This window comes from Nocardia sp. NPDC050408 (genome assembly GCF_044458905.1).
GTDB lineage: Bacteria > Actinomycetota > Actinomycetes > Mycobacteriales > Mycobacteriaceae > Nocardia.
Genome location: NZ_JBITIL010000020.1, coordinates 56,940 through 114,610, shown reverse-complemented (window position 1 = coordinate 114,610; position 57,671 = coordinate 56,940). Strand labels below are relative to the sequence as shown.

At 66.1% G+C, this 57,671-nt stretch carries 50 protein-coding genes (2 of these 50 cut by a window edge); 29 read left to right on the top strand and 21 right to left on the bottom strand.

The genetic code is table 11. From position 1 onward, the window contains the following. From ACIBJI_RS36085 to ACIBJI_RS36070, 4 genes are all read left to right on the top strand, one after another. Positions 1-392 carry the 3' portion of a methionine synthase gene (locus tag ACIBJI_RS36085; protein WP_397087792.1) on the top strand. 661 nt of this gene lie to the left of the window's left edge, so 392 of the gene's 1,053 nt are visible here — the last part of the coding sequence; its start codon lies off the left edge, out of view; the stop codon is at positions 390-392. Positions 393-606: 214 nt separating this feature from the next. Continuing rightward, entirely contained in the window at positions 607-2,721 is a 2,115-nt protein-coding gene (gene ligA, locus ACIBJI_RS36080; protein WP_397087781.1) for an NAD-dependent DNA ligase LigA, read from the top strand. An 84-nt stretch (positions 2,722-2,805) separates the two neighbouring features. Then, a complete protein-coding gene (locus tag ACIBJI_RS36075; RefSeq protein ID WP_364357800.1) occupies positions 2,806-3,504 on the top strand; it encodes an SDR family oxidoreductase in 699 nt (232 codons plus the stop codon). Then, positions 3,501-4,592 (top strand): S-adenosylmethionine:tRNA ribosyltransferase-isomerase, encoded by a 1,092-nt coding sequence (locus ACIBJI_RS36070; RefSeq protein ID WP_396956281.1) that lies wholly within the window; start codon positions 3,501-3,503, stop codon positions 4,590-4,592. Before ACIBJI_RS36075 ends, ACIBJI_RS36070 begins: the two co-directional genes overlap by 4 nt. Here ACIBJI_RS36070 and ACIBJI_RS36065 read toward each other — a convergent pair. Next, positions 4,579-4,944 carry a hypothetical protein gene (locus ACIBJI_RS36065; RefSeq protein WP_040693724.1) on the bottom strand — a complete coding sequence of 122 codons (366 nt, stop codon included), beginning with the start codon at positions 4,942-4,944 and terminating at the stop codon, positions 4,579-4,581. The two genes, ACIBJI_RS36070 and ACIBJI_RS36065, sit on opposite strands and share 14 nt — an antisense overlap. Positions 4,945-5,119: 175 nt before the next feature. Between ACIBJI_RS36065 and ACIBJI_RS36060 the strand changes: the two genes are divergently transcribed. The 3 genes from ACIBJI_RS36060 to ACIBJI_RS36050 all read left to right on the top strand — a co-directional run bounded on the left by ACIBJI_RS36060 (position 5,120) and on the right by ACIBJI_RS36050 (position 7,677). Next, positions 5,120-6,364 carry an ATP/GTP-binding protein gene (locus tag ACIBJI_RS36060; protein ID WP_397087779.1) on the top strand — a complete coding sequence of 415 codons (1,245 nt, stop codon included), beginning with the start codon at positions 5,120-5,122 and terminating at the stop codon, positions 6,362-6,364. A gap of 295 nt (positions 6,365-6,659) precedes the next feature. Continuing rightward, on the top strand, positions 6,660-7,004 hold the full coding sequence (locus tag ACIBJI_RS36055; protein ID WP_364357809.1) for a hypothetical protein: 345 nt from the start codon (positions 6,660-6,662) through the stop codon (positions 7,002-7,004). A 163-nt stretch (positions 7,005-7,167) separates the two neighbouring features. Continuing rightward, positions 7,168-7,677, top strand: coding sequence for a GNAT family N-acetyltransferase (locus ACIBJI_RS36050; RefSeq protein WP_364357812.1), 510 nt, complete (start codon positions 7,168-7,170; stop codon positions 7,675-7,677). A 67-nt stretch (positions 7,678-7,744) separates the two neighbouring features. On the opposite strand, the gene ACIBJI_RS36045 is transcribed toward ACIBJI_RS36050, so the two are convergent. Then, entirely contained in the window at positions 7,745-8,395 is a 651-nt protein-coding gene (locus ACIBJI_RS36045; protein ID WP_364357815.1) for an amino acid-binding protein, read from the bottom strand. Between the two features lie 261 nt (positions 8,396-8,656). Between ACIBJI_RS36045 and gatC the strand changes: the two genes are divergently transcribed. Together gatC and gatA are read left to right on the top strand one after the other, a co-directional pair. Then, positions 8,657-8,956 (top strand): Asp-tRNA(Asn)/Glu-tRNA(Gln) amidotransferase subunit GatC, encoded by a 300-nt coding sequence (gene gatC, locus ACIBJI_RS36040; RefSeq protein ID WP_364357818.1) that lies wholly within the window; start codon positions 8,657-8,659, stop codon positions 8,954-8,956. Further along, a complete protein-coding gene (gene gatA / locus ACIBJI_RS36035) occupies positions 8,953-10,479 on the top strand; it encodes an Asp-tRNA(Asn)/Glu-tRNA(Gln) amidotransferase subunit GatA (RefSeq protein WP_364357821.1) in 1,527 nt (508 codons plus the stop codon). Before gatC ends, gatA begins: the two co-directional genes overlap by 4 nt. Before the next feature lie 64 nt (positions 10,480-10,543). Here gatA and ACIBJI_RS36030 read toward each other — a convergent pair whose 3' ends face one another. Beyond that, positions 10,544-11,389 (bottom strand): SDR family NAD(P)-dependent oxidoreductase, encoded by an 846-nt coding sequence (locus ACIBJI_RS36030; protein ID WP_397087777.1) that lies wholly within the window; start codon positions 11,387-11,389, stop codon positions 10,544-10,546. A 108-nt stretch (positions 11,390-11,497) separates the two neighbouring features. Here ACIBJI_RS36030 and ACIBJI_RS36025 point away from each other — a divergent pair, with 108 nt between their 5' ends. Then, positions 11,498-12,085, top strand: a complete 588-nt coding sequence (locus tag ACIBJI_RS36025) for a TetR/AcrR family transcriptional regulator (protein ID WP_364357827.1) — start codon at positions 11,498-11,500, stop codon at positions 12,083-12,085. A 67-nt stretch (positions 12,086-12,152) separates the two neighbouring features. Here ACIBJI_RS36025 and ACIBJI_RS36020 read toward each other — a convergent pair whose 3' ends face one another. The 4 genes from ACIBJI_RS36020 to ACIBJI_RS36005 form a co-directional block, all read right to left on the bottom strand. After that, a complete protein-coding gene (locus ACIBJI_RS36020; protein ID WP_364357830.1) occupies positions 12,153-13,394 on the bottom strand; it encodes an SGNH/GDSL hydrolase family protein in 1,242 nt (413 codons plus the stop codon). A gap of 594 nt (positions 13,395-13,988) precedes the next feature. Next, the gene (locus ACIBJI_RS36015) at positions 13,989-14,435 is read right to left on the bottom strand and encodes an SRPBCC domain-containing protein (RefSeq protein ID WP_364357833.1); all 447 of its coding nucleotides are present in this window, start codon (positions 14,433-14,435) and stop codon (positions 13,989-13,991) included. 60 nt (positions 14,436-14,495) lie between these two features. Further along, entirely contained in the window at positions 14,496-15,968 is a 1,473-nt protein-coding gene (locus ACIBJI_RS36010) for an alpha/beta-hydrolase family protein (protein WP_364357836.1), read from the bottom strand. Beyond that, a complete protein-coding gene (locus tag ACIBJI_RS36005) occupies positions 15,965-16,705 on the bottom strand; it encodes a hypothetical protein (RefSeq protein ID WP_364357839.1) in 741 nt (246 codons plus the stop codon). Before ACIBJI_RS36005 ends, ACIBJI_RS36010 begins: the two co-directional genes overlap by 4 nt. Before the next feature lie 168 nt (positions 16,706-16,873). Between ACIBJI_RS36005 and ACIBJI_RS36000 the strand changes: the two genes are divergently transcribed. Beyond that, on the top strand, positions 16,874-18,106 hold the full coding sequence (locus ACIBJI_RS36000) for a sensor histidine kinase (protein WP_397087774.1): 1,233 nt from the start codon (positions 16,874-16,876) through the stop codon (positions 18,104-18,106). Positions 18,107-18,295: 189 nt separating this feature from the next. Continuing rightward, positions 18,296-18,961: a response regulator transcription factor gene (locus tag ACIBJI_RS35995; protein ID WP_040693694.1), complete on the top strand. Its 666-nt coding sequence runs from the start codon at positions 18,296-18,298 to the stop codon at positions 18,959-18,961. On the opposite strand, the gene ACIBJI_RS35990 is transcribed toward ACIBJI_RS35995, so the two are convergent. Next, a complete protein-coding gene (locus ACIBJI_RS35990; protein ID WP_364357842.1) occupies positions 18,958-19,845 on the bottom strand; it encodes a hypothetical protein in 888 nt (295 codons plus the stop codon). The genes ACIBJI_RS35995 and ACIBJI_RS35990 overlap by 4 nt on opposite strands. 263 nt (positions 19,846-20,108) lie before the next feature. Between ACIBJI_RS35990 and ACIBJI_RS35985 the strand changes: the two genes are divergently transcribed. Then, positions 20,109-22,172 carry a protein kinase gene (locus tag ACIBJI_RS35985; protein WP_397087772.1) on the top strand — a complete coding sequence of 688 codons (2,064 nt, stop codon included), beginning with the start codon at positions 20,109-20,111 and terminating at the stop codon, positions 22,170-22,172. Between the two features lie 189 nt (positions 22,173-22,361). On the opposite strand, the gene ACIBJI_RS35980 is transcribed toward ACIBJI_RS35985, so the two are convergent. From ACIBJI_RS35980 to ACIBJI_RS35970, 3 genes are all read right to left on the bottom strand, one after another. Next, on the bottom strand, positions 22,362-24,854 hold the full coding sequence (locus ACIBJI_RS35980) for an FtsX-like permease family protein (RefSeq protein WP_397087770.1): 2,493 nt from the start codon (positions 24,852-24,854) through the stop codon (positions 22,362-22,364). Further along, positions 24,851-25,567, bottom strand: coding sequence for an ABC transporter ATP-binding protein (locus tag ACIBJI_RS35975; RefSeq protein ID WP_397087790.1), 717 nt, complete (start codon positions 25,565-25,567; stop codon positions 24,851-24,853). Before ACIBJI_RS35975 ends, ACIBJI_RS35980 begins: the two co-directional genes overlap by 4 nt. 70 nt (positions 25,568-25,637) lie before the next feature. Continuing rightward, entirely contained in the window at positions 25,638-26,027 is a 390-nt protein-coding gene (locus ACIBJI_RS35970; protein WP_364357851.1) for a hypothetical protein, read from the bottom strand. 575 nt (positions 26,028-26,602) lie between these two features. Between ACIBJI_RS35970 and ACIBJI_RS35965 the strand changes: the two genes are divergently transcribed. From ACIBJI_RS35965 to ACIBJI_RS35940, 6 genes are all read left to right on the top strand, one after another. Next, positions 26,603-28,198, top strand: a complete 1,596-nt coding sequence (locus ACIBJI_RS35965; protein ID WP_364357854.1) for an acyl-CoA carboxylase subunit beta — start codon at positions 26,603-26,605, stop codon at positions 28,196-28,198. Between the two features lie 58 nt (positions 28,199-28,256). Further along, positions 28,257-35,429: an SDR family NAD(P)-dependent oxidoreductase gene (locus ACIBJI_RS35960; protein WP_397087768.1), complete on the top strand. Its 7,173-nt coding sequence runs from the start codon at positions 28,257-28,259 to the stop codon at positions 35,427-35,429. 128 nt (positions 35,430-35,557) lie between these two features. Next, the gene (locus ACIBJI_RS35955; RefSeq protein WP_397087765.1) at positions 35,558-36,931 is read left to right on the top strand and encodes a sensor histidine kinase; all 1,374 of its coding nucleotides are present in this window, start codon (positions 35,558-35,560) and stop codon (positions 36,929-36,931) included. A gap of 38 nt (positions 36,932-36,969) precedes the next feature. Further along, on the top strand, positions 36,970-37,623 hold the full coding sequence (locus tag ACIBJI_RS35950) for a response regulator transcription factor (protein WP_364357916.1): 654 nt from the start codon (positions 36,970-36,972) through the stop codon (positions 37,621-37,623). Between the two features lie 72 nt (positions 37,624-37,695). Beyond that, positions 37,696-39,702 (top strand): protein kinase, encoded by a 2,007-nt coding sequence (locus ACIBJI_RS35945; protein ID WP_397087763.1) that lies wholly within the window; start codon positions 37,696-37,698, stop codon positions 39,700-39,702. A 197-nt stretch (positions 39,703-39,899) separates the two neighbouring features. Beyond that, positions 39,900-40,025 carry a hypothetical protein gene (locus ACIBJI_RS35940; RefSeq protein ID WP_397087761.1) on the top strand — a complete coding sequence of 42 codons (126 nt, stop codon included), beginning with the start codon at positions 39,900-39,902 and terminating at the stop codon, positions 40,023-40,025. 10 nt (positions 40,026-40,035) lie between these two features. On the opposite strand, the gene ACIBJI_RS35935 is transcribed toward ACIBJI_RS35940, so the two are convergent. After that, positions 40,036-40,767, bottom strand: coding sequence for an alpha/beta hydrolase (locus tag ACIBJI_RS35935; RefSeq protein WP_397087759.1), 732 nt, complete (start codon positions 40,765-40,767; stop codon positions 40,036-40,038). Positions 40,768-41,203: 436 nt separating this feature from the next. Between ACIBJI_RS35935 and ACIBJI_RS35930 the strand changes: the two genes are divergently transcribed. Then, positions 41,204-41,665 (top strand): PPOX class F420-dependent oxidoreductase, encoded by a 462-nt coding sequence (locus ACIBJI_RS35930; protein ID WP_364357872.1) that lies wholly within the window; start codon positions 41,204-41,206, stop codon positions 41,663-41,665. Positions 41,666-41,869: 204 nt separating this feature from the next. Here the strand turns inward: ACIBJI_RS35930 and ACIBJI_RS35925 are convergent, their stop codons facing one another. Further along, positions 41,870-42,484 (bottom strand): class I SAM-dependent methyltransferase, encoded by a 615-nt coding sequence (locus ACIBJI_RS35925; RefSeq protein WP_364357875.1) that lies wholly within the window; start codon positions 42,482-42,484, stop codon positions 41,870-41,872. A gap of 347 nt (positions 42,485-42,831) precedes the next feature. After that, complete coding sequence (locus ACIBJI_RS35920; protein ID WP_364357878.1) at positions 42,832-43,377, bottom strand: AAA family ATPase; 546 nt, start codon at positions 43,375-43,377, stop codon at positions 42,832-42,834. A gap of 167 nt (positions 43,378-43,544) precedes the next feature. Between ACIBJI_RS35920 and ACIBJI_RS35915 the strand changes: the two genes are divergently transcribed. Beyond that, positions 43,545-43,889: a YrdB family protein gene (locus ACIBJI_RS35915; protein WP_364357881.1), complete on the top strand. Its 345-nt coding sequence runs from the start codon at positions 43,545-43,547 to the stop codon at positions 43,887-43,889. An 84-nt stretch (positions 43,890-43,973) separates the two neighbouring features. Here ACIBJI_RS35915 and ACIBJI_RS35910 read toward each other — a convergent pair whose 3' ends face one another. Further along, entirely contained in the window at positions 43,974-44,582 is a 609-nt protein-coding gene (locus ACIBJI_RS35910) for a TetR/AcrR family transcriptional regulator (RefSeq protein ID WP_397087756.1), read from the bottom strand. A 65-nt stretch (positions 44,583-44,647) separates the two neighbouring features. On the opposite strand from ACIBJI_RS35910, the gene ACIBJI_RS35905 reads away from it, so the two are divergent. Continuing rightward, a complete protein-coding gene (locus ACIBJI_RS35905; RefSeq protein ID WP_396956261.1) occupies positions 44,648-45,055 on the top strand; it encodes a PaaI family thioesterase in 408 nt (135 codons plus the stop codon). Positions 45,056-45,119: 64 nt separating this feature from the next. On the opposite strand, the gene ACIBJI_RS35900 is transcribed toward ACIBJI_RS35905, so the two are convergent. Further along, positions 45,120-46,094: a sugar-binding domain-containing protein gene (locus ACIBJI_RS35900; protein WP_364357890.1), complete on the bottom strand. Its 975-nt coding sequence runs from the start codon at positions 46,092-46,094 to the stop codon at positions 45,120-45,122. A 192-nt stretch (positions 46,095-46,286) separates the two neighbouring features. On the opposite strand from ACIBJI_RS35900, the gene ACIBJI_RS35895 reads away from it, so the two are divergent. The 4 genes from ACIBJI_RS35895 (at position 46,287) to ACIBJI_RS35880 (ending at position 50,683) form a co-directional block, all read left to right on the top strand. Next, the gene (locus ACIBJI_RS35895; protein ID WP_364357919.1) at positions 46,287-47,348 is read left to right on the top strand and encodes an alcohol dehydrogenase catalytic domain-containing protein; all 1,062 of its coding nucleotides are present in this window, start codon (positions 46,287-46,289) and stop codon (positions 47,346-47,348) included. Between the two features lie 236 nt (positions 47,349-47,584). Then, positions 47,585-48,547, top strand: coding sequence for a substrate-binding domain-containing protein (locus ACIBJI_RS35890; RefSeq protein WP_397087754.1), 963 nt, complete (start codon positions 47,585-47,587; stop codon positions 48,545-48,547). A 43-nt stretch (positions 48,548-48,590) separates the two neighbouring features. After that, positions 48,591-49,415, top strand: coding sequence for an ATP-binding cassette domain-containing protein (locus ACIBJI_RS35885; protein ID WP_364357896.1), 825 nt, complete (start codon positions 48,591-48,593; stop codon positions 49,413-49,415). Then, the gene (locus tag ACIBJI_RS35880; protein WP_397087752.1) at positions 49,412-50,683 is read left to right on the top strand and encodes a sugar ABC transporter permease; all 1,272 of its coding nucleotides are present in this window, start codon (positions 49,412-49,414) and stop codon (positions 50,681-50,683) included. The genes ACIBJI_RS35885 and ACIBJI_RS35880 overlap by 4 nt, the downstream gene beginning before the upstream one ends. 82 nt (positions 50,684-50,765) lie before the next feature. Here ACIBJI_RS35880 and ACIBJI_RS35875 read toward each other — a convergent pair whose 3' ends face one another. Both ACIBJI_RS35875 and ACIBJI_RS35870 read right to left on the bottom strand, forming a co-directional pair. Beyond that, a complete protein-coding gene (locus ACIBJI_RS35875) occupies positions 50,766-52,271 on the bottom strand; it encodes an FGGY-family carbohydrate kinase (protein WP_364357902.1) in 1,506 nt (501 codons plus the stop codon). A gap of 245 nt (positions 52,272-52,516) precedes the next feature. Continuing rightward, positions 52,517-53,452, bottom strand: a complete 936-nt coding sequence (locus ACIBJI_RS35870; RefSeq protein ID WP_397087750.1) for an ADP-ribosylglycohydrolase family protein — start codon at positions 53,450-53,452, stop codon at positions 52,517-52,519. A 576-nt stretch (positions 53,453-54,028) separates the two neighbouring features. Between ACIBJI_RS35870 and ACIBJI_RS35865 the strand changes: the two genes are divergently transcribed. Beyond that, the gene (locus ACIBJI_RS35865) at positions 54,029-54,433 is read left to right on the top strand and encodes a hypothetical protein (protein WP_396956256.1); all 405 of its coding nucleotides are present in this window, start codon (positions 54,029-54,031) and stop codon (positions 54,431-54,433) included. A gap of 231 nt (positions 54,434-54,664) precedes the next feature. Here the strand turns inward: ACIBJI_RS35865 and ACIBJI_RS35860 are convergent, their stop codons facing one another. The 3 genes from ACIBJI_RS35860 to ACIBJI_RS35850 form a co-directional block, all read right to left on the bottom strand. Next, the gene (locus tag ACIBJI_RS35860; protein WP_396956254.1) at positions 54,665-54,895 is read right to left on the bottom strand and encodes a DUF6400 family protein; all 231 of its coding nucleotides are present in this window, start codon (positions 54,893-54,895) and stop codon (positions 54,665-54,667) included. 166 nt (positions 54,896-55,061) lie between these two features. After that, a complete protein-coding gene (locus ACIBJI_RS35855) occupies positions 55,062-55,466 on the bottom strand; it encodes a VOC family protein (RefSeq protein ID WP_397087748.1) in 405 nt (134 codons plus the stop codon). A 208-nt stretch (positions 55,467-55,674) separates the two neighbouring features. Then, a complete protein-coding gene (locus tag ACIBJI_RS35850; protein WP_397087746.1) occupies positions 55,675-56,649 on the bottom strand; it encodes a helix-turn-helix transcriptional regulator in 975 nt (324 codons plus the stop codon). A 63-nt stretch (positions 56,650-56,712) separates the two neighbouring features. Between ACIBJI_RS35850 and ACIBJI_RS35845 the strand changes: the two genes are divergently transcribed. Both ACIBJI_RS35845 and ACIBJI_RS35840 read left to right on the top strand, forming a co-directional pair. Further along, positions 56,713-57,066 (top strand): YybH family protein, encoded by a 354-nt coding sequence (locus ACIBJI_RS35845; protein WP_397087744.1) that lies wholly within the window; start codon positions 56,713-56,715, stop codon positions 57,064-57,066. Between the two features lie 130 nt (positions 57,067-57,196). Beyond that, positions 57,197-57,671 carry the 5' portion of a DUF488 domain-containing protein gene (locus ACIBJI_RS35840; protein WP_364341986.1) on the top strand. It continues 11 nt past the right edge of the window, so the window shows 475 of its 486 coding nt (coding positions 1-475); the start codon lies at positions 57,197-57,199; its stop codon lies beyond the right edge, outside the window.

Here is a 57,671-nt window from a genome sequence, read left to right as displayed (position 1 = left end):
CCGTCCTGGTGCACACCTGCGCCGACGCGCCCGCCCTATCCTTCCTCCGCCACAGCGCGGCCACCGCTGTCGGATTCGATATGGCCACCATCACCCCCCGCGCACTCGACGATATCGGCGAAACACTGGACGCGGGAAAGCAATTGGCCCTCGGCCTGATCCCGACCACGTCGCCGGCCAACCCCCCGACCTGGCGCGATATCGCAGAACCCGGCGTCCGCCTGATCGACCGCCTCGGCCTTCGCCGCACTGTGCTGGCCACCCAGATCCTGGTTGCCCCCGCCTGCGGCCTGGGAGGCGCCCCACTCGAATGGGCCCGCCAAGCCCTGCGCCTGTCCACCGAAGTGGCCCGCGCCTACGCCGAAGACCCGGAATCCCTCGACTTTTCCTGACGTTCCGCTACACCGACGCCGCCGCGGACAGCGATCCGATCACCGCGTTGCACGCGTACGAAACGGAGATGATCGACTGCGGAGTCGCGGCGGGGCGGACGGGCGCTATCGACGGGCAACGTCATCTCGGACGGGATCCGCTGCCCGGATAGTCCGCCGCGACGTGCGGGAATGTGGCGGTGACTTGTCGGTGGGCTCGACTAATGTGCGATGGGTGAGTGACAGCGACATTGCGGCGGACCCGGCGACGGCGGAGCAGCGGGTGGAGTGGCAGCGGCTTGCGGACGAGGTTCGGGAGCATCAGTTCCGGTATTACGTGCGGGACGCGCCCATCATCTCCGACGGTGAGTTCGACGAGCTGCTGCGGCAATTGCAGGCGCTCGAGGACGCGCATCCGGATCTGCGCACGCCCGATTCGCCGACGCAGCTGGTCGGCGGCGGATTCGCGACGGATTTCACCGCCGTGGATCACCTCGAGCGAATGCTGTCACTGGACAATGTCTTCGACTTCGACGAGCTGCGCACCTGGGCGAGTCGGGTCGAGGCCGAAACCGGGTCGAATCTGCACTATTTGTGTGAGGTGAAGATCGACGGTGTCGCGTTGAACCTGGTCTACGAGAAGGGGCGGCTGGTTCGCGGCGCGACCCGGGGCGACGGGCGCACCGGTGAGGACGTCACGCTCAACGCGCGCACCATCGACGACATTCCGACCGAGCTGACCGCGACCGCGGAGTTCCCGGTCCCGGAGCTGCTCGAGGTGCGCGGCGAGGTCTACTTCCGGCTGGAGGATTTCGAGACTCTCAACGCGGCGATCGTGGCCGAGGGCAAGCCGCCGTATGCGAATCCGCGCAATACCGCGGCGGGTTCGCTGCGCCAGAAGGATCCGGCGGTCACCGCGCGGCGTCGGCTGCGGATGATCTGCCACGGATTCGGACGTATGGAGGGCTACACCCCGACCTCACAGCACGAGGCCTATCGCGCGCTTGCCGCATGGGGTCTGCCGGTCTCCGAGCACACCAAATTGGTGCAGGGCATCGATGCGGTGATCGAGCGCGTCAATTATTGGGGCGAACACCGTCACGATATCGAGCACGAAATCGATGGCCAGGTGATCAAGGTCGACGAGATGGCGCTGCAGCGCAGGCTCGGCTCGACCTCACGTGCCCCACGCTGGGCCATCGCCTACAAGTACCCGCCCGAAGAAGCCACGACCAAGCTGCTGAATATCGAGGTGAATGTCGGACGCACCGGCCGGGTCACCCCGTTCGCGGTAATGGAGCCGGTGTCCATAGCGGGCTCCACGGTCGCCATGGCCACCCTGCACAATGCCTCCGAGGTCAAGCGCAAGGGCGTGCTCATCGGCGACACCGTCACCATCCGCAAAGCCGGTGACGTGATTCCCGAGGTGCTCGGCCCGGTGGTCGACGCACGCTCCGGCGACGAACGCGAATTCGTCATGCCGACGCACTGTCCGGAATGCGGCACCGAGCTGGCGCCGCAGAAGGAGGGCGATGCCGATATCCGCTGTCCCAACCAGCAGTTCTGCCCGGCGCAGCTGCGGGAGCGGGTGTTCCATGTGGCCGGGCGCGGCGCGTTCGATATCGAATCGCTCGGTTACGAGGCCGCCAATGATCTGCTGAAGTCGAAGGCGATCACCGACGAAGGCGATCTGTTCGACCTCGACGAGGCGCGGCTGCTCACCACCACGCTGTTCGCCAATAAGAACGGCGGCCTGTCCGCCAACGGCAAGCGATTGCTGGAGAACTTGCAGACAGCCAAGAATCGGGCGCTGTGGCGGGTGCTGGTCGGGTTGTCCATCCGGCACGTCGGGCCTACCGCGGCGCGGGTGTTGGCCAGAGAATTCGCCAGTATCGATCGGATCCAGGACGCCGCGGTGGAGGAACTGGCCGCCGCCGACGGCGTCGGGCCGACCATTGCCGCCGCGGTCGCCGAATGGTTCACCGTCGATTGGCATCGCGCGATCGTCGACAAGTGGCGCGCCGCGGGTGTGCGGATGGCCGATGAACGCGACGAGTCCATCGAGCGCACACTCGAGGGTCTATCGATCGTGGTAACCGGGTCGCTGGAAGGGTTTTCCCGCGACGGCGCCAAGGAGGCGATCCTGGTGCGTGGCGGTAAGGCCGCGGGTTCGGTCTCGAAGAAGACGGCCTTCGTGGTGATCGGTGATTCGCCGGGCTCCAAGGCCGCCAAGGCGGAGGAACTCGGTGTACCGATCCTCGACGAGGACGGATTCCGCAAGCTGCTCGAGCAGGGTCCGACGGCGGTGACGCCGGAGACGGCCGCGGAGGATGCCGAAGCCGAGGAGTAGATATGCCGTCGTCGAATACGCCTTGACCTGAACCTGGCTTCAGGTATGAGGATCGACTGGTAGGTAACTATCAGGAGATTCGATATGACTCACCGCTCTACCGCTCTGGTCACCGGTGCTTCGGCGGGACTCGGACTGGCTCTCGCCCGTTCGCTCATCGACCGCGGGTGGCGGGTGATCGGCACCGCCCGCCGCGCCGACCGGCTGGCCCGGGTGGGCTCCGAACTCGGCGAAGCATTTCTCGCGGTGCCGGGCGATATCACCGATCCGGCGCATCGCGCCGAACTGGCCGCGGTCGCGGGCGAGTTCGGACATCTCGAGCTGCTCGTGAACAATGCGAGCAGGCTGGGGCCCAGTCCGATGCCGCGCCTGGCGAACTATCCGCTCGATCAGCTCGAGCTGGTGTATCGGACCAATGTCATTGCGCCGCTGGCGGTTCTGCAGTTCGCGCTGCCGCTGCTCGATCCGGATGGTGTCGTGGTGAATATCAGTTCCGATGCGGGCGTCGAGCCGTATCCGGATTGGGGCGGCTACGGTTCCTCGAAGGCGGCCCTGGATCAACTCACCGCCATCCTGGCCGCCGAACATCCGAAGCAGTCGATCTACGCCTTCGATCCCGGCGATATGCGCACCGAAATGCATCAGGCGGCATTTCCCGGCGACGATATCTCCGATCGCCCCGAGCCCGAGACCGTCGTGCCGGCGCTGCTGCGTTTGGTCGAGCAGCGACCCAAGAACGGCCGCTATACCGCCGCCGATTTCGCCGCGGGGGTCGGCAGATGACAACGGCGTTGAATGAATGGGCCGATGTCCTGCCGCCCGAGCGCAACGCCGCCGCTCCGCCGGAGGCACGGGGGCTGGCGCGCGACGAGGTCCGGATGCTGGTGGCGGCGGATCGTCTCACCCACAACACATTCCGTGAACTGCCAGCGCATCTGAACGCGGGTGACCTTGTGGTGGTGAACAATTCGGCGACCCTGGCCGCGGCGGTCGACGGCACCCTCGACAACATGCCCGTCACGCTGCATCTGTCCACCTGGCTCAATGCGCCCGTCGATGGGGCCGGCGGTCCACCGGATACCTTCGGCGGTTGCGATGGACTATGGGTGCTGGAGGTGCGCACCCGTGAACGCACACCGTATCCGCGTGACCTGAGCAAGGGCAATGAGATTCGGCTGCCGGAAGGTGCCACCGCCACCCTGCGTGAACCCTGGCTGCCGGGTGCGCGTCGACTCTGGATCGCCGAACTCAGCGCCGATCCCACCTGGCTGCTGGCGACCCACGGCTATCCGATCACCTATTCCTATGTGCCACAACGTTGGTCGCCGTCGTACTACACGACCGTCTTCGGTCGAATTCCCGGCAGCGCCGAAATGCCCAGTGCGGCACGCCCGTTCACGCAAAGGCTGGTGCTCGATCTGGTTACCTCGGGCGTCGCGATCGCGCCGATCACCCTGCACGCCGGTGTCTCCTCACCCGAGGTGGGCGAACCTCCGAGCCCGGAGCGGTTCGCGGTAACGGCGGCGACAGCACGTCTGGTGAACGACACCAAGGCGGCGGGCGGCCGCATCATCGCGGTCGGCACCACGGTGACGCGGGCGTTGGAGACCACCACCGATCGCGACGGAATCGTGCATCCGGCCCGGGGATGGACCGAATTGGTGCTCGGTCCACGGCGCCCCGCCCGGGTAGTCGACGGCATCATTACCGGCTGGCACGCACCAGGCGCATCGCACTTGGAGCTACTCGTCGCGGTCGCAGGCGAGGCCACCGTCCAGGAGGCGTATGCCACCGCACTCGATACCGGATATCTCTGGCACGAGTTCGGTGACAGTGCGTTGCTGTTCGGCCCCGGCGCTAGGAGGGGCTGATGCTCACGGTGGAGTCGAGCTGGCCACCGACCTCGATCCGGCCGCACTTACCGTTGCTGAGATCGAGATGGGCGTTCCTGGTCTTGGTCCGGCTCTTCTGGATGGTGGTGTCGACAATGACCTGGACCTTGCCGACCGAGCACACCTTCACGAGCGCGGGCGAGCCGTCGAAGCTGTAGGTGCCGCCACTCTGGCAGGTGTTGGTCTCGTCGTGGAAGAAGATCCGGGCGGTACCGTCCGGACAGGGTGCCTCGGCGGCGGCTTGCGGCGGTCCGAGCACGACCAGCGGGCCGAGTGCCAGCGCGGCCGCGACGGAGCTGCGGGCCACTAGACGACTAATCGTCAGTTCCATCGTTCAATCCCTCATCAATACATTTCCGGCAGATGCCAGCGGGTAGCCGCGGCGCCTGCATGATAACGCGTGACGTGCGCATTTGTCCGCCGGAAGCCCCACCGGCAGTCCCTATCCCGACCCGTGACCAGGGTGCGGTGTCGCGGCCCGGCGGGCGAACCGACAGGATGGCGGGATGCTGCGCAGTTTTCAGGTGACCAATCACAGATCGCTGGCCGAACGGCAGGACTTGCGTTTGAGCCGGGGGAGCGGACCGGTCGCGGTGCCGGTGACGGCGGTGCACGGTGCGAGTGCCGCCGGTAAGACCAGCCTGATCGATGCGCTGGGGCAGATGCGCGATGCGGTGCTGAATTCGGTGACCGGCTGGGATCCCTACGCGGGACCGGTGCGCGCGCCGCATCGCGGATTCCCGGATCGTCCTTCGGAATTCGTGGCGAGCTTCGTCGCGGAGGGCGTGCCGTACACCTATGGTTTCCGGCTGGACAACGCGGACGTGACGGCCGAGTGGCTCTACACGCATCCGCGCTCGCGCAAGCGAATTGTATTCGAGCGCAACGGCGAACAGATCAAGATCGGTCCGATGTTCGAGGCCGCGCGTTATGGCATCGCCGCATTGTTACCGCTGGTGCGGCCGAATGCGTTGCTGCTCAGTCTCGCCGGGCAGATGTATGCCGAGGCGCTGGTGCCCGCGTATCGGTGGTTCTCCGCGATGCTCGAGGTGCAGCACGGTGCGACGGATGCGACGGCGGTCGCGCATCGGCTCGGCAGCCATCTGTCTGCCGCCCCGGACCATGCGGTGCGGCTGCTCATGCTGCTGCGCACCGCCGAACTCGGCATTACCGATCTGCTGATCGCCGAGCCGGACCCGATGTACACAGATTATCTGCGTGAACTCGACGCTGATATCGCGGGGACAGCTAAACAAGTGGAGCTGTGTGCGACCTCGCCCGCGCATGCTGATCAGTTGCTGCGGGAGAACGGCATCACCGAGGTCATGCTCGAGCGCGAGCTGAGCAATCTGAAGGCGGCCCGCGATGCCCTCTACACCCGGATGGTCGGGCGGCGCGGTGTCGGCCTCGGACTGGTGCACACTGGCATCGACTCCGCCTTCGATATCACCGAGGAATCCGACGCCACCCTCTCGATGCTGCGGTTGCTGCCGACCATGCTCGACGCATTGGACTCCGGCCGGGTGCTCGCGATCGACGATATCGGCGCACACCTGCCGGTAGAGGAGACCGACCGACTGATCCAGCTGTTCCAGAATCCGGAGACCAATTCCCTTGGCGCACAATTGATCTTCACCACGAACAATCGCTCGCTGATCGATCGGGCGAACGGTCGCTCCCAGCGCACCCGCACCGCCGTCTGGCAGATCCGCCGCACCGACCACGGCACCAGCGAGCTCGCGTCGCTGTAGTCCGCGGCCTTGGAGCCACATGAGCCATCGGTCGCAGTTGGCCTGTCGCGCTGCCAGTGCTGCGGTTTGCGTGTCCCGACCGAGCGCGGGAGGCGTGGTGCAACTCGGATGCTGGCGAGCACCTGCGCCGGGCTCGGTTGTGGCCGCGCCTAGTGGTGTCGCAGTGGTGGCCCGGACCGCGCGCGGGCGGCATGGTCCGGCTCGGGATGCTGGTGAGCGTATTTGCGCCGGCATCGGTTGCTGCCGTGCCCAGCAGCGCCGCGGTATGCGTTCCTGGAGCAATAGCATGGGTGCCATGGTGCAGTTCGGGATGTTGGTGATCATGGTCGGCGCGCTGGTGGCGATGGTCATGCTCTATCTGCGTGGGCGCAACGGTGTGCGGCTGTCGAATCCGGAGTCGGGGACGTTGTATGTCACCGGGGTGAGCCCGCGGCCCGACGCGACCGGTGAGCAGTACGTGACCATTACCGGCAATCTCACCGGCCCGTCGGTTCCCGGCACCGTGGTGTACGGCCGACTGGTGTGGGATGTGGACAACTGGCCTGCCCCCGGAGATCTCATCCCGGTCGTCTACCCGTCGGGCAAACCGGAACGCTGGCAGATCTCGCATCCGGGCGCGCGTCCGGGGCTCGGTTCCTGACCGGCCGCCAGGCCGTCGCACGGTAGCAAGGGCAGAGATGTCTCGTCGATCGGGACCGTGTTTCCGCGGCGGTCCTGCATCGAGTCGGCGGCCGGCGCGGCCAGTTCGGTCGACCGACCGGGTTGTTTGGGAGTGGGCGCTCGGGCGGTGGGAGGATGCGGATATGGATGCGCAGGACTCCCAGGTCGTCATTCGCGACGCTCACCCGGACGAATACGACGCCGTAGGTGACCTGACGGTCGAGGTATATGTCGGCGAGGGGTATGTGCGTCCTGGCAGCCCGTATGTCACCGAACTCGCCGATATCACCCATCGCGCGGGTGCGGCGCAGGTGCTGGTCGCGGTGCACGACGATCGGGTGGTCGGTTCGCTGGCGGTGGCTCGGCCGGGGACGCCGTATGCCGAGATCGCCCGACCGGGCGAGTTGGAGTTCCGGATGCTGGCCGTCTCGAAATCAGCGCGCGGGCTCGGTGCCGCAACGGCGTTGGTGCGCACCGTCATCGAGATCGCACGTGCGGAATCCTTTGCCGCCGTGGTACTTACCACGATGCCCGCCATGGTCGACGCGCGGCGGATCTATGACCGATTCGGTTTCGTCCCTGCGCCGGAACGGGATTGGAAGACCGACGCGGGCGAGTGGCTGTCGGTGCTACGGCTGGACATCCCAGCCTGAATATCCGACGGCGTCGACCGATATGGTACAGCGGCGACCGGCGCGGCGGTCAGAAATTCGGGCGTCCTCACCCCAATGCGGTCGCGACGATCCCCGCGAGATAACCGAGCCGTGCCACTTCGGACGGGCGGAAGTCGGGCCCGCCGGGACGTCCGAGCAGCAGCACCTTGCCGGTATTCCCGAGCGGCGCGGCGGCCAGCTTGGTGTCCATATCGCGCCAGATCTGCGGCACCCAGTCGGCCTCGGGATCCAGGACGGCGGGCTTCTCCAACGGCATCCACGGCGCCGACCCCGCCTGCGTTTGCGGCGCACTCTGGCTCCCGACCAGGCGATAGGCCCCCTGCGGCCCCATATCGATGATGGTGCTCCAACCGACGCGCAGCACTCGCGGCACTCCGTCGACGAGCACCTGCAGCCGATCGTCGCGGGCACTGGCGACCTGATCGATCAGCTCGAGTTCGCGATGAGTATCCAGCACACCGGAATACGGGCGGATGGAGTCCACATGCACATCGCCGATCGATTCGGCGGCGGTGATCAAGGTGTCCGGTAGCGCACCCTGCGGCACCTCGACCACGAGATCGTCGACCGCGTATCCCGCACCACGTTCGACCACGTCGAGGGAGAGGATGTCGGCGCCGACAGAGCCCAGCGCGAGCGCGAGCGCACCGAGGCTTCCCGGTCGATCCGGAAGTTGCACGCGGAGCAGGTAAGACACGCGCGTTCCTTTCCTTGGCGGCCGAGGCTCTGAAACGAATACCCGGGTCACGCAATACTTACACCCACAAGTCCCGGTTATCGACTCGAAGTGCGTCCAGTGACGGATGCCACAGCGCGAATTCGCGCGGAAGCGGCGTGTCACGCTAGCCGGAGGGGTGTGTCGTTGCATGCGCGGCTCCTGTGAAAATTGTGGAGTGGGGAGTCGCTAGGCTGTTCGGTGGCCGTTCACCAAGCTCAATCATGCCGAAAGGGGTCCGCGGTGCCCGCCATCTCCCGCGACGAGGTCGCACACCTCGCCCGGCTGTCCAGGCTCGCCCTGTCCGAATCCGAACTGGATCAGTTCGCCGGTCAGTTGGATTCGATCCTGAGTCACGTGCGGACCATCTCCGAGGTCGCCGCCGCCGATGTCCCAGCGACCGCGTCGCCGAATCCGGCGACCAACGTGACGCGTCCGGATCAGGTCATCCCGTGCCTCACCCCGGACCAGGCGCTCTCGGGCGCCCCCGCGGTCGAGGACCAGCGGTTCCTGGTTCCGCAGATTCTGGGAGAGGGCGAATGAGTTCAGCATCGGGTAGCGATTCCGTGGGGGGTGACGGTCGGGCGACGGGTGGGCGCGAGCTGACCGCACTGTCGGCCGCCGAGTTGGCGGCGAAGATCCACGGCCGCGAAGTGAGCTCGGTAGAGGTCACCCAGGCCCATCTGGATCGGATCGCCGCCGTCGACGGCGAGTATCACGCATTCCTGCACGTGGCCGGGAACGAGGCGCTCAGCGCGGCCGCCGCGGTGGATGCCGCGCTCGCCGCGGGCGATGCGCCCGCCTCGCCGCTGGCCGGAGTTCCGTTGGCGCTCAAGGACGTTTTCACGACGACCGACATGCCGACCACATGTGCCTCGAAGATTCTCGAGGGCTGGGTCGCACCGTACGACGCGACGCTGACCAGCCGGCTGCGCGCCGCGGGCATCCCGATCCTCGGCAAGACCAATATGGACGAGTTCGCGATGGGCTCCTCCACCGAGAACTCGGCCTTCGGTCCGACCCGGAATCCGTGGGATACCACCAGGATTCCGGGCGGCTCGGGCGGTGGCTCGGCGGCCGCGCTGGCTTCGCATCAGGCGCCGCTGGCGATCGGCACCGACACCGGCGGCTCTATTCGGCAGCCCGCCGCGGTGACCGCGACGGTCGGCACCAAGCCGACCTACGGCACCGTGTCCCGCTTCGGTCTGGTCGCGTGCGCCTCATCGCTGGATCAGGGCGGGCCGTGCGGTCGCACCGTGCTCGATACCGCGCTGCTGCACGAGGTGATCGCCGGATACGACCCGCGCGACTCCACTTCCCGCAATGTGCCGGTGCCACCGGTGGTCGCCGCCGCGCGGGAAGGTGCGACGGGCGATCTGCGCGGCGTGAAGGTCGGGGTGGTGAAGGAACTGCACTCCGACAGCTATCACCCGGGCGTCATCGCATCCTTCGACGCGGCGGTCGGTGTGCTGAAGGATTTGGGCGCCGAGGTCGTCGAAGTGTCTTGTCCGCACTTCGAATACGCGCTCGCCTCCTACTACCTGATCCTGCCGAGCGAGGTGTCCTCGAACCTGGCGCGCTTCGACGCTATGCGCTACGGACTGCGCGTCGACGACGACGGCAACCACAGCGCCGAGCAGGTCATGGCCGCGACCCGGGCCGCCGGATTCGGCCCGGAAGTCAAGCGCCGCATCATGATCGGCACCTACGCGCTGTCGGCTGGGTACTACGACGCCTACTACGGTCAGGCGCTGAAGGTGCGCACGCTGATCGCCCGTGACTTCGACAAGGCTTACGAGCAGGTGGACGTGCTGGTCTCGCCGACCAGCCCGTTCACCCCGTGGAAGCTGGGTGAGAAGGTCGACGATCCGCTGGCGATGTACCTCTCCGACCTGTGCACCCTGCCCACGAACCTGGCGGGGCATCCGGCGATGTCGGTGCCGTCTGGATTGAGCAAGGACGACGGGATGCCGGTGGGTCTGCAGATCATGGCGCCCGCGCTTGCCGATGATCGGCTGTACCGCGTCGGTGCGGCGTATGAGGCCGCGCGCGGGCCGATCGCCTGAGAAGTGTTGGCCTGAGTGCCCATTCCTGTCTCGATCCCGACGGGAATGGGCGCTCCGGACATCCCTATGCGGGCCAGACGAACTCCGGATCGCTGAGGTAGTCCTTGCGGCGTTGATCCAATGCCATCGTGACCATTTGGTGTGCGCCGGGGCCAATTACCTTGCGCACCGGTGGGTTCGGCATGTTCACCAGCGCGATCAGTTCCGCCGCAGCGACTTCCGGGGTCGCCTCCACCCACTCGGTGTCGGTTTCTGTCTGCGGCGGTGGGGCAGTCGGGTCCGGGTAGTTCGGCATGCCCAGGATGCCGTTGCGCAGCTCGTCGTACGCCGGGAGCGCCGTCGCGAACCGCATGCTCGATTTCGCCCAGTCGGTATCGAAACCGCCGAGCTGTGCCAACGTGACGTGAATTCCGAAGGGCCGCAACTCATCCGCCAGTGCGGCCCCGAAACCCTCCAGCGCCCATTTGCTCGCGTTGTACATGCTGAACAGCGGCAGGCTGCCGACCGCGCCGACGGTCGAGATCTGCACGATATGCCCCGAGCCCTGGTTGCGCAGATGCGGCACTGCTGCCTGCGAAACCCACAGCGCCCCATAGAAATTGGTATCAATCTGGGCGCGGATCTCGGCTTCGGTCAGTTCCTCGACCGCACCGACCAAACCGTATCCGGCGTTGTTCACGATCACGTCGATACTGCCCGCGATCGCGAATGCCTCGTTCACTGTGGCGATCGCGCGGTCGCGGTCGCGAACATCCAAGGGCAGTACCGTCAATCGGTCGTCGTCGATATCAGCCATCGATCGTGGATCGCGGGCGGTCGCGACAACGCGGTCGCCACCGGCGAGGGTGGCGAGCGTGAACGCCCGCCCGAGCCCGCGGTTCGCGCCGGTGATGAACCAGGTTCTGGTCATTGCCGATCCTTTCCTCGCGAGACGCTCCGTCTCGTTTTACGACCATGCCAAGCGAATTCCACTTTGTCAAGACGAGACGTTCCGTCTCGTTGTTGGTACAGTCTGGTCATGGCCGAAACTCCCAGCGCAGCCAGGCGCAGCGAACGTGCCCGAGCCGCGATTCTCGGCGCCGCCACCGAATTGATCCGTGAGTTGCCCTATGCGAAGTTGAGCGTCGAGGCCATCGCATCCCGCGCCGGGGTCGGCAAACAGACGATCTATCGTTGGTGGCCATCGAAGGGCGCCGTCGTCTTCGACGCGATGCTCGAACTCTATTCGGGTCCGGACGGTCTCGTCCTTCCCGATACCGGCGATATCCGCGCGGACCTGCGCGAACTGCTCCGGGGTGCGATCACCGAACTCACCGATCCGAGCTTCGAGGCCTTCCTGCGCGCGATGTACATCGAGATCCAACAGGATCGGGAACTCGCTGACGCCTACCGCGAGCGACTCCTGCTCCCACAGCGTGCCGCCATCGCCGAACGGCTGTCTGCCGCCGTCCGAGCCGGGCAGCTGCGCTCCGATATCGACTCGGACTTCGCCATCGATCTGCTCCTCGGCCCGATCCAATCCCGGTGGTCCCTTGGCCTCCCCGGCCTGACCGATTCCTATGCCGACGCCACCCTGGAAGCCGCGCTAGCCCACCTCGCGCCCTGACCTGGGGCCGCGAGCACGAAGAAGACCAGATACTGCCCTCAATCGGTGGAGGGCAATGTGGGCTGGGTCAGCGGATGTCGGCGGGGTTGATGGCTGCGGCCATGGTGCGGTACCCGGCGTCATTGGGATGGAGATGGTCGCCGCTGTCGTAGAAGGGGGCCAGGCGGTGGGGGTTGGTGGGGTCGGCGAGGGCGGCGTCGAGGTCGACGATGGCGTCGTATTCGCCTGCGGTGCGAATCCATTCGTTGACCGCGAGGCGTTTGGTTTCGGCGGCATCGTTGAAGTAGGGCGAATCACCGAAGGGGAGGATGGTCGCGCCGAGAACGCGGAGTCCGGCGGCGCGGGCCTGGCGGATCAGGTCGCGGTAGGTGGTGATGAGCTGTTCGGAGGAGACATCGACGACGGTGTCGAGTGCGGCCAAGCCCGAGCTGAGACCGATGTCATTGGTGCCCTCCAGGATGATCACGGTGCCTACGCCGGGCTGGTCGAGCACATCGTGACGAAACCGGGTCCGGGCGCTGTCACCGAGCCAGCTCGAGTCGACGGTGACGCGGTTGCCGCCGATGCCCTCGTTCAGCACGGCGCGCGGTGTGCCTGCCGCGGCCAGGCGTTCGGCGAGTTCGTCCGGGTAGCGGTTGTCGGCATTACCGGTCGAGCCGACGCCTTCGGTGATCGAATCACCGAAGGCCACCACGGCCGAGCGCGGCGCCGCGACATCCGCGACCTCGACTCCGGCCAGGTAGTACCAGGATTGGCTGGTCTCGGTGAACGCGGCGGCGGTCGCGTCGGCGCGGTGGTCGCCAGCGGCCCGGTATGTGGTGGCGAAGGACTGGGCGTGCTGGGTGGCCGGGCCGGTCGGTTCGGCCAGGTACAGGGTGATGGTCACCGACTCCAGCGGCGCCAGCGGCAGCGCGACCGGATCGGTCGCGAGATCAGCTCCCGGTTCGATGCGGAACGACGGTGCGAGGCCGACCGTCAGGTTCTGCAGCGTCTCCGGACGGATCGCGCCATCGGCGGCGCTGCGGGCAATGGTCGCGCCCGCGACCGCGAGCGGTGTCGTGCCGTAGCGATTGGTCAGTCGGACCCGAGTGGCCGGACCGCCGTCACTGACCCGAACCACCTGGCGCACAGTCTGATTCGCGAATCCGGTTTCGGCCCAATTGGCCACGAAGGCCTTGCTCGGCCGATGCGCCGAGGTCGCCCAGACTGTAGTCCAAACGCATTCTTCCGGTGGAGTCGCGCTAGCGGTGACGACGGCGGCGGGCAATGACAACAGCAGCATCGTTACCAGGGCACGAACTGTACGCACGCGAGATCCATTCCTTTGCCGTCTGATCCGTTTCACCGGACCGTCCGCACAACCACCCGGCCCGAATCCACATTTCCCCCTTACCCCGAAGAGACCCACACCACACCACGCCCGATCGACATCCGAAACCCTGCGCACATCTCGTCTGGGGATGCGCCTGCATCAACCTCGACGCCGCAATGGTGATCGTCGATCCCCACCCGCGCACACGTTCGCATGAGCGTAGCTTGAGCGCGTCGCACGGTCGGCTGTGACCCGCCGAACGGCCCCGCACGCTCAGGCCACAGTTCGTTTACGTGCTGCCAGACCATCCGGCGGCTCGGATCCCTCGGCCCGGCTCAGCGGCCCACGCGCTCCTGCGTTCGCGCGAGTGTGGTCCTGGCGAAGCTCGACGCACTTGCTCCCGCACTGTCGCACGACATCGCATGGGTACTCGGTATCGAGCCGCGCGCCGAGGCTTACTTGACGCCCGAGCTTTCGCACAAGTTCGTATCCGGGACGCGGCGCGTCGGGCGGCATGTCGCTATGTGACGTGCGCGTGAGGCGTGCGATAACCCTGCGGGGATTTGGCGGTTCTGTACCTCGGAGGGGCGGTTAGTGGGCGCGCAGGGATTCGGCTTGCTTTTGGATGCCTTCGGTCATGCCTGCGAAACCGCGCTGCAGGTTTTTGCCGAGGGCGGCCACTACGACGGGGTGCAGCCAGCCGCCGAGTTCGAAGTGGGATTCGTAGCGGGTGCGGTCGGGGCCGAGGGGGGTGACTCGGTGCGAGCGCAGGCTGTGCAGGGCGCCGAGTGGGGCCGGCTTCATCGAGTAGCTGAGTTCGGTGCCCGGGGTGTGCGAGACCATCCATTCGCGCTGGCGGCGCGGTTTGGAGCCGGAGAGCACGACCAGCATATCGATCGGTTCGCCGGAGACGAGGGTGCTGCGGCATTCGATGCAGAAGGGGTTCCACTCGCCGTAGCGAGGGAGGTCGGTGATCACTTGCCACACCAATTCGGCGGGGGCGTCGATCTCGACGGCGGCATCGATGACAAAGGGCATGGTTAGCAAATTAGAACAAGTTCTATAGCTGATCAAGCCTCTCGGCAGCAAAGTCGCGGGTCAGCATGTGCCCAGGGCGGTGCCTTGATCGGTGCCGTAGCGGTGGCCGTGGCCCGGCGGCGCGTTCAGTGCGGCCAGCAGATCGGCGCTGGTCTGCAGAAAGCTGATCACCGGAAGCCATTGTGGCACAGGGGCGTCCACCCGCACACCGCGGAGCTCGGGTGCGCGCCACAGCAGCGACGGCGACCAGTGCACCACCGGATCCGAGCTGTTTGCCAATACGGTCGCACCCGCCCGGTGCACCTGACCGGCGGGCGGACCCGCCCAGAGCGTCGCGCAGGTCCGGCGGTCCTGGTCTGCGTCGTTGGCGAATATCGAGCTGCCGCCGAGCGCGCCGAGGCTCTGCCCGTAGACGTAGAGCTTGGGCTTGTGGTCGAGCGTGCCGATGTGGTGCTCCACGGCATTGAACAGCGCTCGCGCATAGGCGACCGCATCGTCGCGCCCGAAGGCGAAGGTCACCCAACTGGGGGCGTAGGAGTACTGCATCCCGACGAGGGCGACATCATCGTCGAAGCGTTCGTAGAACCCGCGAACCGCATTCGCATCGATCCACCCGGATCCGGTCGGCACCGCGAGCACGATATTCGACCGTTCGAATCCGCCGGACCGTTCCAGCTCTCGAACCGCAAGGGCCACACGGGAATCGAGATCGGGTGCGGAGTCGAGTCCGACATACACCCGGATCGGTCCGGGGGGTGACCCGGTAACGAACTTGCGCCCTTCCGCGCCCAGTGACCCCCAGCTGATCGCGGATTCGGCGCTTCCGGACCGGGCGTACGAAACTGGCTGCACCAGTGCGGGATCGATCGTCGCATTGGCGGCGGCATAGGCACCGTGTCGCCAGTCGACAGCTGCCGGTACCCCGACGAGATAGAGCACAGACGCCGCCGCTACGCCCACCGCGATGCTGCGCGCCCAACCGGACTTCCGGACGAACCACCCAGCCGCTCGCGCGATTCCGACGAATACACCGACGATAGCTACGGATATGAGTCCCCACCGCAGCCAGTAATCCGGACCGATCAGCGCCGTATCCATCGCGCTGCGCAACCGGTTCTGCCAATGGGTTGCGTGCGCGACCATGCCGACGACCGCGACCATGGTCGAACCGAGCAGTGGGGCACGGAACCGGTCCAGCCGCCCGTTGATATTCGAGCGCCGCAAGGTAAATCGAATAACTCCCGCAACGGTCAGTGCGACAACGACGAGCATCCCGGTCAACATGGCCTGGGCACTCGGTGTGCGCGGAAGCAGACTGGGTGCCAGCGACATCGAAGTGCCGAGACCGACTCCGAGCGTCGTGCCGATCCGCGGCCGCACGGCGCAATGAAACCCTTTGGCGGTAAGTGTCTTCCAGTGGTGTTCCTGGCCAGGCGACCAACCCGCGCCATCTGTCTCGCCGATGCCGGGTGATGCGTTCGTGCCGGAATCATTCGGGGCCGACACCGGTTTGGTCGTGGTCAACGTGCTCATGCCTGAACCCCCAGAACGCTTATACGATTCGAAACTCGTGCCGAAGTACGACGACGATCCCGCGCATCCGCGATCCGCCGCCTGACGGACGGCAGGAACCCGCCCGCCCCGAGCCCGACCAGACCGCCACCGACGATCACCCCGGAATCCCCTGTCCGGAAAACGGATTCGACAACCGGTGCCCCATAGTCCTGCCGCCGCGAATTCAGATCCACGAACGTGTTCGCGATACTCGCCATCGCATCGCACCGAGCCCGCGAAAACCCGTCCTCCCGTGCCGCGCACGCCTCGTGCATATGCACAGCCAGCGTCGCATCCAGCGCCTGCCTGGCCCACCCGCCCAGCGGCTGATCCTGCGCGTCCGCATAGCGCAGCAGGTCATACCCCAAATCATGTGCTTTACAAGCGGTTTCGAACTCGCTGGGCAACGTCACCGGCGACGAGCACCCTCCAGCCGGATTCACCACCAGCCCATCGACAACAGCGGGTCGATAACCGAACCGCTCCACGAAATCGGCGGGAATCGCATCGACGGACCCCGGCCCGCCCGAGGTCAGCTCCACCACCGCCGCACCGGCCGAGGCATTCTCCACCGGCCGCTCGACGGTGGCGGCATGCGCCGAGGGCGCCAGCATCATGGTGGCCGCCACGGTGGTCAGCGCGGCCGCGGTCAATGCGGCAGAGCGCCGTGGGTTGGGTTGGGTTCGGGCGCCGGCAGCGATGGTCGGTGTGCTCATGGTGCTCGACGCTAGAAATCCACCCCGCTACGCCACCTCACGCCGCGGTGCGGTTTCCGGGCCCGTGCCGGCGGGGGAGCGCGGGCGACTCCTCCCACTGCGGTACTGGAGCGGAATTCACCCGTGGGTATGAGGACCCCGACCGCTCGACTTCCTACTGTCGTAGCCATGAGGGAAAAACGTCGTAGCTGGATCAAGGGGATGAACGCGCGGATGTGGTTCGACGCGTTCACCGTGCTGCTCGCGGTGATCTTCTACGCCGTCGCATGGCCGACATTGCACCTCACCCATGACGTACCGGTCGCGGTGCAGCCGTTCATCGCCGCGCTCGCCGCGTTCCCGATCCTGCTGATCCGGCTCAACCCGGCGCTGGGCTGGGCGATATCGGCGGGCTCGGCGCTGCTCATCACCCTGGCCATCCCGAATCAGCCCGACAATGAGATCCCGATCCAGGTCGTGCACATTCTGTGCCTGTTCGCGCTGCTGTTCGCGGTGGCCCTGCGCGCCCCGGTCCCGATCGTGGCGGTCGCCTGGGGGGCGACCTCACTGCTGCTGGCCACCACGATGACCAGCGACGGTGATATTTCCGGCGCGGCTTGGGCCTGGCCGATCGCCTTCGCCGCGGTCGTGCTGTTCGCGATGCTGGTGCGCTGGCTGGTGCAGTCGCGTCAACAGTTGCTGGCCCAGGAGCAGGAGAACGAACTGGAGCGGGCCCGGCGCGCCATCCTGGAGGAGAAGGCCCGCATAGCCCGCGACCTGCACGATGTCGTCGCCCACCACATGTCTCTCGTCGTGGTGCAGGCGCAGACCGCGCCGTATCGGGTCGAGGGCGTGACTCCCGCCGCCCGCGCGGAATTCGAATCCATCGGTGCGACCGCGCGCGAGGCGTTGAACGAGATCCGGGGCATGCTCGGCGTACTGCGCAGCGACGGGCAACTGCCCGAACACGCGCCGCAACCGAAGGCCGCGGATGTGCTCGGCCTGTTCGAGGGCGCCCGCCGGGCCGGTGTGCGCATCGACTGGACCGTCGATGGATTGCTGGATCTGGTCCCGGATTCGGTCGGGCTCGCGCTGTACCGGATCGTCCAGGAGTCGCTGTCCAACGCCTCCCGGCACGCCCCGGGCGCGCCGGTGCGAGTATCGATCGTGATCGGCGGCGACGCGCTGCAATTGAGCGTCGGCAATGCGCTGAGCGCCACCGTCGCCCGCCCGGTCGGCAACGGCGGACACGGCATCGCGGGTATGCGGGCGCGTGCGCTCGCGGTCGGCGGTGAGGTGTCGGCGGGCCCGCGTGCGGACGGCGGTTTCCAGGTAGTGGCCCGACTGCCGATCGCTTCGACCGCGGAACCGGGACTCGGTACGGCGGCAGCCGCGCCGATCGGCGCTGCCAACGACGTCTGACCGACAGCGCTACGAGGGAATACAGAGATCCCCGCGACTGTCTGTATTGTGACTATTTGTCTACCGGGCAACTGATTTCGTTGGCACATGGGATACGCCCAGAACTGGTTACGCACTCGAGGCAGGACCTGAACGCTACCGATGACGCGCCTGACTGGTATGGCCTGAATACGCGGAGAGGCGGATGAGCTGGCAATCACTGTTCTGATCGCCGACGACCAGGCCATGGTGCGTCAGGGTTTCGGTGCCCTGCTCGCCGCCCAATCCGATATCAGTGTGGTAGGTGACGCACCGGACGGGAAGGTGGCCGTCGCCGAGGCGAAGCGGCTGCGCCCGGATGTGGTGCTGATGGATGTGCGCATGCCGGAGATGAACGGACTCGACGCCGCACGCGCCATCCTCGCCGCTGGCTTCGATCCGCCGGTGCGGGTGCTCATGCTGACCACCTTCGATATCGACGATTACGTCTACGAGGCGCTGAGCATCGGCGCCAGCGGCTTCCTGCTCAAGGACGCGCCCGCCGAGGAGTTGGTGCGTGCGGTGCGCGTGGTCGCCGACGGGCAGGCACTGCTCGCCCCGACGGTCACCCGCCGCCTGATCGCCGATGTCACCCGTCGTCGCAGTGCGAGCCGCGTCAAACCCACGCCGGCGCTGGCGTCACTGACTCCGCGCGAACGCGAGGTGCTGGAGTTGATCGCCAAGGGTATGTCCAATACCGAGATCGCCACCGCACTTTTCGTCGCCGAGCAGACCGTGAAAACCCATGTCTCCAAGGTGTTTTCGAAGTTGAATCTGCGTGACCGCGCGCAGGCGGTGGTGCTCGCCTACGAATCCGGTCTCGTCACCCCGGGCTAGCGCGGCTGTTGCTGGCACTTACCGCCGTTGAGATCGTCGAGATGTCGCGAGAGCAGCCGGGCCAGCCGGTCGAGCAGGGCGGTCGCATCCTCGAAGGTGCCCGAATCGGCCTGTGCCGCAAGCGCGACCGCGACACCGCCGGATCGAGTCGGCACGATGCCGAACTGACGGACCGTGTAGACGCCGGTTTCGTCGTCGGGCCCCCAGCCGCCCTTGAATTCGGTGCCCTCGATGGTGCCCAGGCCCCAGCGCTGTTCCGGCGTGATCTGTTCCATCAGCTCGACCACGGTGGCGGATTCGGGCAGGCACGGCAGCTGCGAGGCGAAACGAACCTGATTGGCCAGCGTCCATTCGGTCGCGCCGAATGCGTTGTAGTCCAGATTTGTCTTCGGTCCGTACACATTGGTCAGTGCGTCACCGGCCTCGTCGAGGACCCCCTGGACCGCCCGCGCGGCCTCTTCACCGTCACCGAGCGACTGCCAGAGTGCTTCGGCCGCATCGTTATCCGAAACGGTGATCGCCTCATGCGCGTATTCGACGACGCCGGTCGGGTCGTGCCGCAGCGCCGCGATGGCCAGCGGCACCTTGATGGTGGACCAGGCGATGCCGCTGGTCCAGTCGCCGAAGATGGTCATTCGGCCGCCCCCGACCGGCATGATCGCCATCCCGACCTGCCCGAGCAGATTCGGCTGCAGCTGGGTGAAATCGGCGGCCAGCGAATCGGGCCGCGAGATCGACCAGCCGGGATGCCAGGAACCGGGCCGTTCGACGGGCAGCGCCGGTTCCGCGGGTGCGTCGTGCGCACTGGGTAAGAACGAACAGGAGGTGAGTGTGACCAAAACCGTGAGTGCCGCGCCGCGCAGCGCCACCCGATAATTCACCATCGTTCTTGTAGACCTCACCGCCGCGTTCTCCCCACCACCACAACCAGACACCCGTTGTTCCATCGGCGGTGCGAAAAACATCCTCGTCACACCCGCCCGGTCGGTGACCGGGCGTCGCGCGATCATCACCGCGTCGAGCCAGCAGCGGACACGGTGATGACGCCCTGTTGATAGTTTCGCCGATTTTCCCGGAGAATTCGAAACGGCGTGGCCAAGGGGCTACCCGGTAGGCTCACAACTCTGTTTACGCGCTCGGACGACCGATGTCCGATGGCCGCAGTCACCTGAAGGGGGTCGCGTTGCTGAACAGCGGTGAGGTGTTCGCCGGGTTCACCGTGGAGCGGCTGCTCGGCCAGGGGGGGATGGGCTCGGTATACCTGGCCAGACACCCCCGACTCGGTAAGCAGACGGCGCTGAAGCTGCTGAATCGGGAGCTGTTCGCCGACGCCGAGGTGCGTGCGCGCTTCGAGCGGGAGGCCGATCTGGCCGCGCATCTGGACCACCCGAATATCGTCGCCGTCTACGACCGCGGTTCCGAGGACAATCAGCTCTGGATTTCCATGCAGTACATCGACGGCGTCGACGCGGCGACCGTCGACCCGATGACGCTGCCGCCGGAGCGGGCGGTGCAGATCATCGAGGGTGTCGCGTCGGCACTGGATTACGCCCACGGCATGGGTGTGCTGCATCGGGATGTGAAGCCCGCCAACTTCCTGCTGGCTCGTTCCAGCGGTGGGCAGGGCGAGCGGGTCTTCCTTACCGACTTCGGTATCGCCCGGTTGCGCGAGGACTCCACCCACCTGACCCAGACCGGCATGTTCAGCGCGACCCTGTCCTATGCCTCGCCGGAGCAGATGACCGGTGCCGAGCTGGACAATCGCACCGATCAATATTCGCTGGCGTGCGCGCTGTACTGGCTGTTCACCGGCATGGCGCCATTCGACGCGCCCGATCCGAACGACATCATTCGCGGGCATCTGCAACATGTCGCCGCGCCCTTGGCGGCCCGACGGCAGGGTTTGAATCCCGCGCTGGACGGGGTGCTTGCCAAGGCGATGGCCAAACGTCCCGAACACCGGTACGCGACGTGTGTCGAATTCGCTGCCGCGGCCCGGAAGGCACTGACCGCACCGCCGGTTGCCACCGTGCAGGTGAATCCTGGCTTCCCGCCGGTGTATCCGGGACAGCCCGTTGGATCCGGGCCGCCCGCACCGGGATTCGCTACGCCTGCGGATCAGGGGGCCTTCCTGCAGTCGACGCAGGCGGTCGGGCCCGCTGGATATGGTGCGCCACAGTCCTATCCACCGGCGCAGCAGCCGATGGTGCCGCAGGCCGCGGGTTACCCGGCGGCACCGGTGCAGCAGCCGGGCGCACCCGCGACGCAGGGCCCACCGCAAGCTGCGGCGTATCCGGCGGCACTGCAGCAGGCAGCTCTGCCTCAACAGGGGACACAGGGGCCACCGGCGCAGGGCCAGCCGATGCAGGCCTCAGCGGCGCAGGGCCAACCGATTCCGGGCCACCCGACCCAGGGGCCACCGATACAGGGTCAGCCGACCCAACAGCCACCGTCTGCGCTGCCGCCCGGTGCGGCACCGCCCCCATTCGGGCCGAATGCCGTTGGCGCGCAACCGGCTCCGGACCACCGCCGGAGCACGGCGGTGCTGGTCGGCTGGATCGCCGTCGGCATCGTGGTCGCGGTGATCGCCGTAATGGGCACGCTCGTGGTCGTCGGCTGGGAGTCGCAAGGCCCGCCCGACGCCGCCGTGCCGCCACCCGGTACCTCCACCACAGCGGCCGCCGCATCCGATGCTCTTGCCAAGAGCCGCAGGCTGTTTCCGAATCTGGTGCCGCAGGGCAAGGAGGACTTCGGCGAGGCCTATCAAGACGCGCGCTGCATGGCATCGGCGGCAGGGGAGCCGCTGGTGATCGAGGACGAACCCTTGAAATCCAGTCCCTGGATCACCGCATGGGAATGCCACCGCGAAACCCAGACCACCGCCCAGATGAGCTACACCATCCTCGAATACGCCTCCGCCGCCGACGCTCGAGCCGTGGTCCAGGCCCTACCCGCCAATGTCGCAACGGCCGGTAAGAAAAGCGGAATCCCGGTCAACACGCACCGCTGGACCGTGGAAGACCCGCCCGGCCCCCTCCAGCCCTTCTACCACACAGCCAAACTGGTGGTGAGCTTCGAATCCGACCCCGCCCGCGCGAATTTCCTGGTGTACGTGAACAACCACGGCACCGCCGGCGGAGTCCAAACCGTGCCGCCGACCCCCACGGCCCAGGACGCACTAACCGCGTGGTGGGATGCGGCACCCCTGTAATCGCCCGCTGGACAGGTGATTTGGTGCCGCCTGGGAACTTCGGCACGTGAGCAGCTGACTCGACGACGGGGCGCTCAGACGAAGTCGATCGACGGCGGCTCCGTTCGTGCTCGCCGTCGTGGGCCAATTCGCGGCCGTAATCGCCTGCCCAACAAGCTGGTCGGGCTGCCCACGGCGGACCGATAGAACTCAGTCGACCGCCAATGCCTCCACGATCGGCATCCGTGCCGCACGCAATGCAGGCGGAATCGATCCGAGCAGCGCCAATGCCAATGCGGCGGTGCCGTACACCAGCAGCATCGGGCTCGGCTGGTACGTGATGTCGATTGTCAGCGCATGTCCGACCGCGACGGTCGCCAGATACTGGATGGCCGCGCCGGCCGCTAGACCTAGTGCCGCGCCGATGAATCCGATGCCGACGGCCTCGGCGAGCACCGAGCGCAGCAGGAATTTGCGGCTGGTGCCCATGGCGCGCAGCACGCCGAGTTCGCGGCGGCGTTCCAGAACCGAGAGCATCAGGGTGTTCAGTAATGCCACGGTGGCCACCAGCACCACGATCCACAGGATGGCGTAACTGATCGCCGATCCCTGCCGCAGACTGGAGGAGATGGCGACTACCGCTTGCGCGCCGGTGTCGACGTGGATATCCGCGGGCACCACGCGCCGCACGGCGGCCTGTACCGCGGACTTGTCCACACCCGGTTGGAAATGCACCGCGAGCACGGTTTCGCCCGGTCGCTGGTACCACGCGCGCAACTGGTCGAGATTCATCACGACCACACCAGAGATGGCTGAGATGTACGGGATCACGTCCAGTACCCGCACGGTGTGATTGCCGGTGGGGGTCGGCAGGGTCAATTCGGCACCGGCGCTGACGCCGAGCGATCGCGCGACATCCCGCGAGATAGCTACTCCTCCCCCGGCGGCCAAGTGGGCCATGACTTCTCGACTCACCGAGCCCGTCTCGGATTCGTCCGCTTCGCTCGGATAGCCCTGCAGCATCACCCGCCCGGTGCCGAGAGTGGCGAAGGCCATCTGCGCGGGCCCGACCTCCTCGACCCCGGGCACCTCGGCGATCTTCTCGCGTAACCCACTGGGCAGCAACGGACCCGTCGGGAACTGCTCCATCGAGCTGGTGCTGACGAACAGATCGGTGTCGCTGAAGCCCGCGAAGGATGCGGTGGCCGAATCGACCATATTGCGCGAGCCCCCGCCCATCGCGACGGTGGCGGATACGCCGATCATCACCGTCATCGCGGTGGCCCACACTCGACGCGGTGCGCGTTCGAGGGTGGTGGCCCCGAGCGTGCCCGGTGCGCCGAAGCGTCCGGCGATCGCCGCGGCGGCCCGCACGATCGGTCCGGTGGCGGTGAAACACAGTGTGACCGCTCCGGCGAACGACATCGAGATCGACGCCAGCGACAGGCGTCCCAGATCGGCCTCGGCAATGACGATCGCGCCGACGATGAGGCCGACGCCGAGCACTATCGAGGTCCAGCGCAGCGCGGCACTCGTCGAATCGGTGCGCGCCACCCCCACTGGCACCAGCGCCTCGATCGGTTCGACCTTGTATACCTGCCGCGCCGCGATGGCGGCCGCCAGCACACTGGCCACCACACAGGCGCCGATCGCCATCGGAATCGCGTACCCGGGCACCATGTATTCGGTGCGCGCCTCCACCGATTGCATGATGGCGGTGGGAAGTTTGTCGATCGCGACGCCACCCATGGCGGCACCGACCACCGAGCCACCGACTCCGCCGAGCACGCCGAGCAGCGCCGCCTCGACCAGCAGATCACGCACCATCGGCCCGCGCTTGCCACCGATCGCCCGCAGCATGGACAACACCGGCCTGCGTTGCGCGACGGCCATACTCATCGCGTTGTAGATCAGGAATGCCGAAACGATCAGGGCAGCCGCCGAGGCCATGAGCGTCGAGTACCGCACGATCTGAATGGCCCCACCGGCCTGTGCGGTGCGCAGCCCGGGATCGGCGACCACGGCCCGGCCGTCGACCACCTTGGTGAGCGTCTCGCGCAATTGGTCGACATCGGTGCCATTCGCCGCGATGATCTGAATCGAGTCCAGCCGCCCGACGCGGTCGGTGAGTTTCTGCGCGAGCCCGAGCGGGGCGGCAATGATATGGCCGCCGTTGAGTTGCTGGGAGGCCTTTTTGTCGAGAACCGCTGCGACGGTGACGGTTCCGGAGCCGAACGGGAATTGTTCACCCTCGGCGCGTGCCATCCCGGATCCGACCAGGACACCGTTCGGCACGGTGAGCAACTTGCTCGCCTGCGCGGCCATCGGCCCGCCCAGATCGCTGCCGAGTGCGGTGATGCTGGTGTCGGCGCCGATCAACAGTGCCTTATCAGCGCCGGATCCGACCTGCGCGCGCAACATCGGCACCGCCTTGTCGACGCCGGGAGTGGTCGCGATCCGTTGCAGTTCTTGCTGATCGAAGCCCGCGTCGGTGATCCCGGTGACCTCCAGCACGGCCTTACCGCCGAGACTGCGGGTGAGCCGGTCCACCGAACCGGTGACCGAACCGGAGATGCTGAACACCGCGACCAGCAGCGATGCCGAAATGGACATCACCGTCAGTGACATGAGGGTGCGGCCGCGGTGGGCGAGCAGTTCACCGATATTGAACAGCCGCAGCCGATCCCATGCCGCGCCGATCATGCGCGCACCGGCCGCGTGGCGATATCGACCTTGTCGTTCGAGCCGATCTGCCCGTCGCGCAACGTGATCACCCGGTCGCAATATTCGATAGCACCCATATCGTGGGTCACCATAACCACCGAATTACCGTTGCCCGCGATATCGCCGAGCAGTTTCAAGATGGACGCACCGGTCTTGGAATCCAGGTTGCCGGTTGGTTCGTCGGCCAGGATCAGCGGCGGATCCATGATCAATGCCCGCGCCACCGCGACCCGTTGCATCTGACCGCCGGACAATTCGGCGGGCCGATGGGCGGCGCGCTCGCTCAGCCCGACCATGTCGAGCAGTTCGAGTGCGCGCGGTTTGGCCTTGCGCAATCCGGTGCCATCCAACAGCTTCGGAATCGCGACATTCTCCCAGGCGGTGAGGGTCGGCAGCAGATTGAAGAACTGGAAGATGAAACCCACGCGGTGGCGGCGGAATTCGGACTGCCGCTCGTCATCGAGGCCGCCGATCTCCTCGCCTTGGAAGCGGATCGACCCGGAGTCGGGGGTATCGAGTGCGCCGAGCAGATGCAGCAGCGTGCTCTTACCCGAGCCGGACGGTCCGATGATCGAGGTGAATTCACCGGATTCGATGCGCAGGCTGATGCCGTCCAGTGCGCGCACCGCCTGGTCACCGACGCGATATTCCTTGGTGATATCGGTCAGTTCCAGCATGGCCTGGTCCGACATGGCGGTCCCCACCCTCTTTCTCAACTATCCGATCTTGGATTGTGGCGCACCGCAGTGGCGCACCGGTGCGTTATCGTGCCATCGCCTCGGCTGCCTGAACTCGGCGGCGACGTTGCGCGTCCAGGACGGCTCGCAGGACCGGTTGTTCGGCGGCGAGTTCGAGATAGGCCTCCACCGCAGATTGGCCCTGCACCAGCGCCTGCTCCAATTTCGCGTCGAGATGGATATTCCACCGATATCGCAACGCGAGCAAGAGGCCCTCCGGTCCGCCGAACAACCGGTCCAGTTCTGGGATCTCCGCGAACAGGTCGGGACTTGCCGGATCGATCGCCGCGCGGGTGAGCACGGTGTGCACGATCTCGGTTCGACGGTGATGATCTTCCCATCCATTGCGACTGTTCGGTCGCTCGAAATGTTCGCCGTAGCGATTGTTCGCAGGCCGCTCGAAATGATCGGACATCGCATATGTCCTTCCGTGATTTGGTAGATCTCACGCTACGGACGGCGAAATACGGTGTCTTCGTGCCAGGGACGCGAATCGATCTCCTACCGGGGTAGGAGCCGAGGCCCGCTCTGAGCACGAGGCACCGGCTCCGACCTGGTGTCGCTGGAGACCGAGTGCTGGCCGGGTTCGTGCTGCGCGAGCGTCGGCCGGGTTGTCGGACGCGACGATCAGCTCGGATGTGAACCACATCGAGCAGACGCGAGCGTGGTCAGGTCGGCGCGGTCGCGGTGCCGGCGCGCTTTGTCAACGGATATTAAAGATTTTTCGGTAATTCGAAAGGCCGCCGCTACGTCGGCCTGGAGCCGGCCCAATCCTCGCCCCGCCACCAACAGCACCGAATCCGCAGAACAGGACACCACGTGCACAGCATTCACTGCCCGACCGACAACCGGATCAGCGGTGACCGCCCTGATACAGCACGCCTCGGCGGGCTTGACCGGATCGGCTCGGATCGATACCGTCGCGACCCACGATTCGATGGCGAAAAATCTTCGCTGCTCGCTATCTCTGACCCCGGAAAGTCGTTCATGGTGACCAACAATCCGATCGCGGACAGGCACACGACCGAGCCTGGCAAGGGTTGGTATGGAACGGCGGCGAAGCTCGCCGGGTTACATGATCTGACAGCCCGGTCCAGATCCCCTGGAACGCCGCGTGCAGTTGCCAGGCAACGTTCACGTGGCAAGAAGACTGCCAGGGAACGCATTGCGCTTCTGCTCGATCCTGGTTCCTTCGTCGAACTCGATGCCTTCGCACGGAACCATTCGACCGATTCGGATGTCGACGACCATCCGAACGGCGACGGCGTGATCATCGGCCATGGCACCGTGGATGGCAGGCCGCTTGTGGTGTTCGCCCAGGACTTCACCGTCTTCGGTGGCACGCTCGGAAAGGTGCATGGCGAAAAGATCTGCAAGATCCTCGATCTGGCCGCCAAGGCGGGTTGTCCAGTGGTGGGCATCAACGATGGAGCTGGTGGGCGAATCCAGGAGGGGGTGGTCGCGCAGGCGCTCTATGGTGAGATCTTTTTCCGGAACGTCAGCATGTCGGGTGTCGTTCCGCAGATTTCGATCATCATGGGCCCGTGCGCTGGAGGCGCGGCGTACTCGCCCGCGCTCACCGATTTCGTCGTGATGGTGGACAAGACATCACATATGTTCGTCACCGGCCCCGATGTACTGGCCGTCGCCGTGGGCGAGCGGGTGGAGCTCGAGGAACTCGGCGGCGCTCAGGTGCACAACTCTCGTTCTGGCAATGCGCACTATCTCGCTGAGGACGAGGAAGACGCGATCGATTATGTGCGGGATCTGTTGTCCTACCTGCCAGGCAACAACTACAGTCTCCCGCCCGTCTATGCCGCGGGGAAGAGCCGGGCCGGGTCCACGCTGGATTCGCTGGTCCCCGACTCCGCAAACCAGCCGTATGACATGTACGCGGTGGTCGATGCCATCGTGGACGATGGCGACTTCCTCGAAGTACAGCAACTGTTCGCACCGAACATCATCTGCGGTCTGGGCAGGATCAACGGGACTTCGGTCGGGATCGTGGCAAATCAGCCACTGAAATCCGCCGGATGTCTGGACATAGACGCATCTGAGAAAGCCGCGAGATTCGTGCGCACCTGCGACGCATTCAATATCCCGATCGTCACACTGGTCGACGTACCCGGATTCCTGCCCGGCTCCGACCAGGAATGGAATGGCATCATCCGACGTGGTGCGAAACTGCTGTACGCCTACGCGGAGGCCACGGTTCCGAAGATCACCACGATTATTCGTAAGGCTTATGGCGGAGCGTACGTTGTCATGGGCTCCAAGCACCTGCGCGCGGATATCTGCTTCGCCTGGCCGACCGCCGAGATCGCCGTGATGGGCGCGGCGGCCGCAGGAAATATTCTGCACCGCGACCAAATCATCGACGCAGCGGATCCCGAAGCTGTTCGCAGCAAGCTGATCGACGAATACGACCAAACCCATTGCACGCCTTATCGAGCCGCTGAACGCGGATATGTCGATGCGGTGATCGCGCCATCCGAGACGCGGCCGAATATTGCAGCCGCACTTTCCATCATGAACGACAAGCGCGAGCCGTCGCATCCGAAGCGGCACGGAAACATACCACTGTAGAGAAACCCCCCTTGTTGCGCCGGTACCAGTCGGAGTAGTTGTTTGAAAGGAAATGCCGATGGTGATCGGTGACATCGCACATCTGCTGATGGACGAGCCGCGGCGACTGGACGAACCTATCGCGGTCGTTGGGATGGCCTGCCGCATGCCGGGTTCGGTCGAGTCGCCGGACGATCTTTGGCGGCTGCTCATCGAGAAGCGGGACCCGGTGCGTGAGGGACCCTTCGACCGGTGGGACGTCGACGCCTTCTACGACCCCGATCGAGAGGTGCGAGGCCGCTCCAACACTCGTTGGTCGGCCACACTCGACGACATCACCGGCTTCGACGCCGCATTCTTCGGTATCTCTCCCGCGGAGGCCGCGTCGATGGACCCGCAGCATCGGCTGCTGCTGGAAGCCTCTTGGGAAGCACTGGAACACGCCGGCATCCCACCACGCGACGTCGCGGGATCCCAGGGTGGTGTGTTCGTCGGACTGTGGAGCCAGGACAACTCCGTCCGCCTCGGCACGCACTACGACGCGATCGATGCCTATGCCGCGACCATCGGAAATGTGCACTGCACCGCGGCAGGGCGGGTCTCTTATGTTCTCGGGTTGCACGGCCCCTGTGTCGCCATCGACACCGCCTGCTCGTCATCGCTGGTCGCTACCCATCTGGCCGTTCAGAGCCTGCGAACCGGGGAATCCGATTTCGCGCTGGCCGGTGGTGCGAACATCATGCTGACCCCGGAGTTCATGCTCTCCGGAACGCAGTGGGGGATGTTCTCACCCACCGGGCGCTGTCATGCTTTCGACTCTCGCGCTGATGGTCTGGTGCGCAGTGAGGGCGTCGGAATCGTTGTTCTCAAACGGCTTTCGGACGCGCAACGTGACGGTGACCGGGTGCTCGCGGTCATTCGCGGCTCCGCGATCAACCAGGACGGACGATCGCAGGGACTCGTTCACCCTTCCGAAGATGCCCAGCGCATGGTCTACGCTGCCGCGGTCGCACAGGCGGGCATCGATCCCGGCCTGGTGGGGCTGGTGGAGACCCACGGCCCTGGGACCCAGGTCGGCGATCCGATCGAATTCCGCGCGCTGACGCCGATCTACGGCAGCGGCGCGGGACTATGCGCGCTGGGTTCGGTGAAATCGAATATCGGCCATCTGGAATCGGCCTCGGGGATCGCGGGCTTCATCAAAGCCGTTCTCGCGCTCCAGCACGGTGTCATCCCGCCGAATCTGCACTTCCAGCAGTGGAATCCGAAAATCTCTCCGGACGGCACCCGCTTCTTCGTGCCAACCGAGCCGACCGAGTGGCCGGTGGACGCGCCGACGCGGCTGGCAGCAGTGTCGTCGTTCGGATTCAGCGGCACCAACGCTCACATTGTTCTGGAGCAGTACACGGGCCCGTTCACCGCCGAGACGGCGACCGACTCCACACCGCGTCCGGTCTTGGTGCCGCTCTCGGCGACGGCGCCAGGGATGCTCGGTGCGACCGCCGCGCGGCTGTCCCGCTGGCTCACCGACAACCGCGACGGGGTCGAACTGGGCGATGTGGTGCATACGCTCGCGGTGCGACGTTCGCATCACCGGTCTCGGACGGGTGTGGTTGCCGAGTCCGTGGACGAGCTCATCGACGGGCTGGACCGAGTCGCCGCGGGCGATGACCAGGACGATTCGCTCGGCGACACTGTTCGCGCAACCGCCGCCGAAGGGGCGGTGTGGGTGTTCTCTGGGCAGGGTTCGCAGTGGGCGGGTATGGGACGTCGACTGCTCGACGAGGATCCGGTCTTCGCCGCGACGATCGCCGAACTGGAGCCACTAGTAGCCGCGGAGGCCGGCTTCTCGGTGTCCGAGACGCTGGGCGCCCCGACGGTGGTCACCGAGATCGACCGCGTGCAGGTCGCCCTGTTCGCCACCCAGGTGGCGCTCGCCGCGGTGTGGCGGTCCCTTGGTCTGCGACCGGCGGCGGTACTCGGGCATTCGATGGGCGAGGTGTCAGCCGCGGTCGTCTGCGGTGCCCTGTCCATACCGGACGGCGTGCGAGTCAGCTGCCGCCGCGCCGCCCAGCTGGTTCCATTGGCGGGCACCGGTGCCATGGCATCGGTGGACCTTCCACACCAGGAGGTGGAGGAGGAACTGCGTCGGGCCGCCGACGTTACGGTGGCGGTCATCTCGTCACCGCGTGCCACCGTGATCGCGGGCGGCCCGGAACCGGTGCGACAGATTGTCGAGGACTGGCAGCGGCGTGGGCTGATGGCCAGATTCGTCGCGTCCGACGTGGCGGCACACGGACCGCATCTGGACCCCTACGCTCCTCAGCTGATCGAAGCGCTCTCCGATATCCGGCCTAAACGGCCCACTGTGCCGTTCTACTCCACCGTCACCGACGATCCGCGGCAAACCGTGCTGTTCGACGGCGCTTACTGGGCGGATAATTTGCGCAAACCGGTCCGGTTTGCCCATGCGGTGCAGGCGGCCGCCGAGGATGGGCATGCCGTATTCCTCGAAGTCTCGGTACACCCCTTAGTCGGACACGCGATGCGTGAGACCCTGCAGGAGATCGACGTCGATGCGGTTGTCACGCATACCATTCGCCGCGACAACGACGATTTGCGCACCATCACCGGCCAGCTGGCCCGTCTGTACCGCGTCGGTGTTCCCATCGACTTCGGCCGGCGTCATGGGCGCGGAACCCTCGTCGCAGCGCCGGCGACCACATGGAACAGGATCCGCCACTGGATCGATCTGCCGCTGCCGCACCCGGCGCGACAGGTGGCGGATGAGATTCGGCCACCGCTGCTCGGTATACACACAGTCGTCCCCGAGGCCGGGCGCAGGCATCTGTGGCAGGTCGATGTGGGTACCGGGGCACAAGCATGGCTCGCCGATCATCGAGTAGAAGGCGTCACGGTACTGCCGGGAGCGGTGTACTGCGAGACGGCGCTGGCAGCCGGAATCGAATTCTTCGACTGCGCCGTAGAGCATGTACAGCTGTCCGACATCAGATTCGTCCGGCTACTGCCGGTGCGCAAACACACCACGCTCCACACCTCGCTCAGTCCACGCGGCGATCACACCGCGATCGTGGAGATGGTCAGCAAGGGTGATGGCGACGACGAGTGGATCACCCACGCGACCGCCGAGTTGCGGTACCTGCCTCAGGGGATCGGTTTCGAGCCGGTCGATCCGGCTGCCCTGGATGCGGTCTATCCCGAGAACATCGACGTCGAGGGCCGCTATGCGGAACTTCGCGCGGACGGCTACCACCATGGCCCAGCGTTTGCCGGACTGGAGAGTCTGCGCCGCGCCGGGGACGGGAGGATGCTCGCGCGTGTCGCTGTGCCGCCCGCCGCCCGTGCCCTCGTCGGCCCGGTGAGCCTGCATCCGGTCCTGTTCGATGCCTGCCTGCAGACTCTGCTCATCTCGGCAGTTGCTGCCACCGGTAGTGCGGGTACCAGGATGCTGTTCCCAGTGGGTGTCGGATCACTGCGGGTCTACGCCGCAACCAGTGCGGCAGCATATTGCGAGGCGGCACTTGTTTCGGCTTCGGCGGACGGCGCGATCGGTCAGCTGCGAATATTCGCGGCGGACGGCTCCGTTCTGGCCGAGGCAACCAACGTGCGGTTCGCGCCAATGGAGCGGAAGACACCCACCCGCGGGCACGAGCGATTGTTCCATGAGATCCGGTGGACATCTGTGCCGCTGGAAGGGACAGCCAGTGCACGCGGGACATGGCTGCTACTCGGTGACGACGACAACCCACTGTCGGCGGCTCTGTCTGCCGAACTGACCGCGTCCGGAGCGACCGCGACACTGCTGAACGCCCGAGCGTCGGGTACGTCGTCGCCCGCGCCAGCAGTGACGAGCGCGCTCACCTCCGTGACGGACGTCGTCTTCTTCGCGACCTCATCGGCTTCGGCAGCGCCGGATCTCGCGGACTTGTGCCGTGACGAGGTGATGCGTCTGATCGATCTGACCGTGCTGTTGTCCGAGTCCGAGACCGGCACACCTCGGCTGTGGATCATTACTCGAGGTGCGCAGGCGATCGCCGGACACGAGGTGCCTACCCTCGGGCACGCTGGGTTGCGCGGTGTGAGCCGGGTGGCGATGTGCGAGCACCCGGGTCTGCGCACGACCTTGATCGACGTGGAGCCGGGCACAAGCGACCTGCGCGATCTCGTCGCCGAGCTGTTCGCCGACGGTCCCGACGACGAGATCGTATGGCGAGGCGGACAACGCTGGGCGGCTCGGCTGGTCAACGTTCGGATCAGCGACGAAACCTGGCGAACACGGCCACAGCGGATCCAGCGGTACGGTCGTGACCGGATCTCGCTCGACATCGCTCGCGCGGGTGATCTGGACACGATCGGCGTAGTCGCCCGACCGCGTCGCGCCCCGGGGCACGGTGAGGTCGAGATCCGGACCACGGCCATCGGCCTGAATTTCGCCGACGTCATGCACATGCTCGACATGTTCCCCGACCTGCACGGCACCTCCGGCCGACTCGGCCTGGAATGCGCCGGTGTCGTCACCGATATCGGTCCTGGAGTGCGCCACGTGCGGGTCGGCGATCGGGTCATGGCATTCCACGACGGCACGGCCGACACTTTTGTCACCATGCCCGCGGAAGTTGTTGTTCCCGTGCCCGAAGCGATGACCGACATTCAGGCGGCCGGCGTGCCCGCCGCCTACCTGACCGCCTGGTACGCGCTGAGCCGGATCGCCCGCCTCGGTGCCGGCGATCGAATCCTCATCCACGCGGGCACCGGTGGAGTCGGCTTGGCCGCGATCGCCATCGCGCGCTCGCTCGGCGCGGAAGTACTCGCCACGGCGGGCAGCGATCGCAAGCGCTCCTACCTCCGCGAACTCGGCGTGCAGCACGTGATGGACTCCCGGTCACTGGACTTCGTCGACCAGACCCGCGCTGCCACCGGCGGCGAAGGAGTGGACGTCGTGCTGAATTCGCTATCCGGACCCGCACTCTTCGCGGGCCTGGAAGTGCTGAATCTCGGCGGGCGATTCCTCGAGATCGGCAAACGCGATATCTACGCCAACGCCAAGTTGGGACTGCTGGCGTTGCGCCGCAACGTCACGGTGGCCGCCGTAGATCTGGCCGTCCTCGGACGAGAACGGCGGCCTCTGATCCGGGATCTGTTGAACGAACTGGTGCGGGAGTTCACCGCTGGTCGTATCGACCCGCCGACGTGTACCGAATTTCCGTTCACCGAGGCGGCCACCGCGTTGCGATATATGGCGGCCGCCAAGCACATCGGCAAGCTGATCCTGACGGTTCCGCAAGAGGGTGAGATCGAGGTCGCGGCTCCGGAGGGCAGCACGCCGGTCGTCCGCGAAGGCGCGAGCTACGTCGTCACTGGCGGGCTCGGCGGGCTCGGCCTGGAAATCACCCGTTGGCTCGCCGACCGCGGCGCCGGCCGGATCGTGCTCAATGGCAGATCGGCGCCTTCCGAATCGGCTGTCGCCGTGCTTGCCGACATTCGCGCAGCGGGTACGCAGATCGAGATCGTCCGCGGCGACATCGCCGAACCTGGTGTCGCCGAACGACTCGTCACGGCGGCAACGGCGGACGGGCGGCGTTTGTCCGGGGTACTGCACGCGGCGACGGTCCTCGATGACAGTGCTCTGAGCCAGCTGAGTGCCGACCGGCTCGACCGGGTATGGAGGCCGAAGGCGACCGGCGCGTGGCGGTTGCACGAGGCAACGTGTGAGCTACCGCTCGACTGGTTCGTGCTGTTCTCCTCGGTGGCTTCGCTTCTCGGCAGCCCGGGACAGGGCAACTATGCCGCCGCGAACGACTGGCTCGACTCTTTCGCCAGATGGCGACGGGCGCGTGGGCTGCCAGCACAAGCCATCAACTGGGGCGTGTGGGGAGAGGCCGGCCGGGCAACGGAGCTGGGCCAGCACGGGTACGCGGCGTTCGGTACCGCCGAGGGTCTGCGCTGCCTGGCGGATCTGATCGACCACGAGCGGACCAATGCGGGCGTCTTCATCTACGACCCCGAACACTGGTTCCACGCTTCTCCCGGTGCGGCCGAATCTCCGTTCTTCGCCGACATGCCGGAGCGAGCGGCGGGGGAATCCGACGTGAGCAGCAACGACGGCATCAACTCCCGGCTGCGGACCGCCGCGCCCGATGAGCGGATCCGGCTCGCGCTGAGCTACCTCGGTGTGTGCATGCAGACAATACTCGGACTCGGCAGTGTCTCGGTCGACTCGAAGACGGTGCTGTCCGACCTCGGATTCGACTCGCTGACTGCGCTCCAGTTGCGCAACCGGCTCGAAGCGGACCTGCAGGTGAAGATCCCCGCCACCATCGTGTGGACGCATCCCAGTGCGGGCGAGCTGGTCGACTATCTCCTGGAACGCCTCGATCTGGAGGCGGGGACGGACGATGAGCAGACGCATGCCGTTCCTACCGACACCGTCGTCGCGGCCGGACGCTGGTTCAAGACGTTTGCGCCACGGCCCGACGCCGCGACACGGTTGTTCTGCTTCCCACACGCTGGAGGTTCGGCATCGACCTACCTGCCGTGGAGTGATCTGCTTCCCGAGCATGTCGAGTTGCACGCCGTCCAATTGCCTGGACGCGAAGACAGGGCCGACGAGGAACCACGGCGCGATCTGTTCGCACTGGCTGAAGAACTCGCGGCAATGATCGCGGCGGACCCGGATCGTCGTCCGTTCGCATTCTTCGGGCACAGCGGCGGTAGCCTGCTCGCGTTCGAGACCGCTCGTGCGCTGTGGGTTGGCCACACGATCACTCCGGTGACGCTCGGGATTTCGGCCGTACCGGCACCCGACGGCCCAGGAATGGCCCAACTGTCGGAACGCCTTTTCCGTCACCCGAGTCCGGAGGCTCTGGAGGCGTTGGCCTTCATACCGCAGGAAATCAGGCAGGAACCCAGTCTGCTCGAACGAGCCACACAGGCCTTGGGCTACGACTACACCATGTACCGCGGTTATCAATACACTGCCGCATCGGTTCCGCTCGACTGCCCTGTTGTGCTGTTCACCGGCGACGATGACCCGCTCTGCAAGCCCGAGCATCTGGCGGGATGGGATAAGCAGACGACCGGTCCCGTAACAACCTACGTCTACCAAGGGGATCACTTCTATCTCCGAAACCACCTCCCGGAATTGATCGAACAGCTGACGAAAACGTTCGAACGACAATCCCGCTCCACAGCCGGGCCATCCGGGCCGGATAGCTGTTCCGGCGTTCGGTAGATCTCACGCCCACGGCGAAATTCGGTGTCTTCGTGCCAGGGACGCGAATCGATCTCCTACCGCGGTAGGAGCCGCTGCCCGCTCCGAGCACGATGCACCGGCCCCGACCTGGCGGTTAGCCTTGCAGGATGGATGTGACCCACGCCATCGGCTCGTCGGCGGGCGCCCAACCGGCGATACCGTTCCGCGAGAGTGGGCGCGTCCGGGATCGGTTCGTGGCTTTCGTACGCAATCCGGTCGCGGTCTTGCGTCGCAATCTCGAAGAGTTGCCGTTCGACTACCCGCCGTCGGTGATGATCAGCGCCGATGCGGCCCTGCTCGTGGTCGGTGTCGGCGCGATCGTCCAGCGGCACGAATATTTTCCGACCGCGCTGCCGATTCTGGCGCTCATCCTGGTCTTCGGCTCGGTGCCGCTGTTCTGCTTCTTCGGTGTGACACCGAGCCCGATCCTGCTCGCGGTCTCCGGTCTGGTCGCGACGGCCATAATGCTCACCCAGCCGGTATCTTCGGACTTCTCCCCGTTCATCCTGGTGGTGATGGTCGGCGAGGTCGCGGCCATTGTGCGAAAACGTTTCAGCGCATTGTTCGCGGTGATCGCGGTGCTCGAGTTGATGGCCTTCGATGCGGCCGGTCACCTGGTGTGGAGCGTGACGGGTCAGCGGTTGCAGGGGCTGCAGATGTACATCGTCGGGATCGCACTCGGCTGGCTGGTCGGCGTCATGCTGCAGTATCAGCGCAAATTTCTCTATCAGGAACGCCAGAGCCAGCAGATCCGGGCCGAACGTGCCGCCGACGCGGAACGCAGCCGGATCGCGCGCGAGGTGCACGATGTCATCGCGCATTCGCTGAGCATCACCCTGCTGCATCTCACCGCCGCCCGGCACGCACTGCAGACCGACCGCGACGTGGACGAAGCGGTGGACGCGCTGGTCGACGCCGAGCGACTCGGCAGACAGGCCATGGCCGATATCCGCCGCACCATCGGCCTGCTCGATGCCCGGCCGTCCAAACTTGTTCCGGAGCCCGGAATCCGCGATATCGATGACCTGGTCGGCGACTTCGCCGGAGCCGGATTGGATGTTCGCTACACCCGTACCGAGGATTTGTCCGCGGTATCCGCGGCGGTCGGGCTCGCGCTCTATCGGATCGGCCAGGAGTCCCTGGCCAATGTGATCAAACATGCGCCCGGCGCGACCGCGACCGTGCTGTTGGAGGTGGACTCGTCGGTGGCCCGGCTCATCGTGAACAACTCGCTGCCCAGGGGATTGCCGCCGGATCTCGGCGATGGGATGGGACTGTCCGGTATGCGCCAGCGCGCCGAACTGCTCGGCGGCCGCATCAAGACCGGGCCCTACGACGACGGCTGGATGGTGCGAGCCGAATTCCCACTGAGCGGCGCGCGGGCCTGGTCGATGTCGTGCGGGCTGCCCGACGTGATCCACGGAGCCGCGAGTGCGGTGCGTGACATGCGGCGCGACGGTGCGCTGGGGGAGGGCGCGTGACGACAGGGGCTGCGGCCGGTGGCGAAGCGCCGGTCACCGTGCTGGTCGTCGACGATCAGGAACTCGTCCGCGGCGGGCTGCGGCGCATTCTGCGGCGGCGTGACGGTTTCGTGGTCACCGAATGCGCCGACGGCGATGAGGTGCCCGCCGCGATCGCGGCCAACCGGCCCGATGTCGTGCTGATGGATCTGCGCATGAAGCGCGTCGGCGGCATCGACGCGACCCGCATGCTGCGTGCGCGAGACGGTGCACCGCCGGTGCTGGTGCTCACCACCTTCGACGACGACCAGCTGCTGTCAGGCGCGCTGCGCGCCGGGGCGGCCGGATTCATTCTGAAGGATTCGCCCGCGGAGGATCTCATCCGGGCGGTCCGCACGGTCGCCGTCGGCGGAGCGTGGCTGGACCCGTCGGTCACCGGTCGCGTGCTCTCGGCATACCGGACGGTTCGTCCCGCCGTAACCCGCGACGACAGCCGACTCGCCGAACTCACGGCGCGCGAGTACGAGGTACTAGAATTGATCGGCCGCGGCCGCGTCAATGCTGAGATCGCACGCGACCTCAGCATCTCGGAAGTCACCGTCAAGAGCCATGTCGGACATATATTCGGCAAACTGGAGCTGCGGGACCGGGCCGCCGCGATCGTGTTTGCGTTTGACCACGGGGTGGTTGCACCAGGACAATCCACGGGTTGACGGGCAGCCGGATCGCGCATACCCGGAGCTGGTGATGGGCGATCTTTGCCCGGGATGTGGAGGAATGACGGGGTGGACGGACCTGGATGGAGAGTCGGCAGTCGTTTCGGGCCGTATGAGCTCCGAGCGCTGCTCGGCAAAGGGGGTATGGGCGAGGTTTACGAGGCGTACGACACGGTGAAGGACCGCGTGGTCGCGGTCAAACTGCTGTCCGATGAACTCGCCAGGGACCCGATCTACCAGGTGCGCTTCCGGCGCGAATCGCAGGCGGCCGCCCGCCTGGCCGAACCGCACATCATCCCGATCCACGACTGGGGCGTGATCGACGGTGTGCTGTTCATCGATATGCGGCTGGTGCCCGGCACCGACCTGCGCGAAATACTGCGCGATCAGGGGCCGATGAGCGCCGAGCGCGCGATCGGCATCATCGAGCAGATCGCGGCGGGCCTGGACGCCGCGCACGCCGACGGTCTCGTGCACCGCGATGTGAAACCGGCCAATATCTTGGTCACCGAGGCGGACTTCGCCTATCTGGTCGACTTCGGCATCGCCCACACCGAGGGCGACAGCGCGATGACCCAGGCGGGCACGGCCATCGGTTCCTACACCTATATGGCCCCGGAGCGGTTCGATTCCGGACCGGTGACCGGTCGCGCCGATATCTACTCCCTCGCTTGTGTTCTGCACGAATGCCTCACCGGGGCAACACCGTTCCCGGCCGGAAGCATGAGTGTGCTGATCCGGTCACATCTCACCGAACCGCCGCCGCGACCGAGCGTGCAGCGACCGGGAGTGCCCGCGGCGATGGACGAGGTGATCGCCCGCGGCATGGCCAAGGAGGCGGCCGATCGTTTCCCGACCGCGACCGATCTGGCGCGCGCGGCCAGGGCCGCACTCGGCACCGCACCCGCCGCCAATATGCCGACCTTGATCGTGCGGCCGCCCGATCCCTCGCGCGGGCCGTCGGATCAGGCTGTGGTGCACCGCAGTCCGGCGACGCCCGCGGAGTCGACGGGAACGATTCCCGCGGTCATCCATCCAACCGCGCCGACAGTGGTCTCGCCCGCGGATCTGCAGTTCACGCCGTTGCCGCCGCAGCCGCCCGCCGGTCCGCCGGTCCGGACGCCCGGGGTCGGTCGGCAGGTGCGGCCGTTTCCCGATGCGCATTTGTACGAGGAGTCCCCGCCGGAGTTTCCGCAGGACTTGCCGTTGCCGCGGTACGCGGGTGATCCGGCGGCACCGCCGACTCAGCGGTTTCCGGAACAACCGCAGTATTCGGAGCCGTCGCAGGCCGAGCAGACTCAGCGGTATCCGGAATCGCACTACCCAGAGGGCCGGTACCCGGCGCGGGAGTATCCGGAACAGTATGGCGCGCAACAGGATTCGTCTGCTCCGGAGACGCGCCGGGTCCCGTTGCCGCAACCCTTCTCCGGCGCACCGCCATTCGAGCCGCCGCGCGGTCCCGCCCATGCGGCGCCGAACCCCTACCGGCCCTCGCCGCAACCGGCCGAATACTCGCCGCAGGCCCATGTCGCGCCCGACTACGAAGACGATTACTACGCGCAGGATCCCGCCGCGGATCCGTATCGGCAGGAGCGATCGGTCCTGTTGCCGATCATGGTCACCGTCTTCGTCATCGTGGTGCTCGCGGTCGGCGGTGCCATCGGCTGGCAGGTGCTCGGCTCCGGTAAATCCGAGGATTCGAATGTTCAGGCGGGTGCGCGGGTGACCACGACGGCCGCCACCGGCGGTTCGACGACATCGCCGTCGACCTCGACCACCAAGGCCGCGCCCACCTCGGTCACCCTGCCCGCCGGCGCGACGAACTGCGCGAACGGCAAACCCGTTTCAGGCAGCTTCACCCAATCGGCCACCGGATCCTCGGTCACCAGTTGCGGTTTCGCGGAAGCCGTCCGCAAGGCCTACGCCGAATCCGCAGCCACGAACGTCTCACGCTCATCGCGCTCAGTGGTCGCGACAAGTCCCGTCACCGGCCGCACCTACACCATGAACTGCGTCGCGGACGGACAATTGGTCACCTGCACCGGCGGTGAAAACGCGGTGGTCTACGTCTACTGACACAGCAACCGCGGCGAACACGAAATGAGTTCGTGTCCATAGGATTTGGCCGAAATGCTGTTATAGAAACGCTTGATGAGCGGCTACTTACAGTGCATTGACTGCCGTGGGCGGCGACCGTTGGACGTCATCACCGGCGGGATCTTCACCGACGTCGATCCGGAGACGCGCGCCGCCCCGACCGGCGGGTACCGCCGATGGCCGGTACCGCCGCGATCGGGGCGGTTGTGCAACTGCTGGCCACCGCCATCGAGGAGGGCCGTGACCTGTCCTCGATGAGCGGCGTCCTGGCCGAGCGCTCCTATCGTCTGCTGCCGGCCTGACGGCCCGGCCTCACTTCAGGTGCCGCGCGAAGAACCGGTTCCCGTCGTCCCCCTCGAACTGCGGGACGCCGGTGTGCCCGCCCATATTGGCGTGCAGCGTCTTCTCCTTGGAGCCGAAGGCGTCGAACAGGTCCAGGGCCAGTTGCCGGTCGTTTCCTTCGTCGTCCCACTGCAGCAGGACCTGCAGCGGAATGGTGACCTGCCGGGCCTCCTCGAACATGGTGCGGGGCACGAAACTCCCGGCGAACAGAAGGGCGGCCGAGATGCGCGGCTCGACCACCGCCAGCCGGACGCCGATGGCGATCACCCCTCCCGAGTACCCGACCGGGCCGCCGATCTCGGGCAACGAAAGGAGGGCGTCCAGGACGGCCCGCCATTCCGGGACCGCCTTTTCGACCAGCGGAAGGACGAGCCGGTCGACGATCTCGTCGTCGACCGGCTCGCCGGCCTGCAGCGCCCGGCGCAGGTCGGCGCGGGCCTGCTCGGCGGCGGCGGAACGGGGCCGGTCACCGCTCCCGGGGAGCTCGATGGTGGCCGTGGCGTAGCCCTCCGCCGCGGCGTGCCGGGCCCGGGCCACCAGTCGCGGGTACATCATGTGCAGTCCGCCGGGGTGGCCGACCAGGATCAGCGGCGCCGGGGCGGATGCGGATCCGGGCGTCCACAGGATGCCGGGGATCTCGCCGAGAGTGAATTCGCGTTCGAGGACGCCGTCGTCGAGGCGCTGTTCAGAAGTGAATTGCATGGTCTTGCCTTTCGGGAGTGCTCTCGAGCGGCGCTCCCGGACGACCTATCGCCCGACCGTGACCCCAGAGGGGAGCACCCATGTAGATACTGCGTTCACGGGTACCACCTCCTCGTTCTCTGGCACGGCTTCCGGAAGGCTAGCAGTGGCCGGCCATGGTCCGCCAACGGGTTTTTGCGGTGGCGCTGGCTCCGTCCCAGGGGCAGAGCGGCCACAACGGGCCGCGTGACGAAGGAGGATCAGCGTTCCTATTCGCTCGGCCCGGGATTCGGATCCGACGGTGCTGCGCCACAGCCGGTTCCCGACCCGAAGCTCTACAGGTGAAACTCTCGATGGCGATGGTGCCCGCGGCGGTCGCAGCAGTGCGGTCTATCGATGTGACACCATGACGGCGACTGCGTTTGCCCCCTGGCCTCGCCACGACAGGAGCCCGACCATGCCACGTATTGCCACCGCCGACCGGGTCGAACGAGCCGAACTGCTGGAATTCCTGCGTACCCGCCACCGCGGCGTCCTGGTTACGAGCCGCGGCGACGGCCGCCCGCAATTGTCGCCGGTAACCTGCGGGATTGATCCCGAGGGCCGCATCGTGGTGTCGACCTACCCGACCCGCGCCAAGGTCGGCAACGCGCGACGCGACCCGCGCGTGTCGATCTGCGTGCTGTCCGACGACTGGAACGGCCCCTATGTGCAGGTCGATGGTCGCGCCGGGGTCCTGGACATGCCGGAAGCCCTCGACGGTCTCGTCGAGTACTTTCGCGCTATCTCCGGCGAACATCCGGACTGGGCTGAGTACCGCGAGGCCATGGCACGGCAGAACAAGTCGCTGTTGCGCATAGATATCGAACGCTGGGGACCTATTGCGACGGGCGGCTTCCCGCCCGAACTCGCGGACTGAGACGGTCGATCACTGCCTGGCCTTCGTACCACATCACCCGCAGTTGGGCCGGTGTGGTCGGTACCCGACACATATCTCCGCCTATCGCACGGCAGCCGGAATGCAGGTCGACTCGTTCGATCAGCGCGGGAAGCGACAGTAGCGGGTGTTCGGTGCTGCAGTGGAACGGATAGAGCCCAGTCGGGTTCGAGATCTGGGCAGGCTTCAATCTGCGCGCGAGAACACCGCCACCAGAAAGTCGGACTCCTCGGTAAATGGACGTAGATCCCACGTCGATAGCCGCAAATCCACCGTGAGTCCGGCGTCCTCGGCGTCTGCCAGGAACTGCGGGAACTCGTAACCACGATCGGCGCCGAAACCCACAACCACCCGTCCGGCTGGGGCGAGATGGCGGGCGAACCCGGCCAGCACCGCCTCCCGGGTGGACGGCGCCAGAAATGTCATCACGTTCCCCGCACACACGATGACATCGAAGTCGCCGGCCACCCCGCGCCCCGGCAAGTCCAATTCGGCGAGATCACCGACTATCCAGGTCGGACCGGGATAGTCCTGCTCCGCCGCAGCGATCAACACCGGGTCGACGTCGACGCCGACTACGACGTGGCCAGCTCGGTGCAGGTAGGCACCCACACGCCCCGGACCGCACCCTGCATCCAGGACTCGGCCACTGCGGTCGAGCATCGCGTCCACCAGCCGGGCCTCCCCGACAATATCCGTGCCTTCGGCCGCCATTGCTCGGAATCGCTCCACGTACCACGTCGAATGCGCAGGGTCAGCAGCAGTGAGCTCTTCCCACTGGCTGGGGGTACGTCCGCTCATGGTCTGTTCCTCTTCGCTCGGGCCCGCCACTGGTTCACTGTGCCACCGCCGTGCCGATAGTGAGCGCGCGGCATGATGATGCCCGACGCCGATGCAGCCCGCCCATCGACACCGGACTTCAGGCGGATAACGGCGACCAGGCTTCTGAGCACTCTGGTTACGGCATTTCCGGACGTTGGTTGGGCAGGTTCGTTTACGCTGCGGCGCGAGCACTCCCATTGCGGCACAGCATATTCCGGCCGATGCCAGCACGCGGAGAACCGGAGGTCGGTTCGGCGGGCATGGTGGGCGATGCGAGCCGCGGCCGAGGCGTCGGCGCCGGGCCGACGGTTGGTCGGCTGCCGACATCAGTTGCGCTCCAACGCTTCCGGTCGCGGTTTGCAGAGGAGGTCCGAGCGGATTCGTCGAGCAGTCGCATGCAAGCTCCAGTCGGCTCCCATGCGCAGTTCGTCCACGAAGGGCAGTGGTTGCCAGCCGCGGTACCACGAGCGCATGTCGGCGACCGTGAACTCGGCTGCTTGTGGTCGTGTGTGGTGACGCCGTGCAGTTTCTTCGAAGGCCAGGTCCCACGCGTAGAAGTGTGATCGGAACGCACGATGCTGTAGCCGCTCGAGCATCCGTCCGTATCGGTCGGCGTCGAGGATGCCCTCGACGACTACGACCGCGCAGTGGTCCAGGCAGGCGGTGGCGATCGTCTCGATCAGGGTCACATTGAATGCGTCGGGTTCGTCGCGTTCCCGCAGGATCGTCCGACGGATAACGTCCTGGCCGACAACGGCGCAGCGTCCCTTTGCGAAGCCGCGCTGCACTTCTCTGGCGACCGAAGACTTTCCTGCCCCCGAGTCCCCACGCAGGACAACCAGTTGCCCGCTGAGTTCGCCATCCCCGTCCACATCCTCAGTGTCTCAACGACACGAGCCGCTATCTCAACCTGGACGCCACCATTCTCCGGCTCGACGCCCGCGGCCGGTGCCGGGCAGCAACTTGACGAAGCTGAACCGGCCGTGCACACTGCTCTCATTAGAGAGCGATGCTCTCGGCGACTCGTGGGAGAACGGACATGCAGGAAGTCTGGAAATGGGCCAACCTCACGCTGGCATTCGGGATGGAGTTGGTCGCGCTCGGGGCGCTGGGACTGTGGGGCTGGAAGACCGCCACCGTGACTCCGGTCAAGCTCGTATTGGCTGTGGGCGTGCCGCTTCTCGCGGCGCTGGTCTGGGGCCTGTTCGCGGCGCCGCATGCGACATTCGACAACCCACTGCTCGCGATCGTCACCAAGGTCGTGGTTTTCGGCAGCGCTGCGGTCGGACTGTGGGCCGTGAGCTACCGAGCGGTCGCGGTCGTATTCGTCGCCGTCCTGGTAGCGAATCTGTTGGCGATCAGGTTTGGGCATCTGAACTTGTGAGCACGCCGCGTGATGTACGGAGTTCAGGAGATCTTTGCGGACGGATGCGGTGACCAGCGCGGAACCGGTTGTCTCGATGCTCGATCAAACGGCGGCTCTGTCCTCTGCGGCGGGCAAGCTGTTCAGCAGCGTGTGCACCATGGTGGGTACCTGGACGTCGAGTTCTGTGGGTATCGGCCGGCCGGCTGTCAGATATCGCCGAACCGCGGCGTATGGCAGGTCGACAATGGTGAGAAGGATCGTTGCCGTGGACACCCCGGTTTCGGCGCGTAACGAGTGGACGAGTCCGCGGATGGCAGCATCCCACCGGGCTGTTTCGGCGGCGCGTTCCTCACGCGCGGTGGCGGGCCAGCTCTGGGGAGTGAAGTGGTGAACACCTGCGAGCAGGACCTGTGCGTCGAGCGGGTTGCTCCGGCACCACTGCACGATGTGGCCTGTGATCGCGGCGGCGGCCTCGACCGGATCGTCCTCGTCGAACAGGACGTAGGCGTCCTGGTGCAGGTGCCCGACGGCCCTGTTCCACAGGGCGGCGAGCAATGAGGGCCGATCGGCGAAGCGATGGTAGACCGAACCGCTCGGCGCACCGGATTCCCGGATCACCCCGGACATCGTGACGCCGGCGGGTCCCTGCGTAGCCAGCAGCCGCGCGGCAGCGTCGAGGATCGCCGCGGTGTCGTGTACGAATCTCACCACGCTGTAGAGAATACTCTCCAGACATGGTTGTAGAGTGAAGTCTCTACAACAATGAGAGGCCAACCATGACCATCACCGCCGAGGACGTCTACCAACTCGCTCCGTTCGTTCGCACTCTCGGAGTGGAGTTCTCGGAACTCACACCCTCCGCGGTCGCCGCCCGCCTGACCCATACCGTCGCGCTGTCGACAACAGGGGGTGGCCTGCACGGCGGTGCCCTGATGGGGTTGGCCGATGCGGCTGCCGCGGTCTGTGCCGCCCTGAATTCCGCCCCGGGGGCACTGCCCGCGACGACCGATTCGACAACGCATTTTCTTCGTCCGGTCCGCGGAGCGGCGCATGCGGTCGCCGCGCCGATCCGCGTCAGCCGCACCGCGGTGGTGGTGGGTGTGCAAATCGCGGACGAATCCGGCGAGCTGTGCGTCCATGTGATCCAAACTGTGCAGACACGCGTGCCACACGCGGCCGCCTGAAACCGCTGTCAGATGCGGGAGCAGGACCGCCAACGGTCCAAGATCAGAACACCGGCGACATGAGCTATCTGACGGCAGCCGCTCTGAGGAGCCCCTCCGCCGTGGGGCTGTCGGTCACGAGGGTGTTCACGTAGCCGGCGCGGGCCGCCACGAGGATTGAATCCACCTTGTCTTGGCCGATGGCCACGCCGATTGTGTGCGGAATGCGCGGGAGATCCTCCAGCGGGATGGCGATGAGGCGCTCGAACCCACTGGACTCGATCGGCGCTCCGTCGGGTCCGTATGGGCGGGCGCAGATGTCACCGACGGCGTGCTCGAGCGTTGCCTCCCGCGCCGAGATGACGCTCGGCAGCGACGATCGGTGCAGCGGTGGAGCACCGATCCCGAGTAGTGCGGCGCGCGCGGACCGCCACAGTTGCTGGACCCGTTGGATCTGTGGGTCGCTCATCAACGCTTCGTGCAGGGTCGGGCTCGGCATGGCGGGGGTGTACAGCATGACGGGGACTCCGCCGACTCGCAGCGCCAGCGCCCGCGTGATCTCGTTCGACTGGTAGTGCGCCTCCGGCTCTTCGATACCGCCGACTGTCGGGCACAGGACGACGCCGGGCAGCGGTGGGAGATCGTGCCGCGCGACTGCGAATACCGTTGCGCCGGTTGACACTAGAAGCGTGTCTCCGGGGCGCAGTTGCGATTCGGTGAGCGCGTCGGCGACGCGGGGAGCGAGCAGCGTCCCCAATTCGACGCCTGGGGACTCCGGTGTCACGTATGCCGCAGTTAGTCCGAGCGCCTGGCGGAGATCATGCTCGAGGTCGGTCAGCGCCCGCTTGTGCGGGTTACGGACTGTGACCTGGACGATGCCGGTCTCGCGCGCCTCGGCGAGGAGGCGACTCACGGTCGCACGGCTGGTGCCGATTTGGTGTGCGATCTCGGCCTGAGTCGCGTTGTCCAGGTAGTACAGCCGCGCCGCCTGGTACACCAGCCCGGGAGGAAACCGGCGGCGGGCGCCCGCATCGATACTCCCGGCTGCTCGGTCTCTCATCGGCATCCTCCTTCCGTGCGAATCAGTGTGCAGATGTTCAGAGTATTCGATCGGGTCTGAACATTTGTGCTGTACTTCTGTTCACTGATGTCTATAGTGACATGGAACACGCCTCCCTCGGGAGGCAGGCAGAAGGAGTCCCCCGTGACTGATCGACAACGCACCCGGTCAGCCGATTGCGCTGGTGACACAATGCAGGCAGTCGTGTGTCACGGTCCCGCTGATTACCGGCTGGAGAAGCTACCGGTCCCGTCGCGGAGGCCAGGAGAGGCACTCATCCGCGTTGAGGCCGTCGGCATTTGCGCGAGCGACCTGAAGTGCTACCACGGCGCATCGAAGTTCTGGGGTGACGAAAACCGGGCGGCATGGGCGGAGACGGAGGTCGTACCGGGGCATGAGATCACCGGGCGGATCGTCGAGCTCGACGATGCCGCTCGCGAGCGCTGGGGCGTCGAGGTCGGCGATCGCATCGTCGTCGAGCAGATCGTTCCGTGCTGGAACTGCCGCTACTGCGCCGAGGGCAACTACCACATGTGTCAGGTGCACGACATCTACGGCTTCAAGCGCGCAACCCACGGCGGCATGCAGGAGTACATGGTCATCACGCAGGGTTCTCTGGTCCACCGGATCAGCGCTGACATTCCCCCTGCGCACGCGGCCTTCGCGGAGCCGCTGTCTTGCGCACTCCACGCCGTCGAACGGGCCGACATCACGTTTTCCGATGTGGTTGTCGTCGCCGGGTGCGGGCCCATCGGCCTCGGCATGGTCGCGGGTGCGGCGGCGAAGTCTCCGGCCCAGGTCATTGCACTGGACATGGAACCGCGCAAGCTGGAGCTTGCGGCGCGCGCCGGGGCCACGTTGACGATAGACATCAGCAAGCAAGATCCCGTTGCCCGCGTTCGAGAACTTACCGGTGGTTATGGCGCCGATGTCTACCTCGAGGCGACCGGGCACCCGTCGGCGGTGATCCAGGGCCTCAACCTGCTGCGCAAGCTCGGTCGCTTCATCGAATACAGCGTCTTCAAGGAGGCGGTGACCGTCGATTGGACGATCATCAGCGATGACAAGGAACTCGACGTGCGCGGCGCCCATCTAGGACCGAACTGCTGGCCTGCTGCGATCCGGCTCATCGAGGGCGGCAAGCTCCCGCTCGACGACATCTGCACCCACCAGCTGCCGATTGCGGAGTTCGCGCGCGGACTCGACCTCGTCGCATCGGGTAAGGAGTCGATCAAGGTCTCACTCATTCCCTGATCGGTCGGCTCAGGCTGACGGAAACGATCGGCTCGCGACTGGCCGAACCATGGTCGCCCACTGCCACCCGGACATCACATCAGATCGGAAAAGACATCGTTATGAACGTTACCAAGACGACCCGGGCTGCCATTGTCCTCGCTATTGCCCTCACCCTTCCGCTCGCGGCGTGTAGCTCGGGTAAGAACGCCAAAACCGCTACCGGCGGTATCGATGGCGCGAAGGTCGCCTTCCTCATGCCGGACCAGGCATCGACCCGGTATGAGCAGCATGATGCGCCGGGCTTCAAGGCTGCGCTCAGCAAGTTGTGCGCGAGCTGTACGGCGCTCTACAACAACGCCAACGCTGACGCAGCCAAGCAGCAGCAGCAGTTCGACGCCGCCATCTCGCAGGGCGTCAAGGCCATCGTGATCGATCCGGTCGACTCCACCGCCGCGGCCTCGATGGTGTCACGTGCTCAGGCGAGGGGAATCAAGGTCGTTGCCTACGATCGGCCCATCCCGGACGCGAAGGTCGATTACTACGTTTCCTTCGATAACGAGGCCATCGGCAAGGCGATCGCCGAATCGCTCGTCAAGCACATGAAGGACACCGGCGTCCCGACCGACAAGGGGATCCTGGAGGTCAACGGCTCACCGACCGACGCGGCAGCAGGTTTGATCAAGAAGGGCATCCACGAAGGCCTCGCCAGCGGCGGGTATGCGACGCTCGCCGAGTACGACACCCCTGACTGGGAGCCGACCGCTGCTCAGCAGTGGGTCGCGGGCCAGGTCTCGCGGTTCGGGGGTCAGATCGGTGGGATCGTCGCGGCCAACGACGGGACGGCCGGTGGTGCCATTGCCGCGTTGAAGGCCGCGAACGTCAAGCCTATCCCGCCGGTTACCGGTAACGACGCGACCAACGCCGGGCTCCAGCTCGTGATCTCGGGGGACCAGTACAACACGATCTCCAAGCCGAGCGAGATAGTTGCTTCCGCGGCAGCTGAAGTCGTCGTCGATCTCGTCGAGGGCAAGCAGGTCGAGGCCGTCGGTGGCGGCAACCTCACAACCATCTTCACGGCCCCGACCATGCTCTTCGTGCCGAAGGTCGTCACACGGGACAACTTGAAGGCTGACATCGTCGACGCCAAGATCAACACCGCGGCGGAGCTGTGTACTGGTGCCTATGCCACCGGATGCACCGCACTGGGGATCTCCTGAAACCGCCTGCACGCCACCCTTGTACGCCATCGATAGAGTTCTTATGACAGCCACGGCAACATCGTCCACGACGCCGGTGCTCAGCCTTCGCAGTATCGGCAAGACTTTCGGCGCGGTCTCCGCGCTGACCGACATCGAAATGGAAGTCCACGCCGGCGAGGTGGTCGCCCTCGTCGGCGATAACGGGGCTGGTAAGTCCACCCTGGTCAAGGTCCTGTCCGGGGTCCATCAGCCCGACTCCGGTGAGCTCTTCTTCGACGGGAAGCCCGTCACAATTCCCTCGCCGAACGCGGCACTCGAACTCGGCATCGCTACCGTTTTCCAGGATCTCGCGCTCTGTGAGAATCTCGACGTCGTCGCCAACCTGTTCCTCGGTCGAGAGCTCGGTAGGACGCGGCTCAGCGAGGTCGAGATGGAGACCCGCTCCTGGGAGCTGCTCGGAGAGCTATCGGCTCGGATCCCGAGCGTTCGCGTCCCCATCGCGTCGCTGTCGGGTGGTCAGCGCCAAACCGTCGCTATCGCCCGGTCGCTGCTGGTCAACCCCCGGCTCATCATGCTCGACGAGCCGACTGCCGCGCTGGGGGTGGCGCAAACCGCGGAAGTCCTCAACCTGATCGAGCGGGTGCGCGCCAAGGGGCTCGGCGTCATCATGATCAGTCACAACATGGAGGACGTTCGGGCGGTCGCGGACAGGATCGTGGTGCTGCGGCTCGGCCGCAACAACGGAACCTTCGGTCCGGATGTGAGCAACCATGAGCTTGTCGCGGCAATCACGGGCGCCACGGACAACGTCGTCGCTCGTCGATCGGCCCGGCGAGCGGTCGAGGTCGACGCGGCTGTTGCGAACACCGCAGAGGAGCTGTCATGAGTCAGACGGAAACGTCCACGAAGTCCGAGGCGGCCGAGCGCACTGAACTCGACCGCCAGGACAGCCGAGTAACCGTCGGTGTGGGCAGCGTCGGCGGGATGATCACCGGATTCGGTCGCCGCGTGCGCTCCGGTGATCTGGGCCCGCTCCCCGTCCTCGTCGGTCTGGTCGGCATCGCCGTTGTTTTCCAGACCCTGAACCCGGTCTTCCTTACCTCGACGAACCTGGTCAATCTGTTGTACGACAGTGCGGCCGTCGGAATGATCTCCCTGGGCATCGTGCTGGTCCTGATTCTCGGGGAGATCGACCTGTCGGTGGGTTCCTTGAGTGGTCTCTCGGCGGCGTTCCTCGGGGTCCTGTGGGTCAACAAGGGCTGGCCCATGCCGGTGGCCGTCCTATCGGCTCTGCTCAGCGGTGCGTTGATCGGGCTGCTCTATTCACTGGTCTATACCCGATTCGGTATGCCGAGCTTCGTTGTGACTCTGGCCGGCCTGCTCGCCTTCCTCGGACTTCAGCTTCAGCTGCTCGGCAGCCACGGGTCGATCAACCTCCCGTACGGTTCGCAACTGGTGACCTTCGGCCAGCAGCAGTTCCTCCCACCCGCTGTGGCCTATGTAATCTGCGTCGTCGCTGCGGTCGGCGTGCTCATCGCGGGTCTGGCGAACATCCGAGAACGGGCACGGGCCAATCTATCCCGGCCGTCCGTGCAATCCCGGCTGATCAAGAGCGGTGCGCTCCTGGTCGTCTTCCTCGCCGCCACCTGGTATCTCAACCAGGACAATGGAGTGCCGTGGATGTTCATGGTCTTCGTCATCGCGGTCGTGGTGGCAAACTATGGCCTGACCCGGACCCGCTGGGGAAGGCATATGTTCGCGGTCGGCGGCGGCGTCGAGGCCGCGCGCCGGGCCGGTATCAACGTCAACCGGGTCTATACGTCTGCGTTCGTCCTCACCGGCACGCTCGCGGCGCTCGGAGGTATTTTCATGGCGGCCCGGCTGGCCTCGGCCAGTCAGAGTGCCGGCACCGGCGACGTCAATCTCAACGCCATCGCCGCAGCCGTCATCGGCGGTACAAGCCTGTTCGGTGGTCGAGGATCAGCGTATTCAGCCCTGCTGGGAATCCTCGTGATCCAATCCATCTCGAATGGATTGACATTGCTGAATCTGTCGTCGGCCCCGCGGTTCATGATCACCGGTGCTGTCCTTGCCCTGGCGGTACTCATCGATTCATTGGCGCGCCGATCCCGCGTCTCGCACGGACAGGCATGAGGAACATCCTCCGGAGATGTGAGTAGGGCCAATTGCGGCCCGACTTGCATGTCGCGCACACATCCCTCCGGCATGTGCGGAGTCACTCGGTGAAGGGGGACTCCTGGATGGCGGACAGCGTGTGCACGAGCGGTTTCGTCGCTCCGTACAGGCTGTCGTAGACGCCGAACAGGTCGTCGTAAAGTGCCCGGGTGCGGGGGTTCGGTTCGATGAGCTGACCGACGGTCGCCCAGTCGGTCTCCGGTGGAACCAGGCCGGTTCCGATCGCGGCGAGCAGTGCGTCGCCGTAGCTCGCGCCCACGGTTTGGGTCGGTACCACCTGGGGTCGGCCGACGACGTCGCTCACGATCTGAGTCCACAAGCCACCCTGCGTTCCACCGCCGACAGCCACGAGCCGTTCGATCGGGGTCTGCTCGCTGTCGAGAAACTCGATGATCTGCCGGATGCCGTAGGCGATGCCCTCGTATGCGGCACGGAAGAGGTGGCCCCGCCCGTGCCGCAGACTGAGTCCGGCGACGACGCCACGCGCTCTCGGGTCGAAGATCGGCGTGCGCTCACCAGCGAAGTACGGCAGGAGTACCAGGCCGTCGGATCCAGGCGGCACGGCCGCCGCCTCGGCGATGAGCTGTTCGAACGGCACGTCCCCGGTCAACTGCTGAACCCATGACGTGAGCGACCCCGAGGTCGACATTCCCGCGGCGAGCGTGAACTGCCCCGGCTCGATGCCAGAGGTTGTCCATAGCAGCGGGTGGGTTTGGAGGGTAGGAAGAACCTGGACGAAGAACATCGTCGAGCCGTACATCAGCATCACGTCCCCGGGGCGCCGCACCCCGGCGCTGAAAGCCTCACTCCAGGCGTCGACGGTACCCGCGCAGACGGGAGTTCCGGCGGGCAGACCCGTCTCCTGTGCGGCCGCTGACGTTATTGCGCCCACAACCTCATGTGGCCAAACGATCTGCGGCATCTCGAGATGCCCGACGATATCGCCGATCCAGTCCTGCGCCCAATCCTGCCCGCGCAGGTCGTACAGCGGGTCACTCTGGCTGGCCGTATGGTGGTCGAGCACGTAGGCCCCGGTCAGTTTTGCGACGGCATATGAGCTGGAGTTGTACCACCGGGTGGCCCGTCGCCACACGTCGGGCTCGTTCCGCGCCATCCACAGCATTTTCGGTCCCACTGCTTGCGTCGACAGAGCTTTACCGCAACGCTGCAGCACTTGGTCGGCACCGAGTCGGTCAGTGAGTTCAGTTATCTCGGCCGTAGCCCGCATGTCGATTCCGTAGAGAATCGCCGACCGGACCGGGCGCAAATCCTGGTCACACAGCAGCAGGCACGGACCGACGCCACTGACGCATATGCCGGCTAGACGATGCTCTGCGATATGGGGAACGAGTTCCCGGCATACCTCGACCAGATCGCCCCACCAGATGGTCTCTGCATCTACCTCTGCCCAGCCCGGCCGAGGAAGGCTCATGCCGTGTTTTCGGACCGCCGTCGCGAGGATCGTGCCGTCGCTGGTTGTCAGCACCCCCTTGGTGCTGCCCGTACCCATGTCGACACCAAGCAGCAGATCCGACAACCCAGTCACCCGCACTTCCACATCATTCCCGCGCGTTCGGCATCAGCGTAATAGAGTCGGGCGGCGGATACCGGACCGTTGCCGTCGTCCAGCTCTGTTTTGCTTTCGGTCCGTCGCGGCCGCCGCCACCTCGGGCAGCACCCCAACGGGGCAGCCCCCGAACGGCCGCACGGTCGAGCAGTTCGACGTTGCCATCGGGCACTGTGATGCCGATGGCCGATGACAGGCGGCGGATGCCGGCCGGCCAATCGTGGTCATCTCGATGATGCGCTTGACAGCCATCGTCGTGCGCGGTCGTATACAGAATTCTTGCGCCTGTGTGTTCGATCGATGGAGTTGCACCAGTGGGGCAACTCCTCTCGTGCGGCAAGCCATGTTTGGGGTATCCCAACGATCGGGGCCGGGCGGTTGCCGGTGTAGGCGGCGACGATTCCGCCGACGATGGCGCTGGTGGTGTCGATATCTCCGTCTGCGGCAATGCATGTGGTGATTGCGGCCGGGTAGTTGTCCAGATGTGTGGCTGCGACCCACATCGTGAACGGCACGGTGTTCTGCGCGGTGACCAGAGATCCGTTGCCGAGTTCGTTCGCGGCTTCGGCGGCGGGGGCTCCGAGTAGGGTGCGGGCGCGGCGGATCAGCCGGGTCGTGTCACCGTGGTCGAGGCGGTCCAGGATGCTGGTGATGAATTCGGTTGGTGTGGGCCGTGTCCCGTTGAGGCGGGCATGCGCGGCGTGGGCTGCGGCGAGTGCGACCGCGACGGCGCCGGTGATCCCTTCGGGATGTAGATGGGTCACCTGCGCCGACCGGACCGCTTCGGCGACAACCTTTTCCGGGTCGCCGGCGTAAAAGGCACCCAAGGGGGCAACCCGCATGGCCGCACCGTTGCCGCAGGAACCCTCGTCACCGAACGCGGCTGCGGCCGCCTTGCGCCAATGCACGCCATCGCGGACTCGCCCCAAGGTGCCGACCGTGGCGAAACCGTAGTCACGGGCCGGGTCGAAGCGTCGCGCAAAAGTGGTAGCAAGCCGATCCTGGTCGATCTCGCCGCGACTGGACAGCTCGGTAACCACGGAGCAGGCCATTTCGGTGTCGTCGGTCCACCCCCACGGTCCGGCAGGAAGATTGTCTGCCCGAAGATCTGCGATGGATCGGCGCATGATCGGGAACTGCTGCCCCAAAGCGTCCCCCACGGACAGTCCATCCAAAGAATCAAGCATCAACTCGACATGCATTGCGTCTGATGATAGCCAAGGGGAAGACGATCTACGCGCATGGCGAATGTGTGATCGAGGCAACCGTGTGGACAGTCGATTACCACGCAACTTGGGCGGCGTTGTGCGAGAAGCGAAATCCCTGAGCGCTCCGTCGGCACCGTTTCGGATTTCGGCCTCGGGTCCAGCGATGTGCGCGGGGAATTGCCTGCGACACAGCGCAACCACCTGCTTCGGCGGGTGCGCAAGGTTATGTTCTGGAGCTAGATCTGGCCGGGCCGCCGCGGCAGATGCAGAAGCTCGCGAGATCGACTGCTGGCTAACGTTTGTGCCTGATCGAACGCGTGGTCGCGGCATAGGACGTTCTGAGCCACAGCGGTCTCGGGCGGTGTGGTCGTCAGCGGGTTAGCTGGGGCGTTGATGGTCGTTCGCGGTGTCAGTGGGGGTGTCAGGTGTGTGTCAGGTCGGTGTCAGTCGGCCCGGCGACAGTGTGTACATCGAACAAAACGACCGGCACCGGCACGGTGCCACAACCGATTTCGAGGAGTACACGACATGTCTGTCACCATCACTCTGACCGACCAGGACAAGAGCACCCTGCGTACCGCCGCCTATGGTGCGGTGTCGCTGATGGCCGCCTCCGGTGCGCCGCACAAGGGCATCTCGCACGGCTCGATCGCCCTGACCTCGGCGACCGGGCTGGTCGGGCATGTGCTCGCCGCCAAGTCCAAAGACATTCACCTGCGAGGTAAGTCTGTCGCCGAACTCGCCGACCAGGTGCTGCCGGCCCTGACCGAGGCCATGCGCCTGCTCGGCGAGCAGCATCCGGGCGAGGCCGACAATTTCCGAGGTACCGTCCTGGTCGCCGTCGAAGCCGCCGTCGGGCCCCGCAAGGGTGAGTCCAGTCCCGCTGTGGCTGCGATGGCCCGCAAGATCACTGCGGCCCTCGACGCCGCCTGAGGGGTGCGGGCGGCGCAGTACAGCCGGTCGCGGGGTCCTCTGCGGACCCCGCAACTCGGCCACTGACCGTCGAACCTGGGGTGCGGCCGCGTGACCGTTGGAAAGCGACTTAGACGGCATCACTGCGCAGCCACTGCCCACGAAACTCAGCCGAGAGCCGCAGCAGCTAGGTCACTACTCGCCGGAGGCAATACGCCGAACACCAGTCATGGTTCGTGCTCGGCGGTGAGATCAGTCGGCGATATAGCGCGTCGCCCGATCCGGCAGGATCCCGGCCAGGACGAGTTCCTCGTAGATCCGCTGCTGCTCATCGTCGAGATTCGAGTACAGCATGTCGTATGCCAGATCTTCCTCGGCGAGCACCGCGGCCGGATCCCAGTCGTCACCGAGCGCCGCGACCACGGCGCTGCGCCGTCGTGCCTCGTCCAGTGTGAGGTCATAAGCAAAATTGTGGTCGGCCATTTGGGCATCTCCAACCAGGTTCTTTCCAAAAACGAATTGACGACGATGCCTAACCACGCCTGCGCTGGCAATGACCTGCATCACCTTCCGCGGTTGGACTTCGTCACATTTGATGGGCGTGCGCGGACTGGACCAGCATCCGCGCACAGCACGACGCGCTTCGCGGCTACCGTGTGTTCGGGTCGCTCTCCACTGCCTCGACTCGGAGCCGGAGCAGGCAGAATTCGTTCCCCTCCGGGTCGGCCAGTACGTGCCACGTTGCGGCGCCGGGCTGGCCTATATCGACCTTCCGCGCACCTGCCGCGAGCAGCCGTTCCAGTTCCGCTTCCTGATCGCGGTCGGTGGGGTTCACGTCGAGGTGTAGCCGCAGTTTGCCGCGCTTCGGCTCGGTGCTGCGACCGAACAACAATGTGGGCTGCGGCCCGCCGAAGCCGGTTCCGGGCGGGCCGATCTCCAGGTGGTCGTCGCCCTCCCAGCCGAGTTCGACGTAGCCGAGGACTTCGCACCAGAAGTCTGCCAGCCGTTGCGGGTCGGCACAGTCGATGACCAATTCGGTGATCCTGCAAGACATGCGCGCGACTCTACGCGTGCGGGACTGTTCCGAACGGAGGTTTTCCTAGCCCTCTGAGTGCGCGCTCATCGGCGTGCGGGTGCGTTGACTTGCTATGTGCCTGAGGCCATGTAGGCGGCGAGGATGTAGTCGGGGCGGCTGTCGAGGTTTGTGCGAGCGAGGCCGGCGCTTGTCAGCTTCCGCGTCGGCCCGCCGAAGGCGGCAACTCTCAGGATGACACTTCGTAGCAGGTGGCGATCGCGGCGGCGCGGTGGCGCAGGGCGGTGCGCAACCATTGCGGGGCAAGGGCTTCCGCGTTCGTGGCGAGTTGCCACAGTGCCCATTCGGCGTGTCTCGGATCTTGGAAGGTCACCTCCAGTCGCAGCCAGCCGTCTGTGTCGGCTTCTTCGGCACGGACGGTCAGCGCGGTCTCCACCAGTTCCTCCCGCTGTGCCGGGTTCACCCGTACCAGCACGGTGACTAGGTCGCCGCCGGTTCGAAACCGCGTGCTGCGTTCCAGCCAGGCGCGGTCCAGATCGACCCGGTCAGATCGCTGGGCGGATTCGGGAAGTTCCTCGGCGGCCAACACCCGGGACAGCCGGTAGGTGCGGTCCGCGCCGGACCTCGTGGCCAGTAAGTAGACCTGGTCGCGGACGGTGACCAGGCCGATCGGGTCCACGGTGCGCCACTTCGGGGTCTGGTCCACAGCCGCGTAATGGATGCGCAGCTTGTGTCCGGCGAACACCGCGCGCCGGACCTCGGTCACTACGGTGTCGGGCGCCTCTTCAGCGACCAGTCGGCGTGCGAGGAGGTCGGTCTCCGGGTCGATGAGCAGTCGCTGGGCCGCGCCGGCCGCGGTGGCCCGATGGCTTTCGGGTAGCGCGTCGACCACCTTGCGCATGGCCGAAGTGAGCGCCGAGCCGAGGCCGAATCCCTGTGCGCCGCGCCGTGATCCGGCGACCAGCAGGGCAAGTGCCTCGTCGTGGTTCAGTCCGGTGAGCTCGGTATGGAAACCGGGCAACAACGCGAAACCGCCGTGCCGGCCGCGTTCGGCGTAGACCGGGACGCCGGCTGCGGACAGCGCCTCGATGTCGCGCAGCACGGTGCGGGTGGATACCTCCAGCTCGCGGGACAGCGCGGTCGCGGACAGCCGACCGTGCTGGCGCAGCAGCAGCACCAGCGAGACCAACCGGTCGGCGCGCATAACGAAAACCTTTGCAGAAATACACGACACAGGATGTCGTGATTCGTTGGGAGCCTTATCAGTATGACCAATAAGAAAGTGGCCACTGAGCCGAACGACCTGGGCAGGTACTTCATCGAGCGCGCCAACGCGGGCGACGTCGACGGGCTGGTGGCGTTGTACGAGCCGAACGCCGTGCTGGCGTTTCCGCCGGGCAACCTCGCGACCGGACATGCGGAGATCCGCAAGGTGTACGAGCAGTTTGTCGCGGCCGCGCCGGTGCTCTCGCCGGGCAGGCAGCATCCAGCGATGGTGAGCGAAGACCTGGCACTCACAGCGTCCACGCTGACCACCGGCGAAGTGACCGTCGAGATCGCCCGTCGCCAGCCGGATGGGTCGTGGTTATGGGCCGTGGACCAGCCGGCACTCGTGCCGTAGCGGGGCGGCGGTGGGCCGTCGTGACCGTGTCCACCGCCGCACAGGGGCGCGCGTGCCGCGCCGCTTTCAGCGAGTGCCGAAGACTCGGGCTTGGCGTCCCGTCGTGTCACCGAGTTGGCCAGGTGCTGCGATGAGGCGCATCGTGACGATCGGCGTGTACGGCTTCACGGCCGGTGCCTTCATCGAGCAGCTCACCGGCGCGGGCGTGGGGTTGCTCCTCGATCTTCGCCAGCGCCGTGGCGTTCGAGGCCCCGACTACTCCTGGGCGAACTCGGCGCGGCTGCAGCTCGCGCTCGCCGCGGCGGACATCGGCTACCGGCACCTGAAGGAGCTGGCGCCGACGACCGAGCTGCGCCAGCTCCAGTACCGTGAGGACGACCGGCAGGGCGTGGGCAAGCGCAACCGCATCACGCTTGCGCCCGAGTACGCCGAGCGCTACACCCGTGAGATCCTCGACCCGTTCGACCTCGGCGCGCTCGTGGCCGACCTTCCGAGCGACTCGGCGACCGCCCTTTTCTGCGTCGAGCGCGATCCGGAGGCATGCCACCGCTCACTCGTGGCCGAGCGCGTGCGCACCGAGCACGGCCTGCCAGTCATCCACCTCC

Bases quoted from the DNA above. Each gene is read 5' to 3' on its own strand.
- ACIBJI_RS35935 (WP_397087759.1), bottom strand. From the start codon at position 40,767: ATGCAATTCACTTCTGAACAGCGCCTCGACGACGGCGTCCTCGAACGC.
- ACIBJI_RS36055 (WP_364357809.1), top strand. From the start codon at position 6,660: ATGGTGCAGTTCGGGATGTTGGTGATCATGGTCGGCGCGCTGGTGGCG.
- ACIBJI_RS35990 (WP_364357842.1), bottom strand. From the start codon at position 19,845: ATGGTGAATTATCGGGTGGCGCTGCGCGGCGCGGCACTCACGGTTTTG.
- ACIBJI_RS35975 (WP_397087790.1), bottom strand. From the start codon at position 25,567: ATGTCGGACCAGGCCATGCTGGAACTGACCGATATCACCAAGGAATAT.
- ACIBJI_RS36015 (WP_364357833.1), bottom strand. From the start codon at position 14,435: ATGCCCTTTGTCATCGATGCCGCCGTCGAGATCGACGCCCCCGCCGAA.
- ACIBJI_RS35970 (WP_364357851.1), bottom strand. From the start codon at position 26,027: ATGTCCGATCATTTCGAGCGGCCTGCGAACAATCGCTACGGCGAACAT.
- ACIBJI_RS35930 (WP_364357872.1), top strand. From the start codon at position 41,204: ATGCCACGTATTGCCACCGCCGACCGGGTCGAACGAGCCGAACTGCTG.
- ACIBJI_RS36070 (WP_396956281.1), top strand. From the start codon at position 3,501: ATGACAACGGCGTTGAATGAATGGGCCGATGTCCTGCCGCCCGAGCGC.
- ACIBJI_RS35890 (WP_397087754.1), top strand. From the start codon at position 47,585: ATGCCGGACCAGGCATCGACCCGGTATGAGCAGCATGATGCGCCGGGC.
- ACIBJI_RS35880 (WP_397087752.1), top strand. From the start codon at position 49,412: ATGAGTCAGACGGAAACGTCCACGAAGTCCGAGGCGGCCGAGCGCACT.
- ACIBJI_RS35980 (WP_397087770.1), bottom strand. From the start codon at position 24,854: ATGATCGGCGCGGCATGGGATCGGCTGCGGCTGTTCAATATCGGTGAA.
- ACIBJI_RS35925 (WP_364357875.1), bottom strand. From the start codon at position 42,484: ATGAGCGGACGTACCCCCAGCCAGTGGGAAGAGCTCACTGCTGCTGAC.
- ACIBJI_RS35960 (WP_397087768.1), top strand. From the start codon at position 28,257: ATGGTGATCGGTGACATCGCACATCTGCTGATGGACGAGCCGCGGCGA.
- ACIBJI_RS35940 (WP_397087761.1), top strand. From the start codon at position 39,900: ATGGCCGGTACCGCCGCGATCGGGGCGGTTGTGCAACTGCTGGCCACC.
- ACIBJI_RS35905 (WP_396956261.1), top strand. From the start codon at position 44,648: ATGACCATCACCGCCGAGGACGTCTACCAACTCGCTCCGTTCGTTCGC.
- ACIBJI_RS35985 (WP_397087772.1), top strand. From the start codon at position 20,109: ATGTCCGATGGCCGCAGTCACCTGAAGGGGGTCGCGTTGCTGAACAGC.
- ACIBJI_RS36050 (WP_364357812.1), top strand. From the start codon at position 7,168: ATGGATGCGCAGGACTCCCAGGTCGTCATTCGCGACGCTCACCCGGAC.
- ACIBJI_RS36030 (WP_397087777.1), bottom strand. From the start codon at position 11,389: ATGACCAGAACCTGGTTCATCACCGGCGCGAACCGCGGGCTCGGGCGG.
- ACIBJI_RS35845 (WP_397087744.1), top strand. From the start codon at position 56,713: ATGACCAATAAGAAAGTGGCCACTGAGCCGAACGACCTGGGCAGGTAC.
- ACIBJI_RS35955 (WP_397087765.1), top strand. From the start codon at position 35,558: ATGGATGTGACCCACGCCATCGGCTCGTCGGCGGGCGCCCAACCGGCG.
- ACIBJI_RS36075 (WP_364357800.1), top strand. From the start codon at position 2,806: ATGACTCACCGCTCTACCGCTCTGGTCACCGGTGCTTCGGCGGGACTC.
- ACIBJI_RS35860 (WP_396956254.1), bottom strand. From the start codon at position 54,895: ATGGCCGACCACAATTTTGCTTATGACCTCACACTGGACGAGGCACGA.
- ACIBJI_RS35865 (WP_396956256.1), top strand. From the start codon at position 54,029: ATGTCTGTCACCATCACTCTGACCGACCAGGACAAGAGCACCCTGCGT.
- ACIBJI_RS36025 (WP_364357827.1), top strand. From the start codon at position 11,498: ATGGCCGAAACTCCCAGCGCAGCCAGGCGCAGCGAACGTGCCCGAGCC.
- ACIBJI_RS35850 (WP_397087746.1), bottom strand. From the start codon at position 56,649: ATGCGCGCCGACCGGTTGGTCTCGCTGGTGCTGCTGCTGCGCCAGCAC.
- ACIBJI_RS36005 (WP_364357839.1), bottom strand. From the start codon at position 16,705: ATGAGCACACCGACCATCGCTGCCGGCGCCCGAACCCAACCCAACCCA.
- ACIBJI_RS35855 (WP_397087748.1), bottom strand. From the start codon at position 55,466: ATGTCTTGCAGGATCACCGAATTGGTCATCGACTGTGCCGACCCGCAA.
- ACIBJI_RS35895 (WP_364357919.1), top strand. From the start codon at position 46,287: ATGCAGGCAGTCGTGTGTCACGGTCCCGCTGATTACCGGCTGGAGAAG.
- gatA (WP_364357821.1), top strand. From the start codon at position 8,953: ATGAGTTCAGCATCGGGTAGCGATTCCGTGGGGGGTGACGGTCGGGCG.
- ACIBJI_RS36010 (WP_364357836.1), bottom strand. From the start codon at position 15,968: ATGAGCACGTTGACCACGACCAAACCGGTGTCGGCCCCGAATGATTCC.
- ACIBJI_RS35915 (WP_364357881.1), top strand. From the start codon at position 43,545: ATGCAGGAAGTCTGGAAATGGGCCAACCTCACGCTGGCATTCGGGATG.
- ACIBJI_RS36000 (WP_397087774.1), top strand. From the start codon at position 16,874: ATGAGGGAAAAACGTCGTAGCTGGATCAAGGGGATGAACGCGCGGATG.
- ACIBJI_RS35885 (WP_364357896.1), top strand. From the start codon at position 48,591: ATGACAGCCACGGCAACATCGTCCACGACGCCGGTGCTCAGCCTTCGC.
- ACIBJI_RS36060 (WP_397087779.1), top strand. From the start codon at position 5,120: ATGCTGCGCAGTTTTCAGGTGACCAATCACAGATCGCTGGCCGAACGG.
- ACIBJI_RS36065 (WP_040693724.1), bottom strand. From the start codon at position 4,944: ATGGAACTGACGATTAGTCGTCTAGTGGCCCGCAGCTCCGTCGCGGCC.
- ACIBJI_RS35900 (WP_364357890.1), bottom strand. From the start codon at position 46,094: ATGAGAGACCGAGCAGCCGGGAGTATCGATGCGGGCGCCCGCCGCCGG.